At 51.3% G+C, this 56,143-nt stretch carries 61 protein-coding genes and 1 tRNA gene (2 of these 62 cut by a window edge); 37 read left to right on the top strand and 25 right to left on the bottom strand.

The annotated features are described in order from the left end of the window. Positions 1-50 carry the 5' portion of an N-acetylmannosamine-6-phosphate 2-epimerase gene (locus ACLJRS_RS01655; RefSeq protein ID WP_001672764.1) on the bottom strand. Its footprint begins 631 nt before the window's first position, so 50 of the gene's 681 nt are visible here — the first part of the coding sequence; its start codon is at positions 48-50; its stop codon lies beyond the left edge, outside the window. Positions 51-555: 505 nt separating this feature from the next. Between ACLJRS_RS01655 and ACLJRS_RS01660 the strand changes: the two genes are divergently transcribed. From ACLJRS_RS01660 to ACLJRS_RS01675, 4 genes are all read left to right on the top strand, one after another. Continuing rightward, positions 556-1,716 (top strand): N-acetylneuraminate epimerase, encoded by a 1,161-nt coding sequence (locus ACLJRS_RS01660; protein WP_410957741.1) that lies wholly within the window; start codon positions 556-558, stop codon positions 1,714-1,716. A gap of 45 nt (positions 1,717-1,761) precedes the next feature. Next, positions 1,762-2,454: an oligogalacturonate-specific porin KdgM family protein gene (locus ACLJRS_RS01665; RefSeq protein WP_000700610.1), complete on the top strand. Its 693-nt coding sequence runs from the start codon at positions 1,762-1,764 to the stop codon at positions 2,452-2,454. Between the two features lie 282 nt (positions 2,455-2,736). Continuing rightward, entirely contained in the window at positions 2,737-4,017 is a 1,281-nt protein-coding gene (locus tag ACLJRS_RS01670; RefSeq protein ID WP_000560761.1) for an MFS transporter, read from the top strand. A 10-nt stretch (positions 4,018-4,027) separates the two neighbouring features. Then, complete coding sequence (locus tag ACLJRS_RS01675) at positions 4,028-5,134, top strand: Gfo/Idh/MocA family protein (RefSeq protein WP_000988585.1); 1,107 nt, start codon at positions 4,028-4,030, stop codon at positions 5,132-5,134. 151 nt (positions 5,135-5,285) lie between these two features. Here ACLJRS_RS01675 and ACLJRS_RS01680 read toward each other — a convergent pair. Then, positions 5,286-5,373, bottom strand: a tRNA-Ser gene (locus tag ACLJRS_RS01680). A 235-nt stretch (positions 5,374-5,608) separates the two neighbouring features. Between ACLJRS_RS01680 and ghrA the strand changes: the two genes are divergently transcribed. From ghrA to ACLJRS_RS01700, 4 genes are all read left to right on the top strand, one after another. Beyond that, a complete protein-coding gene (ghrA, locus tag ACLJRS_RS01685; protein WP_000402560.1) occupies positions 5,609-6,547 on the top strand; it encodes a glyoxylate/hydroxypyruvate reductase GhrA in 939 nt (312 codons plus the stop codon). Positions 6,548-6,631: 84 nt separating this feature from the next. Continuing rightward, positions 6,632-7,369: a phosphatase gene (locus tag ACLJRS_RS01690; RefSeq protein ID WP_000283643.1), complete on the top strand. Its 738-nt coding sequence runs from the start codon at positions 6,632-6,634 to the stop codon at positions 7,367-7,369. Positions 7,370-7,392: 23 nt separating this feature from the next. After that, positions 7,393-7,947: a molecular chaperone gene (locus ACLJRS_RS01695; RefSeq protein ID WP_001001883.1), complete on the top strand. Its 555-nt coding sequence runs from the start codon at positions 7,393-7,395 to the stop codon at positions 7,945-7,947. A 100-nt stretch (positions 7,948-8,047) separates the two neighbouring features. Beyond that, entirely contained in the window at positions 8,048-8,530 is a 483-nt protein-coding gene (locus ACLJRS_RS01700) for a DUF1097 domain-containing protein (protein ID WP_001670718.1), read from the top strand. A 38-nt stretch (positions 8,531-8,568) separates the two neighbouring features. Here the strand turns inward: ACLJRS_RS01700 and csgG are convergent, their stop codons facing one another. Genes csgG through csgD form a run of 4 tightly spaced genes read right to left on the bottom strand, consistent with a single transcriptional unit; the run spans position 8,569 to position 10,922 of the window. Further along, complete coding sequence (gene csgG / locus ACLJRS_RS01705) at positions 8,569-9,402, bottom strand: curli production assembly/transport protein CsgG (RefSeq protein WP_001137620.1); 834 nt, start codon at positions 9,400-9,402, stop codon at positions 8,569-8,571. A gap of 26 nt (positions 9,403-9,428) precedes the next feature. Beyond that, entirely contained in the window at positions 9,429-9,845 is a 417-nt protein-coding gene (csgF, locus tag ACLJRS_RS01710) for a curli production assembly/transport protein CsgF (RefSeq protein ID WP_001264073.1), read from the bottom strand. Positions 9,846-9,871: 26 nt separating this feature from the next. Next, positions 9,872-10,267, bottom strand: a complete 396-nt coding sequence (gene csgE / locus ACLJRS_RS01715) for a curli production assembly/transport protein CsgE (RefSeq protein ID WP_000833307.1) — start codon at positions 10,265-10,267, stop codon at positions 9,872-9,874. 4 nt (positions 10,268-10,271) lie between these two features. Next, positions 10,272-10,922, bottom strand: coding sequence for a biofilm master transcriptional regulator CsgD (csgD, locus tag ACLJRS_RS01720; RefSeq protein WP_000481519.1), 651 nt, complete (start codon positions 10,920-10,922; stop codon positions 10,272-10,274). Between the two features lie 754 nt (positions 10,923-11,676). On the opposite strand from csgD, the gene csgB reads away from it, so the two are divergent. The 6 genes from csgB (at position 11,677) to ACLJRS_RS01750 (ending at position 15,518) form a co-directional block, all read left to right on the top strand. Beyond that, positions 11,677-12,132, top strand: a complete 456-nt coding sequence (gene csgB / locus ACLJRS_RS01725; protein ID WP_000791655.1) for a curli minor subunit CsgB — start codon at positions 11,677-11,679, stop codon at positions 12,130-12,132. Positions 12,133-12,173: 41 nt separating this feature from the next. Then, on the top strand, positions 12,174-12,629 hold the full coding sequence (gene csgA / locus ACLJRS_RS01730; protein WP_000771416.1) for a curli major subunit CsgA: 456 nt from the start codon (positions 12,174-12,176) through the stop codon (positions 12,627-12,629). Positions 12,630-12,690: 61 nt separating this feature from the next. Further along, positions 12,691-13,017 carry a curli assembly chaperone CsgC gene (csgC, locus tag ACLJRS_RS01735; protein ID WP_000557256.1) on the top strand — a complete coding sequence of 109 codons (327 nt, stop codon included), beginning with the start codon at positions 12,691-12,693 and terminating at the stop codon, positions 13,015-13,017. Positions 13,018-13,147: 130 nt separating this feature from the next. Beyond that, on the top strand, positions 13,148-13,468 hold the full coding sequence (locus tag ACLJRS_RS01740) for a type 1 fimbrial protein (RefSeq protein WP_000111254.1): 321 nt from the start codon (positions 13,148-13,150) through the stop codon (positions 13,466-13,468). Between the two features lie 87 nt (positions 13,469-13,555). Beyond that, the gene (gene ymdB / locus ACLJRS_RS01745) at positions 13,556-14,095 is read left to right on the top strand and encodes an O-acetyl-ADP-ribose deacetylase (protein WP_000203941.1); all 540 of its coding nucleotides are present in this window, start codon (positions 13,556-13,558) and stop codon (positions 14,093-14,095) included. Further along, a complete protein-coding gene (locus ACLJRS_RS01750) occupies positions 14,031-15,518 on the top strand; it encodes a phospholipase D family protein (protein ID WP_000976323.1) in 1,488 nt (495 codons plus the stop codon). The genes ymdB and ACLJRS_RS01750 overlap by 65 nt, the downstream gene beginning before the upstream one ends. Positions 15,519-15,534: 16 nt before the next feature. Here the strand turns inward: ACLJRS_RS01750 and mdoC are convergent, their stop codons facing one another. After that, positions 15,535-16,689, bottom strand: coding sequence for a glucans biosynthesis protein MdoC (gene mdoC / locus ACLJRS_RS01755; RefSeq protein WP_000100055.1), 1,155 nt, complete (start codon positions 16,687-16,689; stop codon positions 15,535-15,537). Positions 16,690-16,960: 271 nt separating this feature from the next. Here mdoC and mdoG point away from each other — a divergent pair, with 271 nt between their 5' ends. The 3 genes from mdoG (at position 16,961) to ACLJRS_RS01770 (ending at position 21,333) form a co-directional block, all read left to right on the top strand. Next, positions 16,961-18,496 (top strand): glucans biosynthesis protein MdoG, encoded by a 1,536-nt coding sequence (gene mdoG / locus ACLJRS_RS01760; RefSeq protein ID WP_001562609.1) that lies wholly within the window; start codon positions 16,961-16,963, stop codon positions 18,494-18,496. After that, positions 18,489-21,032 (top strand): glucans biosynthesis glucosyltransferase MdoH, encoded by a 2,544-nt coding sequence (gene mdoH / locus ACLJRS_RS01765; protein ID WP_001044610.1) that lies wholly within the window; start codon positions 18,489-18,491, stop codon positions 21,030-21,032. The genes mdoG and mdoH overlap by 8 nt, the downstream gene beginning before the upstream one ends. Positions 21,033-21,105: 73 nt before the next feature. Next, positions 21,106-21,333: a YceK/YidQ family lipoprotein gene (locus tag ACLJRS_RS01770; protein ID WP_001217832.1), complete on the top strand. Its 228-nt coding sequence runs from the start codon at positions 21,106-21,108 to the stop codon at positions 21,331-21,333. On the opposite strand, the gene ACLJRS_RS01775 is transcribed toward ACLJRS_RS01770, so the two are convergent. From ACLJRS_RS01775 to ACLJRS_RS01785, 3 genes are all read right to left on the bottom strand, one after another. Beyond that, positions 21,334-21,708, bottom strand: coding sequence for a MysB family protein (locus ACLJRS_RS01775; RefSeq protein WP_000180050.1), 375 nt, complete (start codon positions 21,706-21,708; stop codon positions 21,334-21,336). Positions 21,709-21,789: 81 nt separating this feature from the next. After that, entirely contained in the window at positions 21,790-23,004 is a 1,215-nt protein-coding gene (gene mdtG, locus ACLJRS_RS01780; RefSeq protein ID WP_000075053.1) for a multidrug efflux MFS transporter MdtG, read from the bottom strand. A 154-nt stretch (positions 23,005-23,158) separates the two neighbouring features. Next, entirely contained in the window at positions 23,159-24,079 is a 921-nt protein-coding gene (locus ACLJRS_RS01785) for a Kdo(2)-lipid IV(A) acyltransferase (RefSeq protein WP_000163973.1), read from the bottom strand. 219 nt (positions 24,080-24,298) lie between these two features. Between ACLJRS_RS01785 and ACLJRS_RS01790 the strand changes: the two genes are divergently transcribed. Continuing rightward, complete coding sequence (locus ACLJRS_RS01790) at positions 24,299-25,351, top strand: rhodanese-related sulfurtransferase (protein ID WP_001144644.1); 1,053 nt, start codon at positions 24,299-24,301, stop codon at positions 25,349-25,351. A gap of 51 nt (positions 25,352-25,402) precedes the next feature. Here the strand turns inward: ACLJRS_RS01790 and ACLJRS_RS01795 are convergent, their stop codons facing one another. From ACLJRS_RS01795 to mdtH, 10 genes are all read right to left on the bottom strand, one after another. Further along, entirely contained in the window at positions 25,403-25,978 is a 576-nt protein-coding gene (locus tag ACLJRS_RS01795; protein WP_000739889.1) for a YceI family protein, read from the bottom strand. Continuing rightward, positions 25,975-26,547: a cytochrome b gene (locus ACLJRS_RS01800; protein WP_001159784.1), complete on the bottom strand. Its 573-nt coding sequence runs from the start codon at positions 26,545-26,547 to the stop codon at positions 25,975-25,977. The genes ACLJRS_RS01795 and ACLJRS_RS01800 overlap by 4 nt, the downstream gene beginning before the upstream one ends. A 262-nt stretch (positions 26,548-26,809) precedes the next feature. Further along, complete coding sequence (locus tag ACLJRS_RS01805) at positions 26,810-26,923, bottom strand: YceO family protein (RefSeq protein WP_001253282.1); 114 nt, start codon at positions 26,921-26,923, stop codon at positions 26,810-26,812. 40 nt (positions 26,924-26,963) lie between these two features. Beyond that, positions 26,964-28,082 (bottom strand): N-methyl-L-tryptophan oxidase, encoded by a 1,119-nt coding sequence (gene solA, locus ACLJRS_RS01810; RefSeq protein ID WP_000872765.1) that lies wholly within the window; start codon positions 28,080-28,082, stop codon positions 26,964-26,966. 112 nt (positions 28,083-28,194) lie between these two features. Next, positions 28,195-28,449 (bottom strand): biofilm formation regulator BssS, encoded by a 255-nt coding sequence (bssS, locus tag ACLJRS_RS01815; RefSeq protein WP_000414441.1) that lies wholly within the window; start codon positions 28,447-28,449, stop codon positions 28,195-28,197. Between the two features lie 289 nt (positions 28,450-28,738). After that, positions 28,739-28,984 carry a DNA damage-inducible protein I gene (gene dinI / locus ACLJRS_RS01820; protein WP_001217763.1) on the bottom strand — a complete coding sequence of 82 codons (246 nt, stop codon included), beginning with the start codon at positions 28,982-28,984 and terminating at the stop codon, positions 28,739-28,741. 73 nt (positions 28,985-29,057) lie between these two features. Continuing rightward, positions 29,058-30,104: a dihydroorotase gene (gene pyrC, locus ACLJRS_RS01825; RefSeq protein ID WP_000126595.1), complete on the bottom strand. Its 1,047-nt coding sequence runs from the start codon at positions 30,102-30,104 to the stop codon at positions 29,058-29,060. A 103-nt stretch (positions 30,105-30,207) separates the two neighbouring features. After that, positions 30,208-30,768, bottom strand: a complete 561-nt coding sequence (locus ACLJRS_RS01830) for a lipoprotein (RefSeq protein WP_000713057.1) — start codon at positions 30,766-30,768, stop codon at positions 30,208-30,210. 124 nt (positions 30,769-30,892) lie between these two features. Then, positions 30,893-31,540 (bottom strand): glutaredoxin 2, encoded by a 648-nt coding sequence (gene grxB / locus ACLJRS_RS01835; RefSeq protein WP_000780903.1) that lies wholly within the window; start codon positions 31,538-31,540, stop codon positions 30,893-30,895. A 63-nt stretch (positions 31,541-31,603) separates the two neighbouring features. Further along, on the bottom strand, positions 31,604-32,812 hold the full coding sequence (gene mdtH, locus ACLJRS_RS01840; RefSeq protein ID WP_000092178.1) for a multidrug efflux MFS transporter MdtH: 1,209 nt from the start codon (positions 32,810-32,812) through the stop codon (positions 31,604-31,606). 236 nt (positions 32,813-33,048) lie between these two features. Between mdtH and rimJ the strand changes: the two genes are divergently transcribed. The 4 genes from rimJ to murJ all read left to right on the top strand — a co-directional run bounded on the left by rimJ (position 33,049) and on the right by murJ (position 37,080). After that, positions 33,049-33,633: a ribosomal protein S5-alanine N-acetyltransferase gene (gene rimJ, locus ACLJRS_RS01845; protein ID WP_000468204.1), complete on the top strand. Its 585-nt coding sequence runs from the start codon at positions 33,049-33,051 to the stop codon at positions 33,631-33,633. Positions 33,634-33,668: 35 nt separating this feature from the next. Then, positions 33,669-34,316, top strand: coding sequence for a YceH family protein (locus tag ACLJRS_RS01850; RefSeq protein ID WP_000873048.1), 648 nt, complete (start codon positions 33,669-33,671; stop codon positions 34,314-34,316). A 1-nt stretch (position 34,317) separates the two neighbouring features. Then, entirely contained in the window at positions 34,318-35,241 is a 924-nt protein-coding gene (locus ACLJRS_RS01855; protein ID WP_001259729.1) for a Gfo/Idh/MocA family protein, read from the top strand. Positions 35,242-35,544: 303 nt separating this feature from the next. Continuing rightward, entirely contained in the window at positions 35,545-37,080 is a 1,536-nt protein-coding gene (gene murJ / locus ACLJRS_RS01860) for a murein biosynthesis integral membrane protein MurJ (RefSeq protein ID WP_001537775.1), read from the top strand. A gap of 81 nt (positions 37,081-37,161) precedes the next feature. Here the strand turns inward: murJ and flgN are convergent, their stop codons facing one another. The 3 genes from flgN to flgA form a co-directional block, all read right to left on the bottom strand. After that, entirely contained in the window at positions 37,162-37,584 is a 423-nt protein-coding gene (gene flgN / locus ACLJRS_RS01865) for a flagella biosynthesis chaperone FlgN (protein WP_000197547.1), read from the bottom strand. 4 nt (positions 37,585-37,588) lie between these two features. Continuing rightward, complete coding sequence (flgM, locus tag ACLJRS_RS01870; protein ID WP_000020893.1) at positions 37,589-37,882, bottom strand: flagellar biosynthesis anti-sigma factor FlgM; 294 nt, start codon at positions 37,880-37,882, stop codon at positions 37,589-37,591. A gap of 91 nt (positions 37,883-37,973) precedes the next feature. Continuing rightward, positions 37,974-38,633 carry a flagellar basal body P-ring formation chaperone FlgA gene (gene flgA / locus ACLJRS_RS01875; RefSeq protein WP_410957742.1) on the bottom strand — a complete coding sequence of 220 codons (660 nt, stop codon included), beginning with the start codon at positions 38,631-38,633 and terminating at the stop codon, positions 37,974-37,976. 156 nt (positions 38,634-38,789) lie between these two features. Between flgA and flgB the strand changes: the two genes are divergently transcribed. The 11 genes from flgB to flgL all read left to right on the top strand — a co-directional run bounded on the left by flgB (position 38,790) and on the right by flgL (position 48,639). Then, on the top strand, positions 38,790-39,206 hold the full coding sequence (flgB, locus tag ACLJRS_RS01880; RefSeq protein WP_000887043.1) for a flagellar basal body rod protein FlgB: 417 nt from the start codon (positions 38,790-38,792) through the stop codon (positions 39,204-39,206). 3 nt (positions 39,207-39,209) lie between these two features. Continuing rightward, positions 39,210-39,614: a flagellar basal body rod protein FlgC gene (flgC, locus tag ACLJRS_RS01885; RefSeq protein ID WP_001196448.1), complete on the top strand. Its 405-nt coding sequence runs from the start codon at positions 39,210-39,212 to the stop codon at positions 39,612-39,614. Between the two features lie 11 nt (positions 39,615-39,625). Then, positions 39,626-40,324: a flagellar hook assembly protein FlgD gene (gene flgD / locus ACLJRS_RS01890; RefSeq protein ID WP_000020450.1), complete on the top strand. Its 699-nt coding sequence runs from the start codon at positions 39,626-39,628 to the stop codon at positions 40,322-40,324. Between the two features lie 26 nt (positions 40,325-40,350). Then, positions 40,351-41,562, top strand: coding sequence for a flagellar hook protein FlgE (flgE, locus tag ACLJRS_RS01895; protein WP_000010567.1), 1,212 nt, complete (start codon positions 40,351-40,353; stop codon positions 41,560-41,562). Positions 41,563-41,582: 20 nt separating this feature from the next. After that, complete coding sequence (locus tag ACLJRS_RS01900; protein WP_000349278.1) at positions 41,583-42,338, top strand: flagellar basal body rod protein FlgF; 756 nt, start codon at positions 41,583-41,585, stop codon at positions 42,336-42,338. Positions 42,339-42,351: 13 nt separating this feature from the next. Next, positions 42,352-43,134, top strand: coding sequence for a flagellar basal-body rod protein FlgG (gene flgG / locus ACLJRS_RS01905; protein WP_000625851.1), 783 nt, complete (start codon positions 42,352-42,354; stop codon positions 43,132-43,134). 53 nt (positions 43,135-43,187) lie between these two features. Beyond that, complete coding sequence (gene flgH / locus ACLJRS_RS01910; RefSeq protein ID WP_001174897.1) at positions 43,188-43,886, top strand: flagellar basal body L-ring protein FlgH; 699 nt, start codon at positions 43,188-43,190, stop codon at positions 43,884-43,886. Between the two features lie 11 nt (positions 43,887-43,897). Next, positions 43,898-44,995, top strand: a complete 1,098-nt coding sequence (locus tag ACLJRS_RS01915) for a flagellar basal body P-ring protein FlgI (RefSeq protein WP_001518955.1) — start codon at positions 43,898-43,900, stop codon at positions 44,993-44,995. Then, complete coding sequence (flgJ, locus tag ACLJRS_RS01920; protein ID WP_000578684.1) at positions 44,995-45,945, top strand: flagellar assembly peptidoglycan hydrolase FlgJ; 951 nt, start codon at positions 44,995-44,997, stop codon at positions 45,943-45,945. The genes ACLJRS_RS01915 and flgJ overlap by 1 nt, the downstream gene beginning before the upstream one ends. A gap of 64 nt (positions 45,946-46,009) precedes the next feature. Further along, positions 46,010-47,671 carry a flagellar hook-associated protein FlgK gene (flgK, locus tag ACLJRS_RS01925; protein ID WP_000096425.1) on the top strand — a complete coding sequence of 554 codons (1,662 nt, stop codon included), beginning with the start codon at positions 46,010-46,012 and terminating at the stop codon, positions 47,669-47,671. A gap of 14 nt (positions 47,672-47,685) precedes the next feature. Further along, the gene (flgL, locus tag ACLJRS_RS01930; protein ID WP_001223032.1) at positions 47,686-48,639 is read left to right on the top strand and encodes a flagellar hook-associated protein FlgL; all 954 of its coding nucleotides are present in this window, start codon (positions 47,686-47,688) and stop codon (positions 48,637-48,639) included. Positions 48,640-48,894: 255 nt separating this feature from the next. Here the strand turns inward: flgL and rne are convergent, their stop codons facing one another. Further along, complete coding sequence (gene rne / locus ACLJRS_RS01935) at positions 48,895-52,101, bottom strand: ribonuclease E (protein ID WP_000827462.1); 3,207 nt, start codon at positions 52,099-52,101, stop codon at positions 48,895-48,897. A 573-nt stretch (positions 52,102-52,674) separates the two neighbouring features. Between rne and rluC the strand changes: the two genes are divergently transcribed. The 3 genes from rluC to ACLJRS_RS01950 all read left to right on the top strand — a co-directional run bounded on the left by rluC (position 52,675) and on the right by ACLJRS_RS01950 (position 54,960). After that, positions 52,675-53,634, top strand: a complete 960-nt coding sequence (gene rluC / locus ACLJRS_RS01940; RefSeq protein WP_000846316.1) for a 23S rRNA pseudouridine(955/2504/2580) synthase RluC — start codon at positions 52,675-52,677, stop codon at positions 53,632-53,634. Positions 53,635-53,789: 155 nt separating this feature from the next. Next, entirely contained in the window at positions 53,790-54,533 is a 744-nt protein-coding gene (locus tag ACLJRS_RS01945) for a DUF3053 domain-containing protein (RefSeq protein WP_077906469.1), read from the top strand. A 202-nt stretch (positions 54,534-54,735) separates the two neighbouring features. After that, positions 54,736-54,960, top strand: a complete 225-nt coding sequence (locus ACLJRS_RS01950; RefSeq protein WP_000528423.1) for a hypothetical protein — start codon at positions 54,736-54,738, stop codon at positions 54,958-54,960. Positions 54,961-55,031: 71 nt separating this feature from the next. On the opposite strand, the gene ACLJRS_RS01955 is transcribed toward ACLJRS_RS01950, so the two are convergent. Beyond that, positions 55,032-55,616 (bottom strand): Maf family protein, encoded by a 585-nt coding sequence (locus ACLJRS_RS01955; protein ID WP_001137605.1) that lies wholly within the window; start codon positions 55,614-55,616, stop codon positions 55,032-55,034. A gap of 197 nt (positions 55,617-55,813) precedes the next feature. Between ACLJRS_RS01955 and yceD the strand changes: the two genes are divergently transcribed. Next, positions 55,814-56,143, top strand: partial view of a 23S rRNA accumulation protein YceD gene (gene yceD / locus ACLJRS_RS01960; RefSeq protein ID WP_001174492.1) — the 5' portion only. 192 nt of this gene lie beyond the right edge of the window; only the first 330 of its 522 coding nucleotides appear in the window; its start codon is at positions 55,814-55,816; the stop codon falls past the right edge of the window.

A 56,143-nucleotide genomic window follows, 5' to 3' on the forward strand; every position in this document is an offset into this window, starting at 1 on the left:
AGCCCACCGTTTTCGTGTACACTTTGTTCCAGCCTGGCTAATAGTAACATCCAGTTCCGCCTTATATATTTTGAAGTTTTACTCCGTTTTATATTATGTTGTGGAGTGTTGCTGCATCAAGCAAAAAGATAGAAAAATGTGAACACAGTCATAAGGTATGTTTGTCATTCAATTACTGCGCCAGCGGATTTGAGGCTATAACCTGAAGCTACAAGACAAATACAATTCACTCTGATGGCAGCATGCTGTATTTTATTAACTGCTTCCGGCATAAAGATAAAATGCTCAGAAGGAGCTTATACGCCACGGGATAGCCAGTATGAAATGCATCACATAATTCTTGTTGTATTTATTCGAATGCTATCACTAATGAGTTTGACCATAACAGGTCACCCATAATCACTTCTAACATCACCATGGTGTGCTTTTACCTCGCACATGATAACCCCATGTAATTATTTTTAGCGCTTGGTCACATTTTGTCATTATCATTGTTGAAATTGCGCACCATAAGATCACTAATGATGAAGCTTTACTCCAATTGTATTTCTTCGCATGGGGATGCAGATGAAAAATTTTAAGAAAATGATGACGCTAATGGCGCTATGTTTATCAGTCGCTATCACCACATCAGGATATGCAACGACGCTTCCTGATATACCAGAACCACTGAAAAATGGTACTGGCGCTATTGATAATAATGGCGTGATTTATGTCGGCCTAGGTACCGCAGGGACATCCTGGTATAAAATTGATCTTAAAAAGCAACATAAAGACTGGGAGCGTATAAAGTCGTTTCCTGGTGGAGCTCGTGAGCAATCCGTGTCGGTATTTTTAAATGATGAGCTTTATGTTTTTGGTGGCGTAGGGAAAAAAAACAGTGAATCACCGTTGCAGGTTTATAGCGATGTGTACAAATACTCACCAGTGAAAAATACATGGCAAAAAGTTGACACTATATCTCCAGTTGGATTAACAGGGCATACGGGAGTAAAATTAAACGAAACGATGGTACTTATTACCGGAGGGGTTAATGAGCATATCTTTGATAAGTATTTTATTGATATAGCGGCTGCGGCTGCGGATGAAAGTGAAAAAAATAAAGTCATCTATAATTATTTTAATAAACCTGCCAAAGATTATTTTTTTAATAAAATCGTATTTATCTACAATGCTAAAGAGAACACATGGAAGAATGCTGGTGAGCTGCCAGACGCGGGGACGGCAGGATCGTCATCGGTAATGGAAAATAATTTCCTGATGCTGATTAATGGTGAGCTCAAACCGGGTTTACGTACCGATGTGATTTACCGCGCCATGTGGGATAACGACAAGCTAACATGGTTGAAGAACAGCCAGTTACCGCCATCGCCTGGAGAACAACAGCAAGAAGGGTTGGCCGGAGCATTTTCGGGCTATAGTCACGGTGTCCTGCTTGTCGGTGGTGGCGCGAATTTTCCGGGAGCAAAACAAAATTATACCAATGGAAAGTTTTATTCCCACGAAGGAATAAATAAAAAATGGCGAGATGAAGTCTATGGTTTGGTTAATGGCCATTGGCAATATATGGGTAGAATGAAACAACCTCTCGGCTATGGTGTATCAGTAAGTTATGGTGATGAAGTTTTCCTTATTGGTGGTGAAAATGCTAAAGGGAAACCTGTTTCGTCTGTAACCTCCTTTACCATGCGTGATGGTAATTTATTAATAAAATAATTTTTTAAATACAAAAATAAAGTTAATTGATGAGCGGAGTATTTTATGAAAATCAACAAATATCTTCTGGGTATGGTTTCGTTTATAGCATTTTCATCATATCTACAAGCGGCAACCCTTGATTATCGGCATGAATATGCTGATAGAACCAGAATTAATAAAGACCGTATTGCTATAATTGAAAAGCTTCCTAACGGCATTGGTTTTTATGTCGATGCCAGCGTTAAATCGGGAGGAGTAGATGGTGAGCAGGATAAGCATTTAAGCGATCTCGTCGCAAACGCTATAGAACTGGGCGTAAGTTATAATTATAAAGTTACGGACAATTTTGTTTTGCAGCCTGGATTTATATTTGAAAGCGGTCCAGACACTTCAATTTATAAGCCTTATTTAAGGGGGCAATATAATTTTGATTCTGGTGTTTATATGGCTGGTCGTTACCGTTATGACTATGCAAGGAAGACAGCTAACTATAGTGATGATGAGAAAACGAATAGATTTGATACTTATATAGGTTATGTTTTTGATGAGTTGAAATTAGAATATAACTTTACCTGGATGGATAGCGATCAAATTAAATTTGATAACAAAAAAACAAACTATGAACATAATGTGGCTTTAGCCTGGAAACTGAATAAGTCATTTACACCATACGTTGAGGTCGGAAATGTAGCGGTGAGAAATAATACCGATGAGAGACAGACCCGTTATCGCGTTGGATTACAATACCACTTTTGAGAAAGGTTAAAGAGTTACTGTACTAATCTTTGCTTAGTATTCATGTCGATAATCTTATAGCCCGTGGCTACGTTACAGAACGTTAGACTTTGTCTTGAGTATTCACGTCCTTAACGTAGCTACGAATAAGGATGGTAAACAATGAATATACGTCTTACATAGCTACGATCTCAGGCGGTTGTCGGAAAGTGCCGGTTGATTGTGTCTTATTCGGCAATTGATATGACTTAAAAATTAATTCCGTAAGCATTTCAGACGGTAACAGCAAATAAGGGTTTTATTGTGATAGCAAAATTCTTCCCGTGGTATAGCGAGATAACTCGTCCACAAAAAAATGCTTTATTTTCAGCATGGCTGGGTTACGTTTTTGATGGCTTCGACTTTATGCTGATTTTCTACATTATGTATCTGATCAAGGCTGACTTAGGATTGACAGATATGGAGGGCGCATTCCTTGCCACAGCGGCCTTTATTGGGCGACCATTTGGCGGGGCGCTATTTGGTCTGCTGGCAGACAAATTTGGCCGTAAGCCGTTAATGATGTGGTCGATAGTTGCCTATTCTGTAGGTACAGGGTTAAGTGGCCTGGCTTCCGGTGTAATTATGCTGACGCTTAGTCGCTTCATTGTCGGTATGGGGATGGCGGGGGAGTATGCTTGCGCTTCTACTTATGCCGTGGAAAGTTGGCCAAAGCATTTAAAATCTAAAGCGAGCGCATTTCTGGTTTCAGGTTTCGGTATTGGTAACATCATAGCAGCCTATTTTATGCCGTCATTTGCCGAAGCGTATGGTTGGCGTGCTGCTTTTTTTGTCGGTTTGCTACCCGTTCTTTTAGTAATCTACATCCGGGCCAGGGCTCCTGAATCTAAAGAGTGGGAAGAAGCTAAACTCAGTGGTCCCGGAAAGCATTCACAAAGTGCCTGGTCAGTTTTCTCTTTGTCAATGAAAGGGCTATTTAATCGAGCTCAATTTCCACTGACATTATGTGTATTTATTGTTCTGTTCTCTATTTTCGGCGCAAACTGGCCGATCTTTGGTCTACTGCCTACATATTTGACGGGAGAGGGCTTTGATACGGGCGTGGTCTCTAATTTAATGACGGCGGCGGCATTCGGCACTGTATTGGGAAATATCGTTTGGGGTCTGTGCGCAGATAGAATTGGTTTGAAGAAAACGTTCAGCATTGGTCTTCTCATGTCCTTTTTATTCATTTTCCCGTTATTCAGAATTCCGCAAGATAATTATTTACTGCTGGGCGCATGTTTATTCGGTTTAATGGCGACTAACGTAGGTGTTGGCGGGTTGGTTCCCAAATTTCTCTACGACTACTTTCCTCTTGAGGTTCGTGGTTTGGGTACCGGGCTGATTTATAATCTTGCTGCGACATCAGGCACATTCAATTCAATGGCGGCGACCTGGCTTGGAATAACAATGGGGCTAGGCGCTGCGCTAACGTTCATTGTTGCTTTCTGGACCGCAACAATTCTACTCATTATTGGCCTATCCATTCCGGATAGACTAAAAGCACGTCGTGAAAGTTTTCAATCAACAAAAGAATTTTAATAGAGGATAAATGATGACGAAATACGGTGTTGTAGGTACAGGTTATTTTGGCGCTGAACTGGCGCGATTTATGTCTAAGGTTGAAGGGGCGAAAATCACTGCGATTTACGATCCGGTAAATGCGGCTCCGATAGCGAAAGAGTTGAACTGTGTCGCCACTGCAACGATGGAGGCGCTTTGTTCCCATCCTGATGTGGATTGCGTAATTATTGCTTCACCAAATTACTTACATAAAGCGCCAGTCATTGCGGCGGCTAAAGCGGGTAAACACGTGTTTTGTGAAAAACCTATCGCCTTAAATTACCAGGATTGTAAGGATATGGTTGATGCCTGCAAAGAAGCTGGTGTTACCTTTATGGCGGGTCACGTTATGAACTTTTTTCACGGGGTTCGCCACGCTAAAGCGCTCATCAAAGCTGGTGAAATTGGTGAAGTTACACAAGTTCACACTAAACGTAATGGTTTTGAAGACGTGCAGGATGAGATCTCATGGAAGAAGATTCGCGCAAAGTCAGGTGGGCATCTGTACCATCACATTCACGAGCTAGATTGTACACTGTTCATCATGGATGAAACCCCATCCCTGGTTTCAATGGCGGCGGGGAATGTTGCGCACAAAGGTGAAAAATTTGGTGATGAAGATGATGTTGTCCTGATCACCCTTGAGTTTGAAAGCGGTCGTTTCGCGACACTTCAGTGGGGATCATCGTTCCACTACCCTGAGCACTATGTATTAATTGAGGGCACGACAGGTGCAATTCTCATTGATATGCAAAACACGGCGGGTTATCTAATAAAAGCGGGCAAAAAAACACACTTTCTTGTGCATGAAAGCCAGGCGGAGGATGATGATCGTCGCAACGGTAACATATCCAGCGAGATGGATGGCGCAATCGCTTATGGTAAACCCGGTAAACGTACGCCGATGTGGCTCTCATCAATTATGAAACTGGAGATGCAGTACTTGCATGATGTGATAAACGGTCTGGAGCCAGGCGAGGAGTTTGCTAAATTGCTAACGGGAGAAGCGGCGACAAATGCCATTGCTACCGCTGATGCTGCGACGCTTTCCTCAAACGAGGGGCGCAAAGTAAAACTCACTGAAATTCTTGGCTAAAATGGGAAGCCGGATGGTGGTGTTATTACCCGGTGGCGCTGCGCTTATGTAGACCGGATAAGGCGCCCGTGAACTGTGCCGCCATCCGGCAATGGACGGGTCACATATAAGCAAAAAGCCCGTACTTCTGTACAGGCTCTCAACTTAAATATGGCGGTGAGGGGGGGATTCGAACCCCCGATACGTTGCCGTATACACACTTTCCAGGCGTGCTCCTTCAGCCACTCGGACACCTCACCAAATTGTCGCTCCAGCATTACTGGAACGGGCGCTAATGTAGGGAAATATCCTTTCTACGTCAATCAACTTTTTTAAAAAAAAGCGCGTTTATACAAACTTCCACCAATCTGTGGCTTTAATAAGCGAAAACTGCTTTTTTTGCCCGCGCCGGGAAATTTGCTATGCTGCACATCCCGTTGAAAACGCTGATAACAGGCGCAATCACATTCCGCACTATACTGCTCAGGAGATAACATGGAGATAATTTTTTATCACCCGACATTTAACGCCGCCTGGTGGGTAAATGCGCTGGAGAAGTCTCTCCCACATGCGCGCGTTCGTGAATGGAAGGTCGGTGATAACAACCCCGCAGACTATGCGCTTGTATGGCAGCCCCCGGTTGAAATGCTGGCCGGAAGACGCTTAAAAGCCGTCTTTGCGCTGGGCGCGGGGGTGGATGCAATTCTGAGTAAATTAAATGCGCATCCGGAAATGCTGGACGCCTCCATTCCTCTATTCCGTCTGGAAGATACCGGAATGGGCCTGCAAATGCAGGAATATGCCGTAAGTCAGGTCTTACACTGGTTCCGCCGTTTCGATGATTATCAGGCGCTGAAAAATCAGGCGCTATGGAAACCGTTGCCGGAATATACCCGCGAAGAGTTTAGCGTCGGTATCATGGGCGCAGGGGTGCTGGGCGCAAAAGTGGCAGAAAGTCTACAGGCATGGGGGTTCCCGTTACGTTGCTGGAGTCGTAGCCGCAAATCCTGGCCTGGCGTGGAAAGTTATGTTGGGCGTGAAGAGCTGCACGCTTTCCTGAACCAGACGCGGGTGCTGATTAATCTGCTGCCGAATACGGCCCAAACGGTAGGAATTATTAATAGCGAATTGTTGGATCAATTGCCGGATGGCGCTTACGTGTTGAATCTCGCGCGCGGCGTGCATGTTCAGGAGGCGGATCTGCTGGCTGCGCTTGATAGCGGTAAGCTAAAAGGCGCGATGTTGGATGTCTTTAGCCAGGAACCGTTACCGCAGGAAAGTCCATTATGGCGCCATCCGCGAGTCGCCATGACGCCGCACATTGCGGCAGTCACCCGTCCAGCGGAAGCCATCGATTATATTAGCCGCACCATTACCCAGCTGGAGAAGGGAGAGCCGGTGACGGGGCAGGTGGATCGGGCGAGAGGATATTGACATCAACCCGGCGCGGGCCGGGTTTCGCTAAAAAACGCTGGCGATACCTGCTATCCTTGTCGGAAATGACTACAGGAGAGAGCAATGTATCCCGTTGACCTGCATATGCATACCGTCGCCAGCACTCATGCCTACAGTACTCTGAGCGATTATATCGCGGAAGCCAAACGCAAAGGTATTAAACTTTTTGCGATTACCGATCATGGTCCGGACATGGAAGATGCGCCGCATCACTGGCATTTTATTAACATGCGCATCTGGCCGCGTCTGGTTGACGGCGTGGGGATACTGCGTGGCATTGAGGCGAATATCAAGAACATTAACGGTGAAATTGATTGTTCCGGAAAGATGTTCGACTCGCTGGATCTGATTATCGCAGGCTTCCATGAGCCCGTTTTTGCGCCACATGATAAAGAAACCAATACCCAGGCGATGATCGCGACCATCGCCAGCGGCAAGGTGCATATAATTAGTCACCCCGGAAATCCAAAGTATCCAGTGGAGGTTAAAGCCATCGCGCAGGCGGCGGCGAAACACCATGTAGCGCTGGAAATCAACAACTCTTCTTTTCTGCATTCGCGTAAAGGAAGCGAAGATAATTGCCGCGCGGTCGCTGCCGCCGTACGCGATGCGGGAGGCTGGGTAGCGTTAGGCTCTGATTCCCATACGGCCTTTACGCTTGGCGATTTCACCGAATGCCGGAAAATTCTGGATGCGGTGAATTTTCCGGAAGATCGAATCCTGAACGTCTCGCCGCAGCGCTTACTGGCCTTTCTCGAATCACGCGGTATGGCGCCTGTACCGGAATTTGCCGAACTTTAATCGTTATTTATGGGAAGATATCAATGAATGAGTTTTCAATCCTGTGCCGTGTGCTGGGATCGTTGTTTTACCGCCAACCGCAAGATCCTTTACTGGTTCCGCTGTTTACGTTAATCCGTGAAGGTAAACTGGCGGCAAACTGGCCGCTGGAGCAGGATGACATGCTGGCGCGTTTACAGAAAAGCTGCGATATCACGCAGATTTCCACTGATTACAATGCGTTATTTGTTGGGGAAGAGTGCGCGGTAGCGCCATACCGCAGTGCGTGGGTCGAAGGCGCGGAAGAGTCTGAGGTGCGCGCTTTTTTAACGTCGCGAGGGATGCCGCTGGCCGATACGCCTGCCGATCACATTGGCACTTTATTGCTCGCGGCCTCCTGGCTGGAAGATCAGTCTGCCGAAGATGAAAGTGAAGCGCTGGAAACCTTATTTGCCGATTATCTGCTTCCCTGGTGCAATACCTTCCTCGGTAAAGTTGAAGCCCATGCCGTTACGCCATTCTGGCGCACTCTGGCGCCGCTAACGCGTGATGCGATAGGGGCCATGTGGGATGAACTTCAGGAAGAAGATGAAGAATAATGTGATGTAAATCACCATTAACTGCAACGAGTTTTACATCATTGCATAAAATGTGTGCGCGATCTCATTAATGTGCCGCTTTTCTGTTATGATGCGCGCCATGAACATACTTCTTTCTATTGCTATCACGACGGGCATCCTTTCTGGAATATGGGGATGGGTGGCCGTCTCCCTGGGGTTACTAAGCTGGGCCGGTTTTTTAGGCTGTACGGCTTATTTCGCCTGTCCGAAGGGCGGCTTTAAGGGATTGTTGATTTCCGCCTGTACGCTGTTAAGCGGTATGGTGTGGGCGCTGGTCATTATTCACGGTAGCGCGCTGGCGCCGCATCTGGAAATTGTCAGTTACGTGTTGACGGGGATCGTGGCATTCCTGATGTGTATCCAGGCAAAGCAGCTATTGCTTTCTTTTGTTCCGGGAACATTTATCGGCGCCTGCGCGACATTTGCAGGGCAGGGTGACTGGCGGTTGGTATTACCGTCGCTGGCGCTGGGGCTAATCTTTGGCTATGCCATGAAAAATAGTGGGCTATGGCTGGCATCACGCCGCGAGCAACATTCAGCGAATACGGCGGTCACAAAATAAAAAAGCGTGGGGTTCTTCCCCACGCTTTGTCGTATTGATCAGGATTCTGGCGGTACTGACAGCTCACGGTATTTCACCAGAATATCATTTTGCCTGTCCGCTTTATTCTGCAAATCCCACAGTCCGCGATCGATACCATCATTAATGAGGAAGATAACGCCGGTTTCAATGGCTGACATCAGACACAGCATCACCGGTTCGTTCGAGGTATAGCCGATTTCGCCTTCCAGTAAGCGCTGGTAATCAATAAAACGGAACACGCCTGCCTGTACTTCATAGGAAAGGATCGTTTTACTGGTGTTCACCGAAGAAAGGATCTCGCCCGTACTGACGTTAACCACGCGCAGGTTGACAGCAATCTGATCCAGCTGATACTGCGTATCGGCGCCAATACCGAAATATCTTGCGCCGACCCCGCCGGATTTGACGTTACTTTCATAACCAATAATAGAACCTTCCACCATAATATTTGCAGCCGTCAGCGACTGAAGCGGGATACGGTTATTCATCGCCACGGTGCCGTTTTCCTGGGCTGCGCGAATAATTTTCCGTTCATTCAAAAGATTCTGTAAGCCTTGTCGTTCCAGCGGGATAAACCAGCGCGAATCTTTCAGCGCGGTGACCAACATAGCGGTGGCGCTCTGCGGCACAGCCGTAGAAAAGTTACTTGCCGGGTAAGGTTTAAATTGGCCCGTTTCATCCTGAATGTTATATACCGAAACAAAGATCTTACCGGTGGGAGCAGGTAAGTGCGTCAAATCTTTGTAACTTTGTGCGCGGGGCATTAATGTCGGTTTCGCAGCTTGTTTCGGCGGGGCAGTTAAGCATCCACTCAACAATAAAACGGCAACCAAAATAAGTAAGCGCGGCATGATTTATATCCTTTAGTGACTGTAGCTTAAAAATCGGTTGACTGAGTTTGTAAACCTGACACTTCGATGGTCGAGGTTCTTCCCGTTTTTCTGTCCGTGACGTTGAGCTGGAGCTGTCCGTCGCGATTAGCGATATCGATAATAAAATCGTTGGTCACCATACGTCCTGGTTTCCCGGTATTAATATTGGTCAACAAGCCGCCCAGAATTTGCGATTGAATAGCCTGCGTAAAGTTATCCAACGCTGAGGGGGTTTCGATACCAAAATCGTTATCATAAGCGGGGTCTTTATATGAATTTTGCGCCTGGGCGCTATTCAATAAAAAGGAACCGTTATTGGGGTTTCCACCAAAGTTAGGATTACGGAACTGGAACGTCATATTTCCAGCCCAGGTTAATGGCGAAAAAAGCATGAGCAGCACTACTGCATGTTTAACACGCATGACAGCCTCCGGATAAAAATCATGTTTTAGAATTCATCACGCGCTAAATCACTCGTACTTAATAGCGTTTGATCTATTTGTCGGCGATTTAATGCTTCCTCTGTTTGCGCTAATGCGAAGACGACGGTTTTCTCGAAGTCTCTTTTCATTGGAAATAAAAAGGTCTGGAAAATAACGTCCTGATTTACCGTTATGGTGATCCAGCTTCCCCAACGCGCACTGGGTCTTTCATTAATGGTCAGATTGCCGGTGTATTCGCTTTCCCATTTGTCGCTGAATGCACGATAGAATTCATGTCCTATCGAAGAGACGGTATGGTCGGTTAACAATCCGGGAACCTCGACTTCAACTTCATTGGCATGCAGGTTTCCGGTAGCGAACAGTAACTCTGCTGCTACAATCCAGGTCAGATAGCGTTTCATGGCCTTACCGCCTGAGATTATCGTTTGCCCATGAAACTGCCTGGGTGCGATTTTTGACAGCTATCTTTTTGAAAAGATTATAAAGATGTGTCTTAACCGTATTCTCGCTGATAAATAGCGACCTCGCGATTTCATTATTAGAGGCACCAATACGTAACTTATTGAGGATCTCTTTTTCGCGATGAGTGAGTAATGCGGACTCGGTGCTGTTGTAGCGGTAATTTCCTGAGTGCGTAATCAGGTAACTGGCTAATTTTTGTGAAAAATAGCATTCGCCACGCAGAATACCCTGTAATCCGCTGACCACGTGTTCCTGGTCTTCAGTGGCGTAAAACACGCCGTTAATATGAGGCCAGTTTTCAATTTCACGGTAGGGATAATCGTCAGGGGTATTTAACAATAATGTTTTTATATTATTGTTTTTGCGGCTTAAATTATCCTGCCAATAGTGGATAAGCTTCTTATCCGCTTCCATCATATCCATTAAAACAATGCAACTGGCTGAGATATCTTCCAGAGAACGTTGAATATTATGCAGTTTTCCGGTTATGGCCAGCGATTGCTTTAAATGTTGCAATAATGCCGTAGCTTGCAGAGATGGCTTTGTGATCAACAATAGTGTGTGACCATGACTACTATGGACTTCATTAAACATGATGAAACTCCACTTTTTTTAATCGCACATCTGACAGCTGCCCCCATAAAATAAAGGCACCAGAAGTACTGACAGATGTTGCACTGCTGTGGGTTGAAATAGCCCATTATCCAGAAAGAGAAAAATATTTACGAAAATACTTTTAACTGTTTTCAATCTAGCCATTACAAATCTTAAAGCAAGTGTTAAACTTGTAACAATATGTAAAAATATATATTAAAATGTTGTTTTTGGTTTTTTTTGAAGTTTAGATTTGATAGTAAAGTTGTACATTTCGCTGTTATTGCATAGATTTAAAAAATCATACAAATTATAATAATTCATTGATTTTTAATCATTTTAATTATTATATGTTATGTTTTGATTTTATTTTTTCTTAAAATTTGAGACGTGGCATTAACCTGGACAGCACAAAGACAAAAAAAACGAAGTGTGTCACGTCTTGTGCGTATTGCCCCACATGGGAAGCATAAGAACATCCCCATGGCGGCATAACACACACCAACACTTCATTTTTTAGGTGCGCGATACACTATCTTCTGTGGCCAAAAATCAATTATAAAAAATCACATGGCTATCGTTTTATTAGCACTTTGGTATGAGCTTAAATAACAAAATACCACGCGTGGGTGAGTTATTAAAAATGTTTCCACGGACATACTCTTCATCGTAACGACGCGTTAACAAAAAACGCATGTCGCTAACAAGGTAATAGATAATTTTCGCTATGTACGACCAGGTCCAGGGTGACAGCATGAAAAACAAATTGTTATTTATGATGTTGACAATACTGGGTGCGCCTGGGATTGCAACCGCGACAAATTATGATCTGGCTCGTTCAGAGTATAATTTTGCGGTAAATGAATTAAGCAAGTCTTCATTTAATCAGGCGGCCATTATTGGTCAAGTCGGCACGGATAATAGTGCCAGAGTACGCCAGGAAGGATCAAAACTATTGTCCGTTATTTCACAAGAAGGAGGAAATAATCGGGCGAAAGTCGACCAGGCAGGGAATTATAACTTTGCGTATATTGAGCAAACGGGCAATGCCAACGATGCCAGTATATCGCAAAGCGCTTACGGTAATAGTGCGGCTATTATCCAGAAAGGTTCTGGAAATAAGGCCAATATTACCCAGTACGGTACGCAGAAAACAGCAGTTGTAGTGCAGAAACAGTCGCATATGGCTATTCGCGTCACCCAACGCTAATACCGTTACGACTTTTAAATCAATCCGATGGGGGTTTTACCATGAAACTTTTAAAAGTGGCAGCATTCGCAGCAATCGTAGTTTCTGGCAGTGCTCTGGCTGGCGTCGTTCCACAATGGGGCGGCGGCGGTAATCATAACGGCGGCGGCAATAGTTCCGGCCCGGATTCCACGTTGAGCATTTATCAGTACGGTTCCGCTAACGCTGCGCTTGCTCTGCAAAGCGATGCCCGTAAATCTGAAACGACCATTACCCAGAGCGGTTATGGTAACGGCGCCGATGTAGGCCAGGGTGCGGATAACAGTACTATTGAACTGACTCAGAATGGTTTCAGAAACAATGCCACCATCGACCAGTGGAACGCTAAAAACTCCGATATTACTGTCGGTCAATACGGCGGTAATAACGCCGCGCTGGTTAATCAGACCGCATCTGATTCCAGCGTAATGGTGCGTCAGGTTGGTTTTGGCAACAACGCCACGGCTAACCAGTATTAATTTAGCGTCTGCGCTAATAAAAAAACAGGGCATAAGCCCTGTTTTTTTTCGGGAGGAAATTATGCATACTTTATTGCTCCTTGCCGCACTTTCAAATCAGATTACGTTTACCACGACTCAGCAAGGCGATATTTACACGGTGATCCCTCAGGTCACATTAAACGAACCCTGCGTCTGTCAGGTGCAAATTCTCTCTGTGCGCGACGGCGTCGGGGGACAAAGCCATACACAGCAAAAACAAACGCTATCTTTACCTGCTAATCAACCGATTGAGTTGTCTCGTCTTAGTGTAAATATATCTTCAGAGGACTCGGTTAAAATTATTGTTACTGTTTCGGACGGACAATCACTGCATTTATCACAACAATGGCCGCCTTCTGCACAGTAGTTTTTGATGGTGGCGGAAATGGATTGGCTGACCTGGGTATAAAGAGGCGATAAAAGCGTCTCATCGTCTCGGCATGTCGCTATAAGGTAACGCCGAACCCTCGAGGATGACTAATCATTGAGGAGTTAACATGTCCGTAATCAAGAAAAATATCCCTGCCATAGGCCTGTGTATCTGCGCTTTTTTTATCCATTCTGCGGTAGGGCAACAAACGGTACAGGGCGGCGTTATCCATTTTCGCGGCGCGATTGTTGAGCCACTGTGCGATATTTCTACTCACGCCGAAAATATTGATTTAACCTGCCTGCGCGAAGGTAAAAAGCAAATGCACCGGATTGACCTTCGGCAGGCATCTGGATTACCGCAGGATATTCAGTCCATTGCGACGGTACGGCTGCATTATCTCGATGCGCAAAAAAGCCTGGCGGTGATGAATATTGAGTACCGTTAACGGCGGTGTCATAGATATAAAAAGAGCGACTCTGTTGAAAGCCCTGCTGTACACTTTGCAGATAAGGTGAGACAAAGGGGGGGGGTTATGACATCACGTCTTCAGGTCATACAGGGTGATATCACTCAACTTAGCGTCGATGCGATTGTGAATGCCGCTAACGCATCATTAATGGGCGGCGGTGGCGTAGACGGCGCGATTCATCGCGCGGCGGGGCCGGCATTGCTGGACGCCTGTAAACTCATCCGCCAGCAACAGGGCGAATGTCAGACGGGACATGCGGTTATCACGCCTGCCGGCAAGCTTTCGGCAAAGGCGGTTATTCACACAGTGGGGCCCGTCTGGCGAGGCGGCGAACACCAGGAAGCTGAGCTACTCGAAGAGGCATACCGGAATTGTTTGCTGCTTGCCGAGGCGAATCACTTTCGTTCCATCGCTTTTCCGGCAATCAGTACCGGCGTTTATGGCTATCCACGCGCCCAGGCCGCTGAGATCGCCGTCAGGACGGTTTCAGATTTTATTACCCGTTACGCTCTGCCTGAACAGGTATACTTTGTCTGTTATGATGAAGAAACTGCCCGGCTTTACGCAAGATTACTTACTCAGCAAGGCGACGACCCTGCCTGATAAAACACGCCTGGAGCGTGCCGTTGAACCGCTATGCGCGCGCCATCCCGGAGAGTGCGGCATTCTCGCGCTGGATAACAGTCTGGACGCTTTTGCCGCCCGCTACCGCCTGACCGAAATGGCGGCGCGGACGCTGGATGTGCAGTATTATATTTGGGAAGACGATATGTCCGGGCGACTGCTCTTTTCGGTACTGCTGTCGGCGGCGAAGCGCGGCGTTCATGTTCGTCTGCTGCTGGATGATAACAATACGCCTGGTCTGGATGATACGTTGCGCTTGCTGGATAGCCATCCTAATATCGAAGTTCGTCTGTTTAATCCTTTCTCTTTTCGTACGCTACGCGCGCTGGGATATTTGACGGATTTTGCGCGGCTGAATCGGCGGATGCACAATAAAAGTTACACTGCCGACGGCGTAGTGACGCTGGTCGGTGGGCGCAACATCGGCGATGCCTATTTCGGCGCTGGCGAGGAGCCGCTATTTTCCGATCTGGACGTGATGGCCATTGGCCCGGTGGTCAATGATGTCGCCAATGATTTTGAACGTTACTGGCGCTGTAGTTCAGTGTCGACATTGCAGCAAGTATTATCCCTTTCTGAGCAGGAACTGACGCAGCGTATCGAACTTCCCGAATCCTGGTATAACGATGAGATCACCCGCCGTTATCTGCATAAGCTGGAAACCAGCCAGTTTATGGCGGATCTCGATCGCGGAACGTTGCCGCTGATTTGGGCAAAAACACGCTTGCTTAGCGATGACCCTTCTAAAGGCGAGGGGAAGGCGCAGCGCCATTCGCTTCTTCCGCAGCGATTATTTGACGTGATGGGGTCGCCGACGGAGCGTATCGACATTATTTCCGCTTACTTTGTTCCTACGCGCGCAGGCGTGGCGCAGTTGCTTAATCTGGTCAGGAAAGGCGTGAAGATCGCCATCTTAACTAACTCTCTGGCGGCCAACGATGTGGCGGTCGTTCACGCAGGGTACGCGCGCTGGCGCAAGAAATTACTGCGCTATGGCGTGGAGCTCTACGAACTGAAACCGACCCGCGAACATGAAACCGCCGTACATGATCGCGGACTCACCGGGAACTCAGGTTCCAGCTTACATGCTAAAACGTTCAGTATTGATGGTAGTAAGGTGTTTATCGGGTCGCTTAATTTTGATCCCCGTTCAACGCTTTTAAATACCGAAATGGGCTTTGTCATTGAAAGTGAAACGCTGGCGACGCTTATCCATAAGCGTTTTACACAGAGCCAACGCGATGCGGCCTGGCAACTGCGGCTGGATCGCTGGGGACGAATTAACTGGATCGATCGTCAGCAAGAAGAGGAAAAGGTGTTAAAGAAAGAACCCGCTACGCGTTTCTGGCAACGAGTTCTGGTACGGTTGGCGGCAATTTTACCTGTGGAATGGTTGCTGTGAACCCACGCGCGGAAAACTACCCGATCGTGGCGCGACTTTCTCGTTTTACCGGCGGTTTACCTGAAAAGAGAAATTTCAGGAGCGGGATGCGTAAATGAATTTCATACAGAATTAACGCAATACCCATAACAAATATCAGCCCGCACAAGAACCCGATCAGGTTGGAGGAGATATGCGGCGTAATATACGCGCCAAAGAAAAGCGTTAAGGGATGATGCACCAGATAGATAAACAGCGAAGCATTCACGAAATAGGTGACACGCGCGGACTGAAAGTTTAACAAGCGATGCCCCAGTGAAAATACCACGTTCACCATCCATAGCCCCATTACCATCGTAATCACGGATTCGGTTTCGTACATCCAGGCGTCGCCGCTCCCATAACGTTGATTCAGCAGATACGCGATAAAAGCAACGGCAGCGCCTAAAGTGCATCCGCGTGAGGGCGTGGTGAAGCGCGCTTTCAGATCGGGGTGAATGAAGGCCAACGCGCCGAGAATAAAAAACGGCACATAAAATAGCGTTTGCATCACAATAAAATTGAACATGCCGTCACTGAGGATTGCCGGATATACGATGAATATAATGCGCCTGATAGCAGCGTAAGCCACCCCCAGCAGGAAAAAAATAAGAGAAAGTTTGGCCAGCGAAATAGCGGCGGGACGAGGCTTGCTTGTTTCCTGCCTTTTTTGGAACCAGGTAAAAATCCCGATGCTGACGGTGGTTAATATCACCAGCACCAGTAAAAACCACAGATGTGAAATGAGTTCCCACGCTAACGTATTATATTTTTCATAGGCAGAGAGTGTAGGCCAGTTCTCTGTTTTCTCTTTGACATATTGCAACAGGATAAATTGCGGCAAGGTAAGCAAAGGGATTGCGGTAAGCATGGGAATACCCACACGTTCTACCCGTACTTTCCACCAGTGTTTTAATGGATAACGTAAAAATAACATGTACGAAAAATAACCAGAAATAACAAAAAACACCTGCATACGAAAAGCGTGGATAAAATCGTTAAACAGGGTTAGCCACCACGATGGCGCGGCGCTATTGACATGCCAACTGTGAGTGGAATAGATCAACGAGATATGAAAGGGAATCCCTAACAACATCAGCCATGCGCGGATAGAGTCAAGAAAATATTCACGCGGCGCGGGTACAGAGCTCATATAAGGTCACGTATTCTCAGATTTTTCACCTTATCCATAAGGCGAATTATAGTTACATTCGGTAGCAACCCTACACCAACTCCGACAACCTGTCTCCAGGATAAGCACGCAAAGTGAAAACAGGCGCGGGAGGTGCTTAATCCATGAGCCAGCGCGCTGAACAAAGCCTGGATTCAGTTGTCGTAATGCCTGATTATCCATTAAAATGGATCGGATCGATATAAGCACACAAAGGGGGAAGTGCTTACTTATTATGAAACATAAACGACAAATGATGAAAATGCGTTGGTTGGGCGCAGCTATTATGTTAACGCTCTACGCATCATCGAGCTGGGCGTTCAGCATTGATGACGTGGCAAAACAAGCTCAATCTTTAGCCGGGAAAGGCTATGAGGCGCCTAAAAGCAACTTGCCCTCCGTTTTCCGCGACATGAAATATGCGGATTATCAGCAGATCCAGTTTAACAGCGATAAAGCCTACTGGAACAACTTAAAGACCCCTTTTAAGCTCGAATTTTACCATCAGGGGATGTACTTCGATACGCCGGTCAAGATTAACGAAGTGACGGCGACGACGGTCAAAAGAATCAAATACAGCCCGGATTACTTCAATTTTGGCAATGTTCAGCACGATAAAGACACGGTAAAAGATTTAGGCTTCGCCGGGTTCAAAGTCCTGTACCCCATTAACAGTAAAGATAAGAACGACGAAATCGTCAGTATGCTTGGCGCCAGCTATTTCCGCGTTATCGGCGCAGGCCAGGTATATGGCTTATCTGCGCGCGGCCTGGCGATTGATACCGCCTTACCATCTGGTGAAGAGTTTCCCCGCTTTCGCGAGTTCTGGATTGAGCGTCCAAAACCCACCGATAAGCGTTTGACCGTCTATGCATTACTCGATTCTCCGCGCGCGACCGGCGCTTACCGTTTTGTGATCATTCCTGGCCGCGATACCGTGGTGGACGTGCAGTCAAAAGTCTATCTGCGCGATAAAGTGGGCAAGCTGGGCGTTGCGCCATTAACCAGTATGTTCCTGTTTGGGCCAAACCAGCCGTCGCCGACGACCAACTATCGTCCGGAACTGCATGACTCGAACGGCTTATCCATTCATGCGGGTAATGGCGAGTGGATTTGGCGTCCGCTGAACAATCCAAAACACCTCGCTGTGAGCAGCTATGCAATGGAAAACCCTCAGGGATTCGGCCTGTTGCAGCGTGGTCGCGAGTTCTCGCGCTTTGAAGATTTAGACGATCGCTACGACCTGCGTCCAAGCGCCTGGATTACCCCGAAAGGCGACTGGGGCAAAGGTAAGGTTGAACTGGTTGAAATTCCGACCAATGATGAAACCAACGATAACATCGTCGCTTACTGGACTCCGGATCAACTGCCGGAACCGGGTAAAGAGATGAACTTCAAGTACACTCTGACCTTCAGCCGCGATGAAGATAAACTTCATGCGCCGGATAATGCCTGGGTGCTGCAAACACGCCGCTCAACGGGCGACGTTAAACAGTCGAATCTGATTCGCCAGCCCGACGGCACTATTGCCTTTGTGGTGGATTTCGTTGGCGCCGACATGAAAAAACTGCCGCCGGATACGCCCGTCGCTGCGCAAACCAGCATTGGCGATAACGGTGAAATCGTTGACAGTAATGTACGCTATAACCCAGTCACTAAAGGCTGGCGTTTAATGCTGCGCGTGAAAGTCAAAGACGCGAAGAAAACCACGGAAATGCGTGCCGCATTGGTGAATGCCGATCAGACGCTAAGTGAAACCTGGAGCTACCAGTTACCTGCCAATGAATAAAACAACTGAGTATATTGACGCACTGCTGCTTTCTGAACGTGAGAAAGCGGCATTGCCGAAAACTGACATCCGCGCCGTGCATCAGGCGCTGGATGCCGAGCATCGGACTTACTCGCGAGAAGACGATTCACCGCAGGGTTCCGTAAAAGCCCGCCTTGAACACGCCTGGCCGGATTCATTGGCGAAGGGGCAGTTAATTAAAGATGATGAAGGGCGCGATCAGTTGCAGGCTATGCCAAAAGCGACGCGCTCTTCGATGTTTCCTGATCCCTGGCGAACCAACCCGGTTGGCCGTTTCTGGGATCGCCTGCGTGGGCGGGATGTAACGCCGCGCTATGTTTCTCGTCTGACAAAAGAAGAGCAGGCGAGCGAGCAAAAATGGCGTACCGTCGGCACTATACGCCGCTATATTTTGTTAATTTTGACTCTGGCGCAAACCGTCGTCGCGACCTGGTATATGAAGACCATTCTGCCTTATCAGGGATGGGCGCTCATCAATCCTATGGATATGGTGGGGCAGGATATTTGGGTCTCTTTTATGCAGCTCCTGCCCTACATGCTGCAAACCGGTATCCTGATTTTGTTTGCCGTGCTGTTCTGCTGGGTGTCAGCCGGATTCTGGACGGCGCTGATGGGCTTCCTGCAACTGCTTATCGGGCGCGATAAGTACAGCATCTCCGCGTCTACGGTTGGCGATGAGCCCCTCAATCCGGAACACCGGACGGCGCTGATCATGCCTATCTGTAATGAAGACGTTAGCCGCGTTTTCGCCGGTCTGCGCGCGACCTGGGAGTCCGTTAAAGCCACAGGCAACGCCGCGCATTTTGACGTCTATATCCTTAGCGACAGTTATAACCCGGATATCTGCGTGGCGGAGCAAAAGGCGTGGATGGAGCTTATTGCGGAAGTGCAGGGCGAAGGCCAAATTTTTTACCGTCGCCGCCGCCGCCGTATGAAACGCAAAAGCGGCAATATTGACGATTTTTGCCGCCGCTGGGGCAATCAGTACAGCTATATGGTGGTGCTGGACGCGGACTCAGTGATGAGCGGCGAGTGTCTGAGCGGTCTGGTGCGCCTGATGGAAGCGAACCCAAACGCCGGGATTATCCAGTCTTCGCCGAAAGCGTCGGGAATGGATACTCTGTATGCCCGCTGCCAACAGTTCGCGACCCGTGTTTATGGGCCGCTGTTTACCGCCGGGCTGCACTTCTGGCAGTTGGGGGAGTCGCACTACTGGGGGCACAATGCCATTATCCGCGTGAAGCCGTTTATCGAGCACTGCGCTCTGGCGCCGCTGCCGGGAGAAGGTTCGTTCGCCGGATCGATTCTTTCCCACGACTTTGTGGAGGCGGCGCTAATGCGTCGGGCAGGGTGGGGCGTCTGGATTGCCTACGATCTCCCCGGTTCCTATGAAGAGCTGCCGCCAAACCTGCTGGATGAGCTTAAACGCGACCGCCGCTGGTGTCACGGCAACCTGATGAACTTTCGTCTGTTCCTGGTGAAAGGAATGCACCCGGTGCATCGCGCCGTGTTCCTGACCGGGGTAATGTCATATCTGTCCGCGCCGTTATGGTTTATGTTCCTCGCGCTTTCTACCGCGCTGCAGGTCGTTCATGCGTTAACAGAGCCGCAATATTTCCTTCAGCCGCGCCAGCTTTTTCCGGTCTGGCCGCAGTGGCGTCCGGAACTGGCAATCGCGCTGTTTGCGTCAACGATGGTGCTGCTGTTCCTGCCGAAGCTGCTCAGTATTATGCTGATCTGGTGTAAAGGCACCAAAGAGTATGGTGGTTTCTGGCGCGTTACGCTGTCGCTGTTGCTGGAAGTGCTGTTCTCCGTGTTGCTGGCGCCGGTGCGTATGCTGTTTCATACCGTGTTTGTGGTCAGCGCGTTCCTCGGCTGGGAAGTGGTCTGGAACTCACCGCAACGCGACGATGATTCTACGCCGTGGGGAGAAGCCTTTATGCGTCACGGCTCTCAACTGCTGCTGGGGCTGGTCTGGGCGGTGGGTATGGCGTGGCTGGATTTACGCTTTCTGTTCTGGCTGGCGCCGATTGTTTTTTCGCTGATTCTGTCGCCATTTGTTTCGGTGATCTCCAGTCGTTCAACGGTAGGATTACGCACCAAACGCTGGAAGCTGTTCCTGATCCCGGAAGAGTATTCGCCGCCTCAGGTGTTGGTCGATACCGATAAATATCTGGAGATGAATCGCCGCCGTATTCTGGACGATGGCTTTATGCATGCGGTATTTAACCCGTCGCTTAATGCGCTGGCGACCGCGATGGCCACTGCGCGTCACCGCGCCAGTAAGGTACTGGAAATAGCCCGCGATCGTCATGTGGAGCAGGCGCTAAACGAAACGCCGGAGAAACTGAACCGCGATCGGCGTCTGGTTTTGCTCAGCGATCCGGTGACGATGGCGCGTTTACACTATCGGGTCTGGAATGCGCCAGAGAGATACTCTTCCTGGGTAAACCATTATCAGTCTCTCGTCCTGAATCCGCAGGCGTTGCAGGGACGAACATCGTCAGCGAGATAAGGTCTTCAGGTCTGGAGTGAGGTGAAAAATACCGGCGTGATGCCGGTATTTTTATAGTGAAATGAGGTATCAGGTGCGTATATTCGCGGTGAGCATAATGGTGATTACCCTGAGCGGCTGCGGCAGTATTATCAGCAGAACGATCCCCGGACAAGGACACGGCAACCAGTATTACCCTGGCGTGCAGTGGGATATGCGTGATTCCGCATGGCGCTATATCACTATCCTCGATCTGCCCTTCTCACTGATCTTCGATACACTGCTACTGCCGCTCGATATTCACCACGGGCCTTATGAGTAATTAACGCTCATCCCATTCGTCTGCCGCAGTACGGCCTTCCTCGGTATCAAGCGGGGGTTCAAGCTGGAATTCCCCTTCATCCCATTCATGCAAAGTATTCTCTTCCTGCCATTCCTGGCGGATCTCTATCTCATCATAATCGCCGTCAAACACGCTCTGTGCGGCTTCACCACTCAGCATCGGCAGACATTCGCCATCTTCACCTTCATCGGCGAAAAATTCGACCTGCCACATGATGTCCCCATCCTGCAGTACATATTTCTGAACGTTGAACTGCTGCACATTCGCTTCGTCTTGTTCGAGGCCTGGATGGTCAGCCAGAAATTCTTCCCGGGCTGCATCGATAGCTTCTTCCAGCGTGGCATACATGGTCATCAGTGTCTCCCTTTGATTTGATGAGGTATTTAGGGAAAGAATAGCTGATTCTGTAATATTGCAAGTATGAAAGCGCAAAAATTATTCTATTGCCAGTCTGCGCCGTCGTAAGCTGTTCCATGAATAGATAGCATTGAACAACACCACGCCTGCCGTGACGCAGAATACGGCGCGGAAGCCATAGCTCGCGGAAATTGCGGCGCCCATGAGAGGGCCGGTGACGTTGCCGATATCGCGGAAAGATTGGTTGTAACTGAATATGCGCCCGGCTATCTGGTTGGTAGAGTTGTAAACCAGCAGAGTTTGAACGGCTGGCAGCAGCGCGCCATCCGCCGCGCCAAGCAGAAACCGCAATAGCGCGAGCTGCCACGGCGTTTGCACAAAAGACATTGGAATCAGCAGCAGTACGGAAATAATCAGCGCGACGATAAGGATCTTTTCCGGGCCAATTCTGTCGCCAAGCTTGCCGAGCCGGGGGGCGCTAAGTAATGCCGCCACGCCGGGAACGGACGCTATCATCCCGCTAATGAATGCAATATTACTGACATTTCCCGCGAGTTCGCGCACATAGAGCGTCAGGATGGGCGCAATAGACCCCGTCGCCACCTGAATAATCAGCGTGGTGACAAACAGGCTTAACACCAGGCGGGGATTTTTTAACGAGGCGACCACTTCCCGAACGTGAAGCATCTCTTTTTTGCTCACCGGCAGGAAATTCTCGCGAATAAAAAAGAAGGTGAGCAGAAAACAGATAAACAAAACGCTGGCGGTAATAAAAAAGACCGGACGAAGGCCGTAATGGTCGGCGAGCAGACCGCCCGCAAGTGGGCCAAGCAGAGCGCCGCTGACGCCGCCAGTAGAGAGCGTCCCTAACGCCCAGCCGCTTTTGTGGCGCGGCACCTGAGTGGCGATGAGCGCATTGGCGTTGGGAATAAATCCGCCCAGCAGGCCTAATAACGCGCGGAGGATCAGAAATTGCCAGATATTTTGCGCCATGCCCATTAACAGCATCACAATGGCCATGCCGAGAGCGGAACGCAACAGCATGATCTTACGCCCTTTACGATCCGCCAGGCCGCCCCAAAAAGGGGAAGCAATAGCTGAAAAGAGGAACGTAATACTAAAGACCAGCCCGGACCACATGTTGAGCGCGCTATGGCCTGTTACGCCGAGTTGCTCAACGTAGAGAGGGAGAAAAGGCATGACCAGGCTGAATGCCGCGCCGGTTAAAAAACAGCCCAGCCAGGTAACGGTTAGATTGCGTTTCCAGTTTATGGGGACATCAGAGGGTGACATAGCGTTCCACAGTATGATGCGCGTTTTGCGCTATCATCAATTTAATTATGAGCGTACTAATTATAATTATGCGCCGACCTTACCAGCCTCGCAATGTGGGGAGCTTTTAAAGCTAAAAGAGGGGAAAAATTGCAGCCTGACGGCTGCAATCCTGTCAATAGCGCGACGGTACGCCTTCAGGGCGAGTTTTAAAGCGGCGATGCAGCCACATATACTGCTCTGGCGCCATCATAATGCACTGCTCAACAATCTTATTCATCCATGCGGCAGTCGCTTCTGCGCTCTCCAGCGGAGGCGAATATTCCGCAGGAAGAATGATCAGTTCGTAGCCTTTCCCATCGGGTTTACGGCGAGGCACGAAGGGGATAATACAGGCTTTAGACATGCGCGCGAGCATCCAGGTACCGGAGGTCGTAGCGGCCTGGTCGACGGCGAATAACGGTACAAAGACGCTGGCGCGCGGGCCGTAATCGTGATCCGGCGCATACCAGATCAATTCGCCGCTTTTCAATGCCTTAACCATGCCTTTCAGATCTTTGCGATCCAACATTGATTTATTGGAGCGTAAGCGTCCCCAGGTCTGTAACCAGTCGAGCAACGGATTATCATTCGGGCGATAAACTCCGATACCCGGGTTATGCATACCAAACATGCGGGCGCCAAACTCAAGGGTAAGAAAATGTATTCCTACCAGAATGAACCCCAGCCCCTGCGCCTTAACTTCACGGATATGCTCCAGACCGCTCGCTTCCATCCAGCGATTCACTCGCCGATCGGGCCAGAACCAGGCCATGCCGGTTTCCATCACGCCCATACCGACGGATTCAAAGTTTTTGACCACCATGGTGTGGCGTTCCTGCGCGCTCATTTCCGGAAAGCATAATTCAAGGTTGCGATAGGCGATTTTCGCGCGGCGTTTCATTACGCGTCGCGCCAGGTGGCCCAATGCGCAACCCAATTTATAGATGACCGGGTAGGGGAGTTGCACGACCAACCAAAGCGCGCCTATACCCAACCAGGTTAACCAATAGCGCGGGTGCAGTAAGGCCACGGAGAACTTAGGCAACTTCGTCATTTCTATCCTGTCTTTCAACGAACAATTCCCCGTATTCTCGCATCTTTTTGCGTTGAGCAAAAATATGTAGCAGGAGAGTGGCGATTAAATCGACAATTGTTGTTAATTATTTAGTGTAAAGCAGGAAATGTAGCGCAAAATGTGTGGATGTAAATTGGCGAGACTTGCCTTATCATGCCTGCCCACTTTATTTTTTGCTGATTGCAGGATACGTACACCATGCCAGTGTTACACAACCGCATCTCTAATGACGAGCTGAAAGCCAAAATGCTGGCGGAAAGCGAGCCGCGTACGACAATTTCTTTTTATAAATATTTCACAATCGCCTCGCCGCAACAGACGCGGGACGCGTTGTATCAGGTGTTTACGGCGTTGGACGTTTTTGGTCGCGTTTACCTGGCATATGAAGGCATCAATGCGCAAATCAGCGTGCCGCAAAGCAAGGTCGAGACCTTTCGTCAACAGCTTTATACGTTCGACCCCGCGCTGGACGGGCTGCGTTTAAATATTGCGCTGGAGGATGACGGAAAGTCATTTTGGGTGCTGCGTATGAAAGTTCGCGACCGTATCGTTGCTGACGGTATTGACGATCCGAGTTTTGACGCCAGTAATGTCGGCGATTATCTGAAGGCGGCAGATGTGAATGAGATGCTGGACGATCCTGACGCGGTCTTTATTGATATGCGCAACCACTATGAGTATGAAGTTGGCCATTTCGAAAATGCTCTGGAAATCCCGGCGGATACGTTTCGTGAACAGTTGCCAAAAGCGGTTGAAATGCTGCGGGAACATGCAGATAAAAAGATAGTGATGTACTGTACCGGCGGTATTCGTTGTGAGAAAGCCAGCGCCTGGATGAAACACAACGGTTTCAATAAAGTCTGGCATATTGAGGGTGGCATCATTGAGTACGCCCGTCGCGCGCGCGCGCAGGGGCTTCCCGTTCGCTTTATCGGCAAAAACTTTGTATTTGATGAGCGAATGGGCGAGCGAATCTCGGATGAGGTTATCGCGCATTGCCATCAGTGCGGCGCGCCCTGCGATAGCCATACCAACTGCAAAAATGACGGTTGCCATCTGCTGTTTATCCAGTGTCCGCAGTGCGCCAGTAAATTTAACGGCTGCTGTAGTGAACAATGCTGTGAAGAGTTGGCCTTGCCGGAGGAAGAACAGCGCCGACGTCGCGCGGGTCGCGAGAACGGCAACAAAATTTTTAATAAATCGCGTGGTCGGCTTAATAGCAAACTGAGCATTCCCGATCCGGCTGAGTAATATTTTGCCGGATAGCAGCGTAAAGGCCGCTATCCGGCATTTCGCCAGGCGTTACTTCTGCTGAACGCCTTCTACTGAGATGATAAGCTCAACCTCTTGTGAGGCCGGGCCGAGATCGGTAGTTATATTGAAATCCTTCAGCTTAATTTTTCCTTCGGCCTCAAAGCCCGCGCGCTTACCGCCCCACGGATCGTCGCCCTGGCCCATCAGCTTCGCTTCCAGCGTCACCGGTTTAGTCACGCCATTGAGCGTCAGATTGCCGGTAATATCCAGTTCATCGCCCTCTTTTTTCACGCTGGTAGAGGTGAAGGTTGCCTGCGGGAATTTCGCAACATTAAGAAATTCCGCGCTACGCAGGTGTTTGTCACGTTCGGCATGGTTAGTGTCGACGCTATTGGTGTTAATGGTCACGTTCACTTTGTCTGCCGACGGATTTTTTTCGTCAAAAGTGAACGTGCCGTCGAAATCTTTAAAGGTGCCGTATAGCCAGCTGTAGCTCAGATGCTGGATGCGGAAATTGACGAACGCATGTTGGCCTTCTTTATCAATTTTATACTCCGCCGCCACGGCGGAACCGGTCGTGAATAACAAGGATGCGAGGGTGAATCCCAGCAGGTTTTTTTTCATTTTTGAGCTCCATAGTCAGATGACGACATTCCTGTCATACGTTTCAGTGTGTCGTCTTTATCGATGAAATGGTGTTTTAGCGCCATAACCCCATGCGAGAGCGAGATAATGACCAGCGACCAGGCAAACCACAGATGCAGCGTTCCGGCGATGTCAGCCTGCGCGCCCGCGTCCGTAAGCGTGGCCGGAATCTCAAACCAGCCAAAGACGCTAATCGGTTTACCATCGGCGGTGGAAATCAGGTAGCCGCTAATGATTATCGCAAAGAGCAGGAGATACAGGAGAAGATGACCCGCGGCGGCGCCAGCGCGCGTTAAACGGGAATAGCTGGTCAACGCAACGGGCGGCGGAGAATAAAGCCGCCAGATAATACGCACGATCAGCGCCATCATCAGTAATATGCCAATACTTTTATGTATTTCCGGTGCTTGGTGATACCAGCCGTCGTAATAACTGAGCGTGACCATCCATAAGCCCAACGCAAACATGCCATAGACCACCAGGGCGGTCAGCCAGTGGAGCGCGGCGGAAACCACGCCATAACGCTGTGGAGTATTTTTAAATTGCATAAACACACCAATGAATATTTCACGAGAGAATGAAAATGGCGTGGAAAAGCGCCGAATGCAACTTATAAATAAGAATTTGAATGATATTTATTTTTATTTCAATAATTTTGATGTTGTTTGCGGTTCAGCTTCAGAAGTTTCGAGATATTTCCCCCTGATAACCGCGCAACGGCAGGAACTGGCATTATTGCCGTGCTTCAACGTTATGAAATAAAAAGTGAGGAATTTTCAGGAAGTGTCAGTTAACGTCAATGAAAAGCAATCAGAAGAAAAGGAGATAAACAATATCCATCACCGCCAGCAGCGACCAAAGAATAACGTAAAGCATGAAATGTTCGCGAATATTATTCATCAGAAAATGAAAGAGACGACGCATAGCTTACCTTAATAAACAGCCCCTTTACGGGGCCGACAAATTATTGGCTAAAACGGGACAGCCGGAACGGCGTCAGATCAAAGGAGGGCGTTTTTCCCAACGCAAAATCTGCAGCGATTTCTCCTAACACCGGGGCGAATTTAAAACCATGTCCGCTGAGTCCAGTGATGACAAGCGTATTCTCATGGCCAGGCAGCGTATCGATAATAAAATCCTCGTCCGGCGAATTATCATAGGTACATGCTGCCCCATGTAAACAACCGCCGATACCCGGCAGTACGTTACGCAGGAAAGGAAATGCTTCCGCGCCATCGCTGGCAACGGCGGCAAAGGGCTTGCGCTCTTCCTGAGCCTGTATTAGCTGTCCGCCATTGTGTTTGCCGATTTTTAACTCGTCGTTCTCCGCCGGGAAGCCGTAATATTGATCGCCGTTGGGCATTTCGCCGGTAAAGGCCGGAAAGCGGTTTTTAGTGCTGTAACGTCCATCCGCCTTAAACCAGGCAAAAACTTTACGTACGGGCTGAACGGGCAGCTCCGGTACCAGCGCTTTGACCCAGGTGCCCGCGCTAATCAGCGCCTTGCTGGCGTGGTAGCAGCCTTCACTCGTCTCTATCGTCACACCGTTATCATCATGGTGAATATGGCTTACCGGGCTGTTAAATAGCTGTGCGCAGCCTGCCTCTCGGGCCAGACGAAGCCATGTGGTAATGGCTAATTCGCTGCGCAGGAAACCGGAGTCAGCTTCAAACAGCCCGATATAATTATCGGGCACGCGAATTTCCGGCCAGCGCGTCATGAGGGCCGTCGCGTCCAGGCGCTCGACGTTCAATTGCCACTGTTGCGCGCTTCGTGCGACGTTGGCTAAGAAAGCGGAATCGGCCGGGCCGAGGTTGACGACGCCGGAGCGGACAAAAATAGGCTCTTCATTGTGTGTGGAGAGTTCATCCCAAAGCGCCTGGGCGCGAAGCACCAGCGGGACATATTTTTCGCCTTCACCATAAGCGTGGCGGATAAGTCGGGTATCGCCGTGATGGCTGCCCTGTTGATGAGGCGGCATATGCGCATCGGTCATCAGGACCTTTAGCCCGGCGCGGGTGGCGTAATAACCAGCGGCGGCGCCAACCGAACCGCTGCCGATAATAATAAGGTCGTATTTCATCAGCTTCTCTCTGCTATCGCGATGATTTCAGGGTAAATAACTGCGCTGAGATATACAAGCCAGAAATAAGTGAGGCACCTTACGGTGCCTGAGAGAGGGGGAGCGCGTCACGCTAATGGCGACGATACTCGTTTTCCTGGTAATCACCTGATTCTATTTTGGCGATGCCGGCTTCTAATATTGAAATAAATTGCCTGGCTACATCTGTCGTTAACCAGAGCGTTTGACCAACTTCAGTCCCTTCCGGTTCCGGACGATTTGGGGTCTGGTAGTGCAAACGCAGCATCAGCGCATCATAGCTATCGACGGTGCTGATGTCCCATCCTACAAGCGGATGGGTCTGAATGACTTCATTATTCTTTTCCATCATGCCCCCCTGGTACGTGTTATAAGACAACGGTTCTCGAGGTTCAATGCGTGTTTTTCTTCTGAAACAACTTCAGTATACCAATTAATAAGGCTATTCACTGCGTTTTTAAAGAGACCGGAGGATAAATTTCTCTTTTTAAGAATTATATGAACAATAAAGCGGCAGTTCATTCATATTTTTTTAGGATGTTGTGCAATTATTTTGACGGTCAGGCGAAATATTCATCAGTTGCGCAAATAAAAAAGCCGGGGCGACCCGGCAAACATACATCACTGCATATCATTTTTTATTCATTGATGAACCAGTCATCAGCGCTCTCCCAGGTCTCCTGGAGAATCTCGCTAATGCGTTCTTTGTCCTCTTTTGATGCGCCAATGACGGACAAGTTGTTGGCGGTAGCGTAACGCACGGTGACGTTACCCAAATTCTCAGGAAAATGATGGCTAATACGGCGGGAGAGTTCGCCCGCCAGCGCATCAATCGCACCGGCAGGCAGAGGTGACGTTTTGGCTATAGTGACTTCAATACGCATAATGGCCCCCTGTTGAATATACTGGATATATATACAGTTAAATCCAATATATAGCAACAGGTAAGCGCATTTTTTATTTTTTTACTGACCAGCGTACTGTTTCACCCGCTAAAAAAGGCACCAGCGAATCATCAGCCAGCGCGATATTTTCCGGTACATGTTGTTCATCGCGAACCAGTTCCACCCACCCCGTATTCACCGGCAGGCCATAGAATTGCGGGCCATTCAGTGAACAGAACGCTTCAAAGTGCGCCAGCGCGTTCATTTCCTCAAACACGGCGGCATAACTGCCAAGGGCGGAGGGGGCGTTGAAACAACCGGCGCAGCCGCAACTGGTCTCTTTACGATGACGTGAATGCGGCGCTGAATCCGTCCCCAGGAAGGCGCGCGTAAAACCACTGGCAACCAGTTCGCGTAACGCCTGCTGGTGAATATTGCGTTTTAGAATCGGCAGACAGTACAGGTGAGGACGAATGCCGCCGACCAGCATATCATTACGGTTAAACATTAAATGTTGAGGCGTAATGGTAGCCGCCAGGTAGTCGTTGCCGTCACGTACATACTGCGCGGCATCTTTGGTCGTGATGTGCTCAAAGACCACTTTAAGCGTGGTCAGACGCTGGCGTAGCGGTTCCATTACGGTGTCGATAAAACGCGCTTCGCGATCGAAGATATCAACATCCGCATGGGTCACCTCACCGTGGACCAGTAATGGCATTCCGAGTTTTTCCATCCGCTCCAGTACCGGCATGATAGCGTCGACTGACGTTACGCCATGACTGGAGTTAGTGGTGGCATTGGCCGGGTAAAGCTTAGCCGCAGTAAACACGCCTTCATGGAAACCACGCTCCAGTTCATCGGCATCGAGCGAATCCGTTAAATAGCAGGTCATCAACGGCGTGAAATCATGCCCGGCGGGCACCGCATCGAGAATACGCTGGCGGTAGGCGATCGCTGCATCAACGGTCGTGATGGGGGACGCCAGGTTCGGCATCACGATAGCGCGACCATAAATTTCGCTGGTATAGGGTACGACCGTTTTTAACATGTCGCCATCGCGAAGGTGAACGTGCCAGTCGTCCGGGCGGCGGATCTTTAAAACCTGGGATGGTGCAGTCATTAATAAGCTCCGGCTGAGGAATAGTCTTTTTGCCGGAAACAAAGGATAAGCGGAAACGTTTTCGTTTGCACGTAAAAAAAGGGCGCGAGCGCGCCCTCCGAAATCAATTGGTGAAAGGAATAACGATTTCACCAGGTTTAACTTCAATGCCTTTCGCGAGTTTCTTCGCTAACGCTTCGCCTTTACTGCTGTCCTCACGCAACACGTAAGCGGGCCGCTGGTTAAAGTAGCTACGTAAAGACTGATTTAAATAGGGCAGGAGCGTTTGTAGCACCGATTGCATTTTCTCCGGCGTCACGGTGGCGTCTACTACTTCCATCTCCTGAAGATAGATGGCGCCTTTTTCTTTATCAAAGACCGGCAGGGCTTTTAGCTTGAGTTTCATCGTCGCTTTTTGACTGCCAAACAGGGAATTCATATCCAGCCTGGCATCGCCAGTAAGGGTGACTTTATTAGGTTCTTCCCGACCAATCTGGCTGACAAGGTTAGTCAATACGATATGCGCGTCGGCAATGCCGGGCAGACCAATATCTTTTGAGAAATTATTCCGTTTTTCAAGCGCTTGATTGATTTCTTGTTCGCTAATGGTGTATTGCGTAAGTTGATTACAACCCACTAACAGGCCGCTAACTACCAGCGCAGCGGCAAAAAAAAACTTTTTCATGGCGTTCCTTAGCATGTTGCCTGTGCCCTAATCTTGACACAAAGCAGCATGTCGCGCCAGCGGACATGGCGCCGCTAGAAAAAGCTGAAAAAGGCGGCAAGAAAGGGGTGCCGCCTGGCGGGCGTTAGATAGCCATTGAGGAGAGTAAATTAATTTGCGTCTGCTTCGCCATATTATCGCGATAGTCCGCGACTTTTGTCGGCCAGTGGATACCGGCGACCAGCGTCAGATTACGCAGAAGCGGAAACAGATGAATATCATCTTCCGATAATTCGCCGTTAACGGCGTTAGGATGTACGATGAGTTTATCCAGCAAACGTAAATCATCGCCGATCTTTTTAATCAGTCCGGCAGAGTGCGCAAGATGGTTGTCAAAACTGCCAGATGAGGCTTCTTTTTTGCGGATAAAATACTGGCGCGCCGCAGGGGTAGAAAATTCATCGAAAGCGGATTTTGCAAATCGCGGCAGCAGTAGCTGATTAACGTAACCGTTAACTTTGCGCAACCACTCTTCAATGGCTGGATTGCGTTTCCCGGTTAACAGCGGTTTGCCGTCGAGGTTGTCGACATAATGTACAATATCCATACTTTCAGGAAGGTAGCGACTATCATCTTTTTGCAGGATGGGCACCATCTTTTGACCAATCATCCGGGTGGGCGTCGCCTCGTCGTCATTTTGTAACACGTTAAGTTCAACGGGGATGTTCTTCAGGCCGAAAATCATGCGGGCTCTAACGCAGAAAGGGCAATGATCGTAAATATAAAGCTTCACGTTTCTCCTCCATTTGACTGTCGGTATCTGACCAGTATGGAGGAGATAGCGACAGGTATCAAATCAGGCGCCGGGTTCCAGCATCCGGCGCGGCGTGCGTTTATGACTAAATTGCCAGCCTAAAGCCAAAAAGGTGATGAAACCGATAATACCGAGCATCATCCACGGTAGTTCAGGCTGCGCAAGCGCTTTACCCATATCAAACAACCAGCCGCCGCCGATATAACCAATCGCGCCGCCAATGGCTAATCCCAGACGGCTAAAGCCCATATAGCTTCCCCGCGCCCTCGCGTCCGCGAGCGACGCGCTGAGCGTTTCGCGCGCCGGTTCGGCGATAACCGAGCCGATGTAGAAAGCGCAAATAAGCGTAAAAAGCTGCTGTAAATTGCCCACCATCCCGATGGGGAGCATGCTCAGCGACATGACGAGCAAACCGGCCATCAGCCGATGCTCCAGCCGAAAACGCTTTTCGCTCCAGCGGGCAATCGGATAGAGCAACGTCAGCGAGAGACACGCCTCTATAGCGTACATCCATTTCACGGCAGCAGGCGAACCGGCGATATCGTTTACCATAATCGGCAGCATTAACATGACCTGTACCGCCAGCATATAGTAGCCCGCCAGCGTCAGCACGTAGGTGACAAACCTTTTATCGCTCATGACGCGACGCATTCCTTCACGCACCGGCGTTCTGACCGTTGATAGCTTCCAGGCCGGAAGCAGCCATGCGTTGAAAAGGGCGCATAATATGAACAAAATAGCGCCTGTCGCGCAGACCAGGCGAAAATCGTATTGTAGCAACCAGCTTCCCAGCAGCGCGCCAATCACCGCGCCCGCGCTGTCCTGCATCATCAACAGAGAGAAGAAGCGGCCCCGTTGCTCCGGACGAATTAATTTGACCACCAGCGCTGAACGCGGCGGGTCAAAAAGCGTACCGCCGAGACCGGAAAGAAAGCAGGAAAACCACAAGAGCCAGGGCTCATGCGCGATACCCATGGTGGCAAAGCCTGCGGCGCGCATCAGCATACCGGTGACAATCATCGGTTTCGCGCCAAAGCGATCGGCGATGGCGCCGCCAAAAATGCCCAGACCTTGTTGAATAAACTGACGCAGGCCGAGCGCGATCCCTACCATTACGGCAGCCCACCCCATTTGATCGACAAAACGAATAGAGATGAGCGGGAAGACGACGAAAAAACCCAGCACCACTAACATGTTATCGATGAGAAGAAAATATTTACCCAGGTTCCTCGCCTGCGAGACGCGCGACATTTCCCCTCCCGGGAAATAAAAGATGAGCGTCTTCTATTCTGCGGCGGCGTTTCGTTTTTTCCTACCGTTAGCGGGACAATATTTTTTTATCAAAAGTCCTTTTTAATCGAGAGTTTTCATCAAAATGTGGCAGCAATTCAAAAAATGACGATTTGCGCTTTTCACAGAGCCTGGTTGCGCAGGTATAGTAATGTTACTGGCGTGCTGAAGACGTTACAGGAAGGAGTAGGTATAGAATGTTTGGCTATCGTAGTAACGTGCCAAAAGTGCGCTTAACCACCGATCGTCTGGTGGTACGTTTAGTGCATGAGCGTGATGCCTGGCGTCTGGCCGATTATTACGCGGAAAATCGTCATTTTTTAAAACCCTGGGAACCGGTCCGTGATGAAAGTCATTGTTATCCTTCAGGATGGCAGGCGCGTCTGGGAATGATCGGTGAATTTCACAAACAGGGCTCCGCCTTCTATTTCGCGCTACTTGATCCGGAAGAAAAAGAAATTATCGGCGTGGCGAATTTTTCCAATGTGGTGCGCGGTTCTTTTCATGCCTGTTATCTGGGCTATTCCATTGCGCAAAAGTGGCAGGGGCAAGGGCTGATGTTTGAAGCCTTAACCGCTGCGATTCGCTATATGCAGCGCACTCAGCATATCCACCGTATCATGGCGAACTATATGCCGCACAACAAACGTAGCGGCGCGTTGCTGGCGCGGCTTGGCTTTGAAAAAGAAGGCTATGCGAAAGATTATCTGTTGATTGATGGACAATGGCGCGACCATGTCCTGACGGCGTTAACCACGCCGTTATGGACGCCGGGGCGTTGAGCGGCTTACGGAATGAGAGGCAAAGGGAGAAAACGATGAAATATGAATTAACCGCCACTGAAGCGCGAGTGATTGGCTGTCTGCTGGAAAAGCAGGTGACAACGCCGGAACAGTATCCGCTTTCCGTCAACGGGGTGGTGACAGCCTGTAATCAGAAAACCAACCGTGAACCGGTGATGAACCTGACGGAACAAGAGGTGCAGGAACAGCTCGATAACCTGGTGAAACGCCACTTTTTGCGTACGGTCAGCGGGTTTGGCAACCGCGTCACCAAATATGAACAGCGCTTCTGTAATTCCGAATTTGGCGATCTGAAACTTAGCGCGGCGGAAGTGGCGCTCGTCACTACGCTGCTGCTGCGCGGCGCGCAAACGCCCGGCGAGTTGCGTAGCCGGGCGTCGCGGATGCATGAATTCAGCGATATGACGGAAGTTGAATCCACGCTGGAACGGCTTGCCAGTCGTGAGGACGGCCCGTATGTCGTCCGTCTGGCGCGTGAACCGGGTAAGCGCGAAAGCCGTTATATGCACCTTTTTTGCGGCGACGTCGATGAACTGTCTCTCCAGACGTCTGCGCCGGAAAGTGCGTCGGGCGATCTTCAGTCGCGCGTCGAAGCGCTGGAAAGCGAAGTGGCGGAGTTAAAGCAGCGGCTGGATTCTTTGTTAGCTCACCTGGGGGAGTAATGTGAGAACATTACGGATTGGCATTGTCGGATTAGGCGGTATTGCGCAGAAGGCCTGGCTGCCGGTATTAACCAACACCGCCGGATGGACGTTACAGGGCGCCTGGTCTCCTTCGCGGGATAAAGCCTTACGTATCTGCGAAAGCTGGCGCATACCGTATGTGGATTCGCTGGCGAATTTAGCGTCCGGCTGCGATGCGGTCTTCGTCCACTCCAGTACCGCAAGCCATTATGCCGTGGTCAGCGAACTTCTCAATGCCGGCGTCCATGTTTGCGTGGATAAACCGCTGGCGGAAAATCTACGTGATGCCGAACGGCTGGTGGCGCTGGCGGCGCAAAAAAAATTGACGCTGATGGTTGGCTTTAATCGCCGTTTCGCGCCGCTGTACCGCGAACTGAAGACGCGCCTCGGCACTGCGGCGTCACTACGTATGGATAAACATCGTACCGATAGCGTCGGGCCGCACGACTTACGTTTTACTTTGCTCGATGACTATCTGCATGTCGTGGATACCGCTCTGTGGCTGGCGGGCGGCGAGGCGCGCCTTGCCAGCGGCACGTTGCTCACCAGCGAGTCCGGCGAAATGTGCTATGCGGAACATCATTTTTCCGCCGACAAACTACAAATTACCACCAGTATGCACCGGCGCGCCGGAAGTCAGCGTGAATCGGTCCAGGCCGTCACCGACGGCGGGCTATATGACGTGACGGATATGCGTGAATGGCGCGAAGAGCGCGGGCAGGGTATTCTCATCAAACCCATTCCTAGTTGGCAAACGACGCTTGAACAGCGTGGTTTTGTCGGATGCGCGCGGCATTTCATTGACTGCGTACAAAATCAGACGGTTCCGGAAACGGCGGGGGAGCAGGCGATTTTGGCCCAGCGCGTCGTGGAGGCGCTGTGGCGGGACGCCATCAGCGAATAACCCTCTGTAACATCTGGCGGTAGTAATTCATCGTAATCCAGGTACTATACCCTCAATAATTCGAGTTGCAGAAAAGCTAACGCACATGCAGCTCGAAGTATGGCGGGTATATATGCCCACTCTACATAATACCTCTTTTCACAGTGAATAATGGCAAACCGTGGGGAGTCTGTAAGGCCTGATAAGACGTTTTAACGTCGCCGTCAGGCGCGGTGATACAGCCGGATACGGCAGAAGTTGCGTTATCCGGTCGATGGATCAGCCATGCAGGAGTTTTACGCCAGGGTCTGGAATACAAAAGAAATGAATTTATTGAAATCGCTGGCTGCCGTCAGCTCGATGACTATGTTTTCACGCGTGTTGGGCTTTGCCCGTGATGCGATTGTCGCCAGAATTTTTGGCGCAGGGATGGCGACCGACGCCTTTTTTGTGGCGTTTAAACTCCCCAATCTACTACGCCGGATCTTTGCCGAAGGCGCTTTTTCTCAGGCCTTTGTGCCTATCCTGGCGGAATATAAGAGCAAGCAGGGTGAAGAAGCGACGCGGATCTTTGTCGCCTACGTTTCCGGCCTGTTGACGCTGGCATTGGCCGTCGTGACGGTGGCCGGTATGCTGGCCGCCCCGTGGGTGATTATGGTAACCGCGCCGGGTTTTGCCGATACTGCGGATAAATTCGCGCTGACGACGCAACTGCTGCGGATTACGTTTCCCTATATTCTGCTGATCTCGCTGGCTTCACTGGTTGGCGCCATTCTCAACACCTGGAATCGCTTCTCTATTCCCGCTTTTGCGCCGACATTTCTTAATATCAGCATGATCGGTTTTGCATTATTCGCCGCGCCATACTTTAATCCGCCGGTGCTGGCGTTAGCCTGGGCAGTCACCGTCGGCGGTGTGCTGCAACTGGTGTATCAACTTCCGTATTTGAAAAAGATCGGTATGCTGGTGCTGCCGCGCATTAACTTTCGCGACACCGGGGCGATGCGGGTGGTCAAACAGATGGGGCCGGCGATTTTGGGCGTTTCCGTCAGTCAGATTTCCCTTATCATCAATACCATTTTCGCCTCGTTTCTGGCCTCTGGCTCGGTTTCATGGATGTACTATGCCGATCGGTTGATGGAGTTCCCGTCCGGCGTGCTGGGCGTGGCGTTGGGGACCATCCTGTTGCCGTCATTGTCGAAAAGCTTTGCCAGCGGCAATCATGATGAGTACTGCCGCCTGATGGACTGGGGGCTGCGTTTGTGCTTTTTACTGGCGTTGCCGAGCGCGGTAGCGTTAGGCATTCTGGCGAAGCCGCTGACGGTCTCGCTGTTTCAGTACGGTAAATTCACCGCCTTTGATGCGGCAATGACGCAGCGGGCGTTAATCGCCTATTCGGTGGGGCTGATTGGCTTGATCGTCGTAAAAGTGCTGGCTCCGGGCTTCTATTCTCGCCAGGATATTAAAACGCCGGTGAAAATTGCCATCGTGACGTTAATCATGACGCAGTTAATGAACCTGGCGTTTATTGGACCGCTGAAACACGCCGGGCTGTCGCTCTCTATTGGTCTGGCGGCATGTCTCAATGCGTCGCTGCTGTACTGGCAACTGCGCAAACAGAATATCTTTACGCCACAACCGGGTTGGATGTGGTTCCTGATGCGTCTGATCATTTCCGTACTGGTGATGGCCGCCGTATTGTTCGGCGTGTTGCATATTATGCCGGAGTGGTCGCAAGGGTCGATGTTATGGCGTTTGCTACGTTTGATGGCGGTAGTGATCGCGGGTATTGCGGCCTATTTCGCCGCGCTTGCCGTGCTGGGCTTTAAAGTGAAAGAGTTTGTTCGCCGGACGGCGTAAATTCAGTGCCTGATAGCGCTGTGCTATCAGGCCTACAAGGCATTCAGGCCGGAAAGGCGCAACGTCGCCATCCGGCAATGATTAGATAGAAATTTTTTTACCGCCGCGGTGAGAGACGGAAGTCTGACCGTCAGCCCCGTACAAGGTCGGCTCCTGGTGAGGTTTCAGCACCTCCAGCGCCTGTTGATTACGCTCGATTTGCCCTTCCAGCAGCCAGCCGTTGTGCTGGTTGAGGTCGCGAAGATGCTGCGTTTTTTCGGTAATCGCCTGCCAGCGCTCTGCAATGTCATCGTTTGCGCTACGCTGCGCGTTCTGCTCCAGACGGCGCTGTTGTTCCAGATAATCCAGCGTCGCCAGCAACGAGCTTTTTTCTTCTGTAATACGCTGTAGCTGGCTGCCGTTAATCTGGCCTACGGAAAGCTGTTGTTGCTCGGCGTCCATCACCGTCTTCAGGTCATTCAGGACGGTGGTCATCTGGTCAAGTATTTCTGACAAACGAGTCATACGCTTATTTACTCTGTAAGTAGCTCTGCGCCTCGCGAATGAGCGAGTCTGCTATTTTTCCCGTATCCATTTTTAACTCACCGTTACGGATAGCCGTTTTTAATGCTTCGACGCGTTCCATATTAATGTCGCTGACGCCTGGCTGCATGAGCTTCGCTTGCGCGTCGCTTAACGTTACGCTGGCGCTCGTCGCGGCGGACGTTTTTTCCTGACGCGTTTTTTGTACCGGCGTGTCGCTGGTTTCGCGCGTCTGGACAGTGCTAACGGGTTTCAAAGGTGAGGTACGGTCAATGCTCATTTATTTATCCTCATCGAGGGTTACGTTGTAGCGGCCAGCTACCATCATGGTTGAATATCTCATCGGCAGCCGCGACAAAATCTTTACACAATTATAGGTTAATAAGAATATTCCCATCAGAATCGACGGTTCCACTCACGATTTGACCCGATGTCATGCGCACGCGCGCATTTTGCGCGACGGCGGCATTATTCATCGCCTGACCTTCCGCATTGACGCTGAACCCCTCGCCATTGGCGATGACCTGTACTCGTTGCCCCGCTTTGACGCGCCAGGCCTGACGTATCATCGTAAGCTGTACCGGCTGCCCGGGTGCGAGATCGCGCAAACTGACGGCATCCTGAATCTGACGGATATCCAGTACCGTCCGCGGCGGTAACTGATCCAGCCTGCCACGTTTTAGCGTGACGTTGGCCGGCGTCAATTTTCCGCCGCGCGCGACGGGCGCGGCAACGGCGACATAATTGCCGGTCGCTTGCACATTCACCTGCAAATAACGTTTTTCATTGGCGCAGCGCGCCACCACATTGACGTTGCCCCACAGCTTCGCGCTGCCCGTCATGCTGAAGGCTGGCTGTTCGCAGCTCGGTAGCAGATTGGGCGATGAACGGAGCGTGACAACCACCTTGTCGCTGAAGCCAGCCAGACGCTGGGAAAACCACGTGGTCAGCTGGGCGTTGATGTCCTGCGCCATTGTCAGGGGGCTGAACAGCAAAGCCGCCACGGCGAATCCTCGTTTTAACGTTTGCATGGTACTTCCCCCTGGTTGATGTCATGACAGGATTCTACCCGTGTGAAGCAGGCATCAACGCAATAAATAGCGACGCATTTTGCGTTTATTCCGGCGATAACGCGCGCATGAAGGCATTTAAGCTGTCGGCTGAATTTTGCCATTTGCGGAGGAGATATGCTCGACAGGCTCGATGCCGCCTTACGATTTCAGCAGGAAGCGCTAAATCTGCGCGCGCAACGTCAGGAAATATTAGCGGCGAATATCGCCAATGCCGATACGCCGGGGTATCAGGCGCGCGATATTGATTTTGCCAGTGAGTTAAAAAAGGTGATGGTGCGTGGACGGGAAGAAACCGGCGGCGTCGCGTTAACGTTGACTTCCTCTCACCATATTCCCGCCCAGGCGGTCTCTTCTCCCGCAGTGGATCTGCTTTACCGCGTACCCGATCAGCCTTCTTTGGATGGTAACACCGTAGATATGGACAGGGAACGTACGCAGTTTGCGGATAACAGTCTCAAATATCAGATGGGGCTTACCGTTCTGGGTAGCCAACTCAAAGGCATGATGAATGTGCTACAGGGAGGAAACTAATTCGTGGCGCTGTTAAACATTTTTGATATTGCCGGATCGGCGCTTGCCGCGCAGTCCAAGCGGTTGAACGTTGCGGCCAGTAACCTGGCGAATGCGGATAGCGTCACCGGCCCGGACGGACAGCCTTATCGCGCCAAACAGGTGGTTTTTCAGGTGGACGCCGCGCCGGGTCAAGCCACTGGCGGGGTAAAGGTCGCCAGCGTGATTGAAAGTCAGGCACCGGAAAAGCTGGTTTATGAGCCAGGCAACCCGCTGGCGGACGCTAATGGTTACGTCAAAATGCCCAACGTCGATGTGGTCGGCGAAATGGTCAACACGATGTCAGCCTCGCGCAGCTATCAGGCAAATATCGAAGTCCTGAATACCGTAAAAAGCATGATGCTTAAAACGCTGACATTAGGCCAGTAAAGGAGGCGCGTATGTCTATTGCCGTAAATATGAATGACCCGACCAACACGGGCGTCAAAACGACGACCGGCAGCGGGTCGATGACCGGAAGCAACGCTGCCGATCTGCAAAGCAGTTTCCTGACCTTACTGGTCGCGCAATTGAAGAACCAGGACCCGACTAACCCATTACAAAATAATGAGTTAACGACACAGTTGGCGCAAATCAGTACCGTGAGCGGCATTGAAAAACTGAATACGACGCTGGGGGCTATTTCCGGGCAAATCGATAATAGTCAGTCCCTACAGGCGACCACGCTGATTGGACATGGCGTTATGGTGCCTGGCACCACAATTCTGGCGGGTAAAGGCGCGGAAGAAGGGGCCGTGACGTCCACGACGCCGTTTGGCGTGGAATTGCAACAGCCTGCGGACAAAGTGACGGCAACCATTACCGATAAAGATGGCCGGGTGGTACGGACGCTGGAGATCGGTGAGTTGCGAGCCGGGGTACACACCTTTACCTGGGATGGTAAGCAAACGGACGGAACAACGGTACCGAATGGTTCTTACAACATTGCGATTACCGCCAGCAATGGCGGGACGCAACTGGTGGCGCAGCCGCTGCAATTCGCTCTGGTACAGGGCGTGACGAAGGGCAGTAACGGCAACCTGTTGGATCTGGGTACCTATGGCACCACCACACTCGACGAAGTTCGGCAAATAATCTAAGCCCTTACACTTATCAGGAGTCAGTCATGTCTTTTTCTCAAGCGGTTAGCGGCCTGAACGCTGCGGCCACCAACCTTGATGTTATCGGTAATAACATCGCCAACTCCGCCACCTATGGCTTTAAGTCCGGTACGGCATCATTTGCCGATATGTTCGCCGGTTCCAAAGTGGGGCTGGGCGTAAAAGTGGCGGGGATTACCCAGGATTTTACCGACGGTACGACAACGAACACCGGGCGCGGGCTGGATGTCGCGATTAGCCAGAACGGTTTTTTCCGCCTGGTAGACAGCAACGGTTCCGTGTTCTATAGCCGCAACGGCCAGTTCAAACTGGACGAGAACCGTAACCTGGTCAATATGCAGGGGATGCAGTTGACCGGCTATCCGGCCACCGGTACGCCGCCGACCATTCAGCAGGGGGCGAATCCTGCGCCGATCACCATTCCGAACACGCTGATGGCGGCGAAATCGACCACCACCGCGTCAATGCAGATCAACCTGAACTCAACGGACCCTGTACCGTCTAAAACGCCCTTTAGCGTGAGTGATGCGGATTCGTATAACAAAAAAGGCACCGTCACCGTTTATGACAGCCAGGGTAATGCCCATGACATGAACGTCTATTTTGTGAAAACCAAAGATAATGAATGGGCCGTGTACACCCATGACAGCAGCGATCCTGCAGCCACTGCGCCAACAACGGCGTCCACTACGCTGAAATTCAATGAAAACGGGATTCTGGAGTCTGGCGGTACGGTGAACATCACCACCGGTACGATTAATGGCGCGACAGCGGCCACCTTCTCCCTCAGCTTCCTTAACTCCATGCAGCAGAACACCGGGGCTAACAACATCGTCGCCACCAATCAAAACGGCTATAAGCCTGGCGACCTGGTGAGCTACCAGATTAACAACGACGGCACCGTAGTTGGCAACTACTCCAACGAGCAGGAGCAGGTGCTGGGGCAGATTGTGCTGGCTAACTTCGCCAATAACGAAGGTCTGGCATCCCAGGGCGATAACGTCTGGGCGGCGACGCAGGCTTCCGGGGTAGCGCTGCTGGGGACTGCCGGTTCCGGCAACTTCGGTAAGCTGACGAACGGCGCGCTGGAAGCCTCTAACGTGGATTTGAGTAAAGAGCTGGTGAATATGATCGTCGCGCAGCGTAACTACCAGTCGAATGCGCAGACCATCAAAACTCAGGACCAGATCCTCAATACGCTGGTTAACCTGCGCTAAGCGCCTGACGGGATAGCTTAATGGATCACGCAATTTATACCGCTATGGGGGCGGCCAGCCAGACGCTTAACCAGCAGGCGGTAACGGCCAGCAACCTGGCTAATGCCTCAACGCCGGGCTTTCGCGCGCAGCTTAACGCGCTACGCGCGGTGCCCGTTGATGGCCTCTCTTTAGCAACGCGCACGCTGGTTACGGCGTCGACGCCGGGGGCGGATATGACCCCGGGTCAGTTGGACTACACCTCCCGTCCGCTGGATGTCGCGTTGCAGCAGGACGGCTGGCTGGTAGTGCAAGCGGCGGATGGCGCTGAAGGATATACCCGTAACGGGAATATCCAGGTGGGCCCGACCGGGCAGTTAACCATTCAGGGACATCCGGTTATCGGCGAAGGCGGACCGATTACCGTTCCTGAAGGGTCGGAAATCACCATTGCGGCAGACGGCACGATCTCCGCGCTCAATCCCGGCGACCCGCCAAACACGGTGGCGCCAGTTGGGCGGCTGAAGCTGGTCAAAGCGGAAGGCAATGAGGTGCAGCGGAGCGATGACGGTTTATTCCGCCTTACCGCCGAGGCACAGGCTGAACGCGGGGCGGTACTGGCCGCCGACCCGTCAATTCGCATTATGTCGGGCGTGCTGGAGGGCAGTAACGTCAAGCCGGTTGAAGCGATGACCGACATGATCGCCAACGCACGTCGTTTTGAAATGCAGATGAAGGTTATCACCAGCGTAGATGAGAACGAAGGGCGAGCTAACCAACTGCTGTCGATGAGTTAATACAGGACATTTTATGATCAGTTCATTATGGATCGCCAAAACCGGTCTGGACGCGCAGCAAACCAATATGGATGTGATTGCCAATAACCTGGCAAACGTCAGCACCAATGGTTTTAAGCGTCAGCGCGCGGTATTTGAAGATCTGTTGTATCAGACCATCCGCCAGCCGGGCGCGCAGTCGTCCGAGCAGACGACGCTGCCTTCCGGGCTGCAAATCGGTACCGGCGTGCGTCCGGTCGCCACGGAGCGCCTACACAGTCAGGGGAACCTGTCGCAGACCAACAACAGTAAAGATGTGGCGATTAAAGGGCAGGGCTTTTTCCAGGTCATGCTGCCGGACGGTACGTCTGCCTATACCCGCGACGGCTCTTTCCAGGTGGATCAGAATGGTCAACTGGTGACGGCGGGCGGTTTTCAGGTGCAGCCGGCAATCACCATTCCGGCCAACGCGTTAAGCATCACGATTGGCCGCGACGGCGTGGTCAGCGTGACCCAGCAGGGGCAGGCCGCGCCGGTTCAGGTCGGGCAGCTTAACCTGACCACCTTTATGAACGACACCGGGCTGGAAAGCATCGGCGAGAACCTCTATATCGAAACGCAATCGTCCGGCGCGCCGAACGAAAGCACGCCGGGGCTCAACGGCGCGGGGTTGTTGTATCAAGGGTATGTCGAAACGTCGAACGTTAACGTGGCGGAAGAGCTGGTGAACATGATTCAGGTTCAACGCGCCTATGAAATTAACAGTAAAGCAGTATCGACGACCGATCAGATGCTGCAGAAACTGACGCAACTCTAAGGGGCCGCCGGTGGGGATACGCCACCGGCTCCCTGATTTTGAAGATGAAGGTAATGCAAAAATACGCGCTTCACGCTTACCCAGTTATGGCCCTGATGGTCGCGACGCTGACAGGATGCGCCTGGATACCCGCTAAACCGCTCGTGCAGGGGGCGACCACGGCGCAGCCGATACCTGGCCCGGTACCGGTGGCGAATGGCTCCATATTTCAGTCTGCGCAGCCGATTAATTATGGCTATCAGCCGCTTTTTGAAGATCGTCGACCGCGTAATATCGGCGATACGCTCACGATTGTGTTACAGGAAAACGTCAGCGCCAGTAAAAGCTCGTCGGCAAATGCCAGCCGCGACGGCAAAACCAGCTTTGGTTTTGATACGGTACCGCGTTATCTGCAGGGATTATTCGGTAATTCCCGCGCGGATATGGAGGCCTCCGGCGGCAACTCTTTTAACGGCAAAGGCGGCGCGAATGCCAGCAATACCTTTAGCGGCACGCTGACCGTGACCGTCGATCAGGTTCTGGCCAATGGCAATTTACACGTCGTGGGGGAAAAACAGATCGCGATTAATCAGGGAACGGAATTCATCCGCTTCTCCGGCGTGGTAAATCCACGCACCATCAGCGGCAGCAACTCCGTTCCCTCGACACAGGTGGCGGATGCGCGGATTGAATATGTCGGGAACGGCTATATTAACGAAGCGCAAAATATGGGCTGGCTGCAACGTTTCTTCCTTAATTTGTCGCCGATGTAAGCGAGGTGTATGTGTTTAAAGCTCTTGCAGGAATCGTTCTGGCACTGGTTGCCACTCTGGCGCACGCCGAGCGTATCCGGGATCTGACCAGTGTCCAGGGAGTACGGGAAAACTCGCTGATCGGCTACGGGCTGGTGGTCGGGCTGGACGGTACGGGCGACCAGACGACCCAGACGCCATTTACCACCCAGACGCTGAATAACATGCTGTCACAACTGGGGATTACGGTCCCCACCGGCACCAATATGCAGTTGAAAAACGTGGCGGCGGTGATGGTGACGGCGTCGTATCCGCCTTTTGCGCGACAGGGACAAACGATCGATGTCGTCGTTTCCTCAATGGGGAACGCTAAAAGTCTGCGTGGCGGGACGTTATTAATGACGCCGTTAAAAGGGGTGGACAGCCAGGTGTATGCTCTGGCGCAGGGCAATATTCTGGTCGGCGGCGCGGGCGCTTCCGCAGGCGGCAGTAGCGTGCAGGTTAACCAGCTTAATGGCGGGCGCATCACTAATGGCGCGATTATCGAACGCGAGTTGCCGACTCAGTTCGGCGCTGGCAACACTATTAATCTGCAATTGAACGACGAAGATTTTACGATGGCGCAGCAAATTACCGACGCCATCAACCGCGCCCGCGGTTACGGCAGCGCCACTGCGCTTGATGCGCGAACGGTACAGGTACGCGTGCCCAGCGGCAACAGCTCGCAGGTGCGTTTTCTGGCGGACATTCAAAATATGGAAGTCAACGTGACGCCGCAGGATGCAAAAGTCGTGATCAACTCGCGTACCGGTTCGGTGGTCATGAATCGGGAAGTCACGCTGGATAGCTGCGCTGTGGCGCAGGGCAATTTGTCAGTGACAGTCAATCGCCAGCTCAACGTCAACCAGCCGAATACGCCATTTGGCGGCGGGCAGACCGTGGTGACGCCACAGACTCAAATAGATTTGCGTCAGAGCGGCGGATCGCTACAGAGCGTGCGTTCCAGCGCCAATCTGAACAGCGTAGTGCGCGCGCTGAATGCGCTTGGCGCGACGCCGATGGACCTGATGTCGATTTTGCAGTCCATGCAGAGCGCGGGCTGTCTACGCGCCAAACTGGAAATCATCTGATGATCGGAGACGGTAAATTGCTGGCCAGCGCGGCCTGGGATGCGCAATCTCTGAACGAACTGAAAGCGAAAGCGGGCCAGGACCCGGCGGCGAATATCCGTCCTGTGGCCCGTCAGGTGGAAGGGATGTTTGTGCAGATGATGCTGAAAAGTATGCGCGAGGCTTTACCCAAAGATGGTTTATTCAGCAGCGATCAGACGCGTCTGTATACCAGCATGTATGACCAGCAGATCGCCCAGCAGATGACTGCCGGCAAGGGATTGGGGCTGGCGGATATGATGGTTAAACAGATGACGGGCGGGCAGACGATGCCTGCAGATGATGCGCCGCAAGTACCGCTTAAATTCTCCCTGGAGACGGTAAACAGCTATCAAAATCAGGCGCTGACCCAACTGGTGCGCAAAGCCATACCGAAAACGCCGGACAGCAGCGATGCGCCGCTCTCCGGCGACAGTAAAGACTTTCTGGCCCGGCTTTCGCTCCCGGCGAGGCTGGCCAGCGAACAAAGCGGGGTGCCGCATCATCTGATTCTGGCGCAGGCGGCGCTGGAGTCCGGCTGGGGGCAGCGGCAAATCCTGCGGGAGAATGGCGAACCCAGCTATAACGTATTTGGCGTGAAAGCGACCGCCAGTTGGAAAGGGCCGGTGACGGAAATCACCACCACTGAATACGAAAATGGCGAAGCGAAAAAAGTGAAAGCGAAATTCCGCGTCTATAGCTCGTATCTGGAGGCGTTATCGGATTATGTCGCGCTGTTAACGCGTAACCCACGCTACGCTGCCGTGACCACTGCCGCCACGGCAGAGCAAGGCGCAGTGGCCCTGCAAAACGCCGGATACGCCACTGACCCGAATTACGCGCGTAAATTGACCAACATGATTCAGCAGTTGAAAGCGATGAGTGAAAAGGTCAGCAAAACCTACAGCGCGAATCTCGACAATCTCTTTTAAATTGCTCAAGTCCACGTAGTCGCTGCCGATAACAACGAGTATTGAAGGATTAAAAGGAACCATCATGTCCAGCTTGATTAATCACGCCATGAGCGGACTTAACGCCGCGCAGGCCGCGTTAAATACGGTCAGTAATAACATCAACAATTATAACGTTGCGGGTTATACCCGGCAGACAACTATTCTGGCGCAGGCAAACAGTACGTTAGGGGCTGGCGGCTGGATAGGTAATGGCGTTTACGTTTCAGGCGTACAGCGCGAATATGATGCGTTTATCACTAATCAGCTACGCGGCGCGCAAAACCAGAGCAGCGGCTTGACCACGCGCTATGAACAGATGTCGAAAATCGACAACCTGCTGGCCGATAAATCCAGCTCACTGTCTGGTTCGTTGCAGAGTTTTTTTACCAGCCTGCAAACGTTAGTCAGTAACGCGGAAGATCCTGCGGCGCGTCAGGCGCTGATTGGTAAAGCGGAAGGGCTGGTAAACCAGTTCAAAACCACCGATCAGTATCTGCGCGATCAGGATAAACAGGTCAATATCGCGATTGGCTCCAGCGTGGCGCAAATCAACAATTACGCGAAGCAGATAGCTAACCTGAACGATCAAATCTCCCGTATGACGGGCGTAGGCGCGGGCGCATCGCCGAACGACCTGCTCGATCAACGTGATCAGTTGGTTAGCGAGCTTAACAAGATCGTTGGCGTCGAGGTGAGTGTACAGGACGGCGGCACCTATAACCTGACGATGGCCAATGGCTATACGCTGGTGCAGGGGTCGACGGCGCGTCAGTTGGCGGCGGTTCCCTCCAGCGCCGACCCGACGCGAACGACTGTCGCTTATGTCGATGAGGCCGCCGGTAACATCGAAATTCCGGAAAAGTTGCTGAACACCGGTTCGCTCGGCGGGCTACTGACGTTCCGTTCCCAGGATCTGGATCAGACTCGTAATACGCTGGGCCAGTTGGCGTTGGCGTTTGCCGATGCGTTTAACGCGCAGCATACCAAAGGTTATGACGCCGACGGCAATAAAGGGAAAGACTTCTTTAGCATTGGCTCGCCGGTGGTATATAGCAACAGTAATAATGCCGATAAAACGGTATCGCTAACCGCTAAGGTGGTCGATAGCACGAAGGTTCAGGCGACGGATTATAAGATTGTTTTTGACGGTACAGACTGGCAGGTTACTCGCACTGCGGATAACACCACCTTCACGGCGACAAAAGATGCTGACGGAAAACTGGAGATTGACGGTCTGAAAGTGACGGTAGGGACCGGCGCACAGAAAAACGACAGTTTTCTTCTCAAGCCGGTCAGCAATGCTATCGTCGACATGAACGTTAAAGTGACGAATGAAGCCGAGATTGCGATGGCGTCTGAGTCAAAACTCGATCCTGACGTGGATACCGGCGACAGCGATAACCGCAATGGTCAGGCATTGCTGGACTTACAAAACAGCAATGTAGTGGGCGGCAACAAAACTTTTAACGATGCTTACGCCACGTTGGTCAGCGATGTGGGTAACAAAACGTCAACGCTGAAAACCAGCAGCACCACGCAGGCGAATGTGGTTAAACAGCTTTATAAACAGCAACAGTCGGTTTCCGGCGTTAACCTCGACGAAGAGTACGGCAATTTGCAGCGTTATCAGCAGTATTATCTGGCGAATGCGCAAGTATTGCAGACCGCGAATGCGCTGTTTGATGCGTTATTGAATATTCGCTAAAGGAGAAGGATGACATGCGTATCAGTACCCAGATGATGTACGAACAAAATATGAGCGGCATCACTAATTCTCAGGCCGAATGGATGAAGCTGGGCGAGCAGATGTCTACCGGTAAGCGCGTTACCAACCCATCTGACGATCCGATCGCCGCGTCGCAGGCGGTAGTACTCTCTCAGGCGCAGGCGCAGAATAGCCAGTACGCCCTGGCGCGTACGTTTGCCACCCAAAAAGTGTCGCTGGAAGAAAGCGTACTCAGTCAGGTGACGACGGCGATTCAAACCGCGCAGGAAAAAATCGTCTATGCCGGAAACGGCACGTTAAGCGACGATGACCGCGCGTCGCTGGCGACGGATTTACAGGGCATCCGCGATCAGCTGATGAACCTGGCAAACAGCACTGACGGCAATGGTCGCTATATCTTTGCCGGGTATAAAACGGAAGCGGCGCCATTCGACCAGGCGACAGGTGGTTATCATGGCGGCGAGAAAAGTGTTACCCAGCAGGTGGATTCCGCACGCACGATGGTAATTGGCCATACGGGAGCGCAAATTTTTAATAGCATCACCAGCAATGCGGTGCCGGAACCGGATGGCTCGGACTCCGAAAAGAATCTGTTTGTCATGCTCGATACGGCAATTGCCGCGCTCAAGACCCCGGTGGAAGGCAATGACGTGGAAAAAGAAAAAGCCGCTGCCGCCATTGATAAAACCAATCGCGGCTTAAAAAATTCGCTTAATAACGTCCTGACCGTTCGTGCGGAACTGGGAACGCAACTGAGCGAACTCAGTACGCTGGATTCACTGGGAAGCGACCGTGCGCTGGGACAGAAGTTGCAGATGAGCAACCTGGTAGATGTGGACTGGAACTCGGTCATTTCCTCCTACGTCATGCAACAGGCGGCATTACAGGCGTCCTATAAAACGTTTACCGACATGCAGGGAATGTCGCTTTTCCAGTTGAACCGGTAACGCCTCTTTTTGAAACATATCACGAAACTGGATATGTTTTGTCTGCCCGCGCCATCCACCCCGGCGCGGGCATTTTTTTAGTCGTCATTGAGTTAGTGGTCATATTGTCGCGCCTGTAGCGACGCCATCCGTACGTATTATCCCGCCCGATCTCATAAACGCCTGGAGTGACTAAAAGACGCCATGGGGTGAGGCATCGCCCTGTAAGGGGCATAAAAAAGCCGACCTGGCGGTCGGCTTTGTATCACATTTACATCATTCTACCGGCTGTGGGCGTGTCGCCGGGGCGCTGGCGTGACGTGTGGCGCTGTGTCCGCCTGCCGCGCCTTTACCTTCAAAGTGGAAGGAAGGGCGCTGCCAGTCGCTATGGTGCGGGGTTTCCGGCACATATTCCGGCGCTGGCGCACGCGTCATCGGCGCGCTGGCGTGGTTATGATCGTCGTCAACGCAGACAACGTCCTGCGGCTTTTCCACCACCTGGGCCGGTGCGATAACGGTTTCTTCTGTCGTGTGCTCCACAACAGCCGCTTCCGCTTTTGTCTCTTCTTCTGGCTCGACAACGACAACATCAGCTACGTTTTCAGCCACCGTAATGGACGCGTCGGCGGTTTCTGCTACCGGTTCGGCGTCAGCAATAACCTCTTGCGCCACCGGCGTATCGCTTTCGGCAATCAGTTGCGGCTGTTCATCAACCGGCGCGGCAATCACTTCCGGATGCGTTGTCTCGACCTCGACGACTTCCGGCGCCTGTGGTTCGGCGACAGTCTGCGGCTCAACGGCAACGTTTTCTACCGCCTGTACCGACGCTTGTGGTTCTAACGCTACGGTCGCAGCGATAACCTGCTGTTCAGCGACAACCGATTGTGGCAGCGCCAGATCTGCTTCACGCTGCTCTTCAACAACCTGCGTTTCCTGAGGACGGACAATCGGGTAGCGGATCCAGACTTTACCGGACGCCATTTCCGGCGACGCGCAGGCGACGGTTAACGGCATCGGCGATTGTGTCGGGTAGCGCTCGTCACGATAGCGACGGCGACGCTGACCGCTTACGCGCAGGTGGCGCGGAGAACGGCGGGAGCGACGCGGCATACCGGTATTATCGCGAGGTTCTACGCTATCATCCTGCTCCTGCGTGATATCGGCAACGACAGGTAAATCAACTTTCGCCAGCTCGGTACGCGGCGCTGGAACGGGCTGTTCAACGTTTTCAACCGGGCGTGGTTCGTCGACGACGACCGGCGTGTCAACCGTTTCAACCACTGCGCTGTTGGTAAAGCGGACTTTCTGATTAAGCTGACGCTGCTTGCGGCGCGGCTGAACCTGCTGAACGCGTTCTTCCTGCTCGGTCTCCTGGACAGGCTGTTCTTCGCGGTTAAGCGCTTTTACTTCCTGCTGCGCCTGGCGCTTGTCATCATTGCGGCGGCGGCTGCGTTCGCGACGCGGCGTCTGTTGCTGTTCATCGCCGGTTTTCACTTTTTCCGCCGTTTCCTGCTGGCGGGTATCGCGCGCTTCCGCATTTTGCTGCTGCGTCTGGCGACGGTTACGACGATTATCGTCGCGGCTCTCGCCGCCGTCACGTCCGGCACGGTTATCACGGGTGTCGCGGCGTTCGTTACGATCGCGACGGTTGTTCTGCCGTGGCTTGCGACGATCCTGCTGACGCTCCGCTTTTTCTTCCGCTTTCGGCGCGGCTGTTTCGACGGCTTTCGTTTCTTCACCGCTGAACAGTTGTTTCAGCGCGTTAAGGAAGCGGCTAAACAGACCCGGCTGGGCAGGCTGCGCGGCGGCAACATTATCCTTTTTCGCCGTGGCGACGCTAACCGCCGGTTCGACAGGCGTCGGCGCCGGAGGCACATCTGGCATAGCGAATGTCGCCAGCGCAGGCTGTTCCGGGCGTTTACGCTCGGCGTACTCTTCTTCAGAAGGCAGCGCCATCGCTTCTTCGTGCAGCTTCGGCAGCATGTAGCTCAGGGTCGGCGTTTCTTCCCCTTTGCGTACGCGCAGCACGGAATAGTGCGGCGTTTCCATCTGATCGTTCGGGACGATGACACAGCGGACGCCATCCTGACGCGTCTCAATAGCGTTCACTGCCGTCCGTTTTTCGTTAAGCAGATAAGAGGCGATCGGCACCGGAACAATGGCATGGACTTCCTGCGTATTCTCTTTCAGCGCTTCTTCTTCAATCAGGCGCAGAATGGACAGCGACAGAGATTCGTTATCGCGCACGGTGCCGGTACCGCTACAGCGCGGACACACGTGATGGCTGGATTCGCCCAGAGACGGGCTCAGGCGCTGACGCGACATTTCGAGCAGGCCGAAGCGGGAAATATGGCTAATCTGAATACGCGCCCGGTCCTGACGCACCGCTTCACGCAGACGGTTTTCTACCGCGCGCTGGTGACGTACCGGCGTCATATCGATAAAGTCGATAACGATCAGGCCGCCCAGGTCGCGCAGACGCAACTGGCGGGCAATCTCATCGGCCGCTTCCAGGTTGGTATTAAACGCCGTTTCTTCGATATCGCCGCCGCGAGTCGCGCGGGCGGAGTTGATATCGATGGCGGTTAACGCTTCGGTACTGTCAATGACGATGGAGCCGCCGGAGGGCAGGCGCACTTCACGCTGGAACGCTGACTCGATCTGCGATTCGATCTGGTAATGGCTGAACAACGGGATTTCACCGGTGTACAGCTTAATTTTGCTGCTAAAATCCGGGCGGCCCAACGCGGCGATATGCTGACGCGCCATTTCCATCACTTTTGGATTGTCGATCAGGATTTCACCAATATCCTGACGCAGATAGTCGCGAAACGCGCGTACGATGACGTTGCTTTCCTGATGGATCAGGAACGGCGCGGGACGGCTTTCAGCGGCTTTCTGAATGGCCTCCCAGTGTTTCAGGCGGAAGCTTAAATCCCACTGCAACGCTTCGGCGGATTTACCCACGCCCGCGGTACGCACGATAAGCCCCATCCCTTCAGGAAGTTCCAGGCTGGCCAACGCTTCTTTTAACTCGGTACGATCGTCGCCTTCAATGCGACGGGAAATACCACCCGCGCGCGGGTTATTCGGCATCAGTACCAGGTAGCTGCCCGCCAGACTGATAAAGGTGGTTAACGCCGCGCCTTTGTTGCCGCGCTCTTCTTTATCGATTTGAACAATGACTTCCTGGCCTTCGCGTAACACGTCTTTAATGTTCGGGCGACCATGAGCGCTGTAGTTAGCGGGGAAATATTCGCGGGCAATTTCTTTTAACGGGAGGAAACCGTGGCGTTCTGCGCCGTAATCAACAAAAGCCGCTTCCAGGCTCGGTTCAATACGGGTAATTTTGCCTTTATAGATGTTCGCTTTTTTCTGCTCGTGTCCGGGGCTTTCTATATCCAGATCGTACAGACGCTGCCCATCTACAAGGGCGACGCGCAACTCTTCCTGCTGAGTCGCGTTGATTAACATTCTTTTCATCGTAACTTACTCATTATTCTTACGTTGACGACTAAGCTGCGGGCATGGTGACGCCTTACCGGGCATGAACCGATGGCCTCGTGACTATTTCGCGTCGCCAACCTCACGGTTATCGTCAGCTCAAAGAGGCGCAGAGTGTCGGTTGCCTGTATTTCATACGGAAACACAGCGCAATTATCAGGGAAGCAGCCTGGGCATTACTCTCCAGAGAAGATCCTATCTACCGGTAAGGACTGCAACCCGCAGCCCGCTAACTGTCTGAAAAATCAATACGTCTTACGCCATTGCTGCGTTGATGATCGGTCAGACAAAATGGGTTATTCCGCTAAACTTTTTGTTTTAACAAGTTTCGGTGCGGAAACCGCATCATTATTCCACTGCTAACCTTGTTATAGCAAGATGACTTTTACCATTTATCACCCGCTTACTCACAGTTTTTTCACCAGCGCGAGCCAATCGCTTTAATAACCAGCAAAACCGCAGTGAAAAATGTTCATCCGCTGGCGTAGACGTCTCTATAAGCATAGAAAAATGTGTGGCGCGAATCTCACAGGCTATTTAGAATCGCCCCCCATGAAAACAGAAACGCCATCCGTAAAAATTGTTGCCATCGCCGCTGACGAAGCGGGGCAACGCATTGATAACTTTTTGCGCACCCAACTGAAAGGGGTACCAAAAAGTATGATTTATCGCATCTTGCGTAAAGGCGAGGTGCGGGTGAACAAAAAACGCATTAAACCGGAATACAAACTGGAAGCGGGCGATGAAGTCCGCATTCCGCCGGTTCGCGTTGCTGAACGCGAAGAAGAGGCCGTGTCGCCGCATTTGCAAAAAGTGGCGGCGTTGGCGGACGTCATTTTGTATGAAGACGACCATATTCTGGTGCTGAATAAGCCTTCCGGCACCGCCGTACACGGCGGGAGCGGGTTAAGTTTCGGCGTCATCGAAGGGCTGCGGGCATTGCGCCCGGAAGCGCGATTCCTGGAACTGGTGCATCGTCTTGACCGCGATACCTCCGGCGTGCTGTTGGTGGCGAAAAAACGCTCCGCGCTGCGTTCGCTGCATGAGCAACTGCGCGAAAAGGGAATGCAGAAAGATTATCTGGCGCTGGTGCGCGGCCAGTGGCAATCGCACGTTAAAACCGTACAGGCGCCATTATTAAAGAACATTCTGCAAAGCGGCGAACGCATTGTCCGCGTGAGCCAGGAAGGTAAACCGTCAGAAACGCGCTTCAAGGTGGAAGAGCGCTATGCCTTCGCCACGCTGGTGCGCTGTAGCCCGGTCACAGGCCGTACGCATCAGATTCGCGTCCATACCCAATATGCCGGTCACCCTATTGCGTTCGACGATCGCTACGGCGACCGTGAGTTTGATCAACAGCTTACCGAAGCGGGAACCGGTCTTAAACGTCTCTTTCTGCACGCCGCGGCGCTGAAGTTCACGCATCCGGGAACGGGCGACGTCATGCGCATTGAAGCGCCAATGGATAGCGCCCTGAAGCGCTGTCTGCAGGTGCTGCGTAACGCAAAATAGTTCCTCTCTCGGGCAGGTTATCTGCCCGAATCTCACTTTTCTCATAATATTTTTGTTTTGCTGTATCCGACGCATTTTTACCGTTGTGTACTGTTTATTCTTGCGATCCGGATTTCGGCGTGTTTAAGGACGAACAGATGGCCAATACTAGCTGGATGCGCTCATTTACTCAGCGTTGGGGAAAATACGTTATCGTGCCGCTCGTGATCGCGATGCTGACCGGTTGCGAAGGGAAGGGCGATAGTTCACGACGGGCTTTCGTTGAGTATTTGAATACGCAAATCATTACGTCTCCCGTGGTGGGCGTCTGTGAGTTGACGCCAGCCCAACGTCAGGCTTTTGGTCATTACGCCGATGACTACGATGTACTATTAGCTGCCTACGGGCAAATCTTTGCTGTGGTGTATGAGACCTGCCAGGAGGATAAGATCACCGGTGTTATTCAGTCTGAGCGTGATAATCTGGTTTTCCTGAACGAGCTACATGTGGCTCGTGACGTAAACAATCGATTTATCCTTCGGTTGAAAAATGTGAGTAGTGAAAACAGAAAAAAATATTCTGCTTTAAAGCTCCCCTCTGATGTGAAGCCTGTCTTTGACGCTGCGTGGAATAAAACCGTAACACCGCTGGATGAGACGATGACTCGCTATTATTTTCTGTGCGGAAAGCGGCTCGACCAACTGGTCGCAATGGGCGAGTTTCTGCAAAAACAGGGAAATAAAGTCCGCTTTGAAACGAATGGAAAAGCGGTTTTTGCCGACCTGGCAGCAAAAGAACACTTTCAGGATCAACAATTTAATTTTTTCATTACGCAGAATGATATAAACCATCTTACTCAGCAGATGGTTGAATTTATACATAGTCAACAAGATGCGGCTGATGCTGGCGGCGTTAATTAAAGGAATGTGTCGTGAGGTGAAGCAATGTTAGGGGGGCGTAAACTCATCGCGAGATGGAATTTAACGAGTCGCAAGGGGAAGGTTTCAGGACAGTAAACGTCCTGAGAGTTGCTCGCGAGAATAAGTTCGTAAGCCGTTTTTGACGCCGTAGAGCGCGTCAGGCGAGTATTGAGAACATGTGTTTTTACAAAACTGAACTGAGATGGGGAATTCATTAACGCACACGTATACCGCTGTTGATACCCTATGGGATAAAACGCACCGTACATCGGTTCGTAATGCCAATGCTTTTTTTCTGGTCGGTGAATGGATTGACCAGGAAACGGGCCCGCACGAAGAGAGTGAAGATCGGCAGGCGCTAAATTGTTCACAACAAGCGCTTTCCAGTTGGTTAGAACTGGAAGCGGTCGAAACTGCTCCCCAATAAACGGGAGATAATTACCTACACGTGCAGAAACGGCTTTTAGCGGTATTTGAAAAGCCTACAGAGTAGGCCGTTTACTGCTGTAGCGGGTTGAAGCCCTCCCGTCGCAGCATCTGGCACAGGGCAATAAGCGGCAAGCCGATCAGCGTGTTCGGATCGCGGCCCTCTAAGCGCTCAAATAATGCAATGCCTAAACCTTCGCTTTTAAAACTTCCCGCGCAGTGCAGCGGATGCTCTTTACGGACATAGTCGTCTATTTCCGCTTCGCTTAAATGGCGAAAATGAACGTCAAAAGGCTCCACTTCGGTTTGTAAGTGCCCGGAGGCGGAGTTATACAGTGCCAGTCCGGTATAAAACGTCACAATATTTCCGCTGGCTTTGGCTAATTGCTGACGCGCTTTTTCTTCCGTCAGCGGTTTGCCGGTGATTTCGCCGTCCAGAACACAAATTTGGTCGGAGCCAATAATCAAATGATTCGGGAAACGCGCGGCGAGCGATTGCGCCTTCGCCTGCGCCAGCCGCAGCACCAACTGACGCGGCGCTTCGCCCGGCATGGGGGTTTCATCAACATCCGGCGCGGCGCATTCGAAAGGAATCGTCAGCTTTTCCAGCAGCGCGCGACGCCAGGGAGAGGTAGACGCAAGGATGAGACGGGGCATATTTTTTCCCTCAGATATAGCGTAATGATGAGAGCCATCTTAAACTATGCTCTTCGGTCTTCAAGCCTGTCATACTGACTCGTCTTGAGCGAAAATAAGTCTGTAGCCCGCAATGTGTGCGAATTATTGGCAAAAGGCAACCGCAGGCTGCCTTTTTCTTTGACTATATGACGTTACGAAGTTAATATGCGCGCCCTATGCAAAAGGTAAAATTACCCCTGACTCTTGATCCGGTTCGTACCGCTCAAAAACGCCTTGATTACCAGGGTATCTATACCCCCGATCAGGTTGAGCGCGTTGCCGAATCTGTAGTCAGTGTGGACAGTGATGTGGAATGCTCCATGTCGTTCGCTATCGATAACCAGCGTCTCGCCGTTTTAACCGGCGATGCGGTCGTTACGGTGTCGCTCGAATGCCAGCGTTGCGGGAAACCGTTTACCCATCAGGTTCACACAACGTATTGTTTTAGCCCTGTCCGTTCCGACGAGCAGGCTGAAGCACTGCCGGAAGCGTATGAGCCGATTGAG

This window comes from Salmonella sp. SAL00670, assembly GCF_046552235.1.
In the GTDB taxonomy this organism is placed as follows: domain Bacteria; phylum Pseudomonadota; class Gammaproteobacteria; order Enterobacterales; family Enterobacteriaceae; genus Salmonella; species Salmonella enterica.

Bases quoted from the DNA above. Each gene is read 5' to 3' on its own strand.
- mdtH (WP_000092178.1), bottom strand. From the start codon at position 32,812: ATGTCGCGCGTCTCGCAGGCGAGGAACCTGGGTAAATATTTTCTTCTC.
- flgB (WP_000887043.1), top strand. From the start codon at position 38,790: ATGCTCGACAGGCTCGATGCCGCCTTACGATTTCAGCAGGAAGCGCTA.
- flgN (WP_000197547.1), bottom strand. From the start codon at position 37,584: ATGACTCGTTTGTCAGAAATACTTGACCAGATGACCACCGTCCTGAAT.
- ACLJRS_RS01945 (WP_077906469.1), top strand. From the start codon at position 53,790: ATGCGCTCATTTACTCAGCGTTGGGGAAAATACGTTATCGTGCCGCTC.
- ACLJRS_RS01950 (WP_000528423.1), top strand. From the start codon at position 54,736: ATGGGGAATTCATTAACGCACACGTATACCGCTGTTGATACCCTATGG.
- ACLJRS_RS01900 (WP_000349278.1), top strand. From the start codon at position 41,583: ATGGATCACGCAATTTATACCGCTATGGGGGCGGCCAGCCAGACGCTT.
- ACLJRS_RS01665 (WP_000700610.1), top strand. From the start codon at position 1,762: ATGAAAATCAACAAATATCTTCTGGGTATGGTTTCGTTTATAGCATTT.
- ACLJRS_RS01955 (WP_001137605.1), bottom strand. From the start codon at position 55,616: ATGCCCCGTCTCATCCTTGCGTCTACCTCTCCCTGGCGTCGCGCGCTG.
- dinI (WP_001217763.1), bottom strand. From the start codon at position 28,984: ATGCGTATTGAAGTCACTATAGCCAAAACGTCACCTCTGCCTGCCGGT.
- rne (WP_000827462.1), bottom strand. From the start codon at position 52,101: ATGAAAAGAATGTTAATCAACGCGACTCAGCAGGAAGAGTTGCGCGTC.
- ACLJRS_RS01660 (WP_410957741.1), top strand. From the start codon at position 556: ATGGGGATGCAGATGAAAAATTTTAAGAAAATGATGACGCTAATGGCG.
- ghrA (WP_000402560.1), top strand. From the start codon at position 5,609: ATGGAGATAATTTTTTATCACCCGACATTTAACGCCGCCTGGTGGGTA.
- flgH (WP_001174897.1), top strand. From the start codon at position 43,188: ATGCAAAAATACGCGCTTCACGCTTACCCAGTTATGGCCCTGATGGTC.
- ACLJRS_RS01675 (WP_000988585.1), top strand. From the start codon at position 4,028: ATGATGACGAAATACGGTGTTGTAGGTACAGGTTATTTTGGCGCTGAA.
- csgD (WP_000481519.1), bottom strand. From the start codon at position 10,922: ATGTTTAATGAAGTCCATAGTAGTCATGGTCACACACTATTGTTGATC.
- mdtG (WP_000075053.1), bottom strand. From the start codon at position 23,004: ATGTCACCCTCTGATGTCCCCATAAACTGGAAACGCAATCTAACCGTT.
- mdoC (WP_000100055.1), bottom strand. From the start codon at position 16,689: ATGAGCTCTGTACCCGCGCCGCGTGAATATTTTCTTGACTCTATCCGC.
- csgC (WP_000557256.1), top strand. From the start codon at position 12,691: ATGCATACTTTATTGCTCCTTGCCGCACTTTCAAATCAGATTACGTTT.
- csgG (WP_001137620.1), bottom strand. From the start codon at position 9,402: ATGCCGCGCTTACTTATTTTGGTTGCCGTTTTATTGTTGAGTGGATGC.
- solA (WP_000872765.1), bottom strand. From the start codon at position 28,082: ATGAAATACGACCTTATTATTATCGGCAGCGGTTCGGTTGGCGCCGCC.
- ACLJRS_RS01785 (WP_000163973.1), bottom strand. From the start codon at position 24,079: ATGACGAAGTTGCCTAAGTTCTCCGTGGCCTTACTGCACCCGCGCTAT.
- ACLJRS_RS01750 (WP_000976323.1), top strand. From the start codon at position 14,031: ATGATGAAGAAACTGCCCGGCTTTACGCAAGATTACTTACTCAGCAAG.
- flgM (WP_000020893.1), bottom strand. From the start codon at position 37,882: ATGAGCATTGACCGTACCTCACCTTTGAAACCCGTTAGCACTGTCCAG.
- csgB (WP_000791655.1), top strand. From the start codon at position 11,677: ATGAAAAACAAATTGTTATTTATGATGTTGACAATACTGGGTGCGCCT.
- flgD (WP_000020450.1), top strand. From the start codon at position 39,626: ATGTCTATTGCCGTAAATATGAATGACCCGACCAACACGGGCGTCAAA.
- ACLJRS_RS01690 (WP_000283643.1), top strand. From the start codon at position 6,632: ATGTATCCCGTTGACCTGCATATGCATACCGTCGCCAGCACTCATGCC.
- ACLJRS_RS01695 (WP_001001883.1), top strand. From the start codon at position 7,393: ATGAATGAGTTTTCAATCCTGTGCCGTGTGCTGGGATCGTTGTTTTAC.
- rimJ (WP_000468204.1), top strand. From the start codon at position 33,049: ATGTTTGGCTATCGTAGTAACGTGCCAAAAGTGCGCTTAACCACCGAT.
- pyrC (WP_000126595.1), bottom strand. From the start codon at position 30,104: ATGACTGCACCATCCCAGGTTTTAAAGATCCGCCGCCCGGACGACTGG.
- murJ (WP_001537775.1), top strand. From the start codon at position 35,545: ATGAATTTATTGAAATCGCTGGCTGCCGTCAGCTCGATGACTATGTTT.
- ACLJRS_RS01830 (WP_000713057.1), bottom strand. From the start codon at position 30,768: ATGAAAAAGTTTTTTTTTGCCGCTGCGCTGGTAGTTAGCGGCCTGTTA.
- ACLJRS_RS01805 (WP_001253282.1), bottom strand. From the start codon at position 26,923: ATGCGTCGTCTCTTTCATTTTCTGATGAATAATATTCGCGAACATTTC.
- mdoH (WP_001044610.1), top strand. From the start codon at position 18,489: ATGAATAAAACAACTGAGTATATTGACGCACTGCTGCTTTCTGAACGT.
- ymdB (WP_000203941.1), top strand. From the start codon at position 13,556: ATGACATCACGTCTTCAGGTCATACAGGGTGATATCACTCAACTTAGC.
- csgA (WP_000771416.1), top strand. From the start codon at position 12,174: ATGAAACTTTTAAAAGTGGCAGCATTCGCAGCAATCGTAGTTTCTGGC.
- csgE (WP_000833307.1), bottom strand. From the start codon at position 10,267: ATGAAACGCTATCTGACCTGGATTGTAGCAGCAGAGTTACTGTTCGCT.
- ACLJRS_RS01850 (WP_000873048.1), top strand. From the start codon at position 33,669: ATGAAATATGAATTAACCGCCACTGAAGCGCGAGTGATTGGCTGTCTG.
- ACLJRS_RS01800 (WP_001159784.1), bottom strand. From the start codon at position 26,547: ATGCAATTTAAAAATACTCCACAGCGTTATGGCGTGGTTTCCGCCGCG.
- flgL (WP_001223032.1), top strand. From the start codon at position 47,686: ATGCGTATCAGTACCCAGATGATGTACGAACAAAATATGAGCGGCATC.
- flgK (WP_000096425.1), top strand. From the start codon at position 46,010: ATGTCCAGCTTGATTAATCACGCCATGAGCGGACTTAACGCCGCGCAG.
- flgE (WP_000010567.1), top strand. From the start codon at position 40,351: ATGTCTTTTTCTCAAGCGGTTAGCGGCCTGAACGCTGCGGCCACCAAC.
- ACLJRS_RS01790 (WP_001144644.1), top strand. From the start codon at position 24,299: ATGCCAGTGTTACACAACCGCATCTCTAATGACGAGCTGAAAGCCAAA.
- bssS (WP_000414441.1), bottom strand. From the start codon at position 28,449: ATGGAAAAGAATAATGAAGTCATTCAGACCCATCCGCTTGTAGGATGG.
- flgA (WP_410957742.1), bottom strand. From the start codon at position 38,633: ATGCAAACGTTAAAACGAGGATTCGCCGTGGCGGCTTTGCTGTTCAGC.
- ACLJRS_RS01700 (WP_001670718.1), top strand. From the start codon at position 8,048: ATGAACATACTTCTTTCTATTGCTATCACGACGGGCATCCTTTCTGGA.
- ACLJRS_RS01740 (WP_000111254.1), top strand. From the start codon at position 13,148: ATGTCCGTAATCAAGAAAAATATCCCTGCCATAGGCCTGTGTATCTGC.
- ACLJRS_RS01795 (WP_000739889.1), bottom strand. From the start codon at position 25,978: ATGAAAAAAAACCTGCTGGGATTCACCCTCGCATCCTTGTTATTCACG.
- flgJ (WP_000578684.1), top strand. From the start codon at position 44,995: ATGATCGGAGACGGTAAATTGCTGGCCAGCGCGGCCTGGGATGCGCAA.
- mdoG (WP_001562609.1), top strand. From the start codon at position 16,961: ATGATGAAAATGCGTTGGTTGGGCGCAGCTATTATGTTAACGCTCTAC.
- flgG (WP_000625851.1), top strand. From the start codon at position 42,352: ATGATCAGTTCATTATGGATCGCCAAAACCGGTCTGGACGCGCAGCAA.
- rluC (WP_000846316.1), top strand. From the start codon at position 52,675: ATGAAAACAGAAACGCCATCCGTAAAAATTGTTGCCATCGCCGCTGAC.
- csgF (WP_001264073.1), bottom strand. From the start codon at position 9,845: ATGCGTGTTAAACATGCAGTAGTGCTGCTCATGCTTTTTTCGCCATTA.
- ACLJRS_RS01775 (WP_000180050.1), bottom strand. From the start codon at position 21,708: ATGACCATGTATGCCACGCTGGAAGAAGCTATCGATGCAGCCCGGGAA.